Below are 51,457 nucleotides of genomic sequence, written 5' to 3' on the forward strand. Positions count from 1 at the left end.
ACAACGGCGCGAGCGCGAGCTTCACCGGCAGCAACCCGGCGACGACCAACGCCAGCGGACAAGCCAGCGTGAACGTCGCGGCGAATGCCTTCACGGGCAGTTACAGCGTGACGGCCAATACCACGCCGGGCCTGGCGACGGCGGCCAGTTTCACGCTGACCAATACCTGCCCAATGATCACGGTGAATGCGCCTGCCACGACGACCGGCACGGCGGGCTTCGCCTTCAATCAAATGTTCACGCAAACAGGCGGCGTTGGCGCGCCGACGTTCAGCTTGCAAAGCGGGACCTTGCCGCAGGGCTTGACGCTGGCGGGCAATGGTGTCTTGAGCGGCACGCCCGTGCAAACGGGCACGTTCCCGCTGACGGTCAAAGCCACCGACGCGAACAACTGCACCGGCCTGAGCGCGCCGTATAACCTGGTGATTGGCTGCCCGACCCTCACGTTGAGCGCGTTGCCAGCCGCGACAGCGGGCACGTTGTTCACGGCGAACCTGAACGCGAGTCCGGCGGGCGGCAATTATCAATTCAGCAGCGCCGACAAACCGGCCTGGTTGACGCTGGCCGCCAATGGCGCACTCACGGGCACGCCGCCGACGGCGGGGCCGGTGAACTTCACCCTCGGCGTGACCGGCTTTGGCGGCGCGTGCGGACAAAGCTTCAATGTCACGCTCGTGGTCAACTGCCCAAGCCTCATGCTCGCGCCGGCGACGTTACCCAATGCGGCGATCAACACCGCCTATCCAACAATGCTCAGCGCGACGCCGGCGGGTGGCAATTACAGCTTTGTGGTGACGAGTGGTTTGTTACCCGCCGGGTTGGCGCTCAACGGCAATGGCAGTTTCAGCGGCGCGCCGACGCAAAGCGGCGTGTTCAACTTCCGCGTCACGGCGACGGGCTTCGGCGCGTGCGGCAGCTTTCGCGATTATGTATTGACGGTCGAATGTCCGGGCGTGTCACTCAATCCGGCCAGCTTGCCGGGCGGCATGGTAGGCGCGGCGTATAACCAAAGCATCGCGGCAAGTCCGGCGGGTGCGTACAGCTACAACGTGACGAGTGGGGCGTTGCCGGTGGGGTTGACACTCAATGCGGCGACGGGCGCGTTGACGGGCACGCCTGCGCAAGCGGGCACGTTCAGCTTCACGCTGGCGGCGGCGGCGGGCGCGTGTGCGGCCTCACGCAGCTACACGGTGACGATGGGTTGCGCGGGCATCACGCTGGGCGCGTTGGCGAATGCCACGGTGGGCACGAGCTACGCGGGCAGCGTGGCGGCGTCGCCGAGCGGCGCGTACACCTATGCGTTGGTCACGGGCGGCTTGCCTGTCGGGTTGATGCTCAATGCCACAACCGGCGCGCTGACGGGTACGCCGAGCAGCACTGGGACTTTCAACTTCACGCTCAAAGCACAAACGGCGAATGGGTGCGGCGGGCAGCAGAGCTACGCGCTGGTGGTGGGCTGTCCAACGATCGCACTGTCAGCGCTGGCGACGCCGACGTTAAATACGGCCTACAACCAAACGATCAGTGCGACACCGGCGGGCGGCAACTATGTTTACGCCGTCAGCAGTGGCGCGCTGCCAGCGGGCTTGGCATTGAATGCGGCCACCGGCGCGTTGACGGGCACACCGACAGCGGCGGGCGCGTATAGCTTCACCCTCACAGCCACGGGCTTCGGCACATGCACGGGCAGTCGCACGTACAGCGGCGTCATTGCGAGCACTTGCCCGACAATTACCTTGTCGGCCCTGCCGAATGGGCAACCGGGACAGCTTTACAGCCAGGTCGTGACGGGTTCGCCGAGCGCGACGTATAGCTACGCTGTGACAGCGGGCAGCGTACCGCCGGGGCTGACGTTCATCGCGGCGGGCGGCTTGCTCTATGGCTATCCGACAGCGGCGGGCACCTACAACTTCACCATTACAGCGACGGATGCAAACAATTGCACGGGCGCGCGCGCTTACACGCTGAGCATCGGCAGCGGCGCGGCGGCGCTGGCAATGCAGGCGGACTACGACGGCGACGGCAAGGCCGATCCGGCGCTCTGGGCGGCGCAGGAATGTCTCTGGCGCATCAGCAAGAGCAGCACCCAACAAGCCGAACAGCAAAGCTGGGGCATGGCGGGCGATGTAACGTTGCTGGGCGATTATGATGGCGACGGCAAATCCGACTTGGCGGTCTTTCGTCCCAGCAACGCGACGTTTTATGTGAAGCGTAGCAGCGATGGTGGCTACCTCATCAAGCAATGGGGCTTGAGTACGGACGTGCCGGTGCCCGGCGATTACGACGGCGACGGCAAGACGGATATTGCCGTCTGGCGCGGGTCGAACGGGACTTGGTATGTGCTGCGCAGTGCGGATCAGCAGCCTGAAGTGACGGCCTGGGGCGCGGGCTACGCGCCGTACCACGACGTGCCGGTGCCAGGCAATTACGATGGCGATGGCAAGACCGATCTCGCCGTCTTCCGGCGCGCGACCGGCACCTGGCTGATCAAGCGCAGCAGTGACGGGCAATTCACGATCAAGCAATGGGGCGTGGGAACGGATGTGCCGGTGCCGGGCGATTACGACGGCGACGGCAAAACGGACATCACGGTCTGGCGCGGCGCGGAAGGCAATTGGTACGTGCTGCGTTCGAGTGATCAGCGTGCCCAAGTCTCAGCCTGGGGTTCAACGGCGGTCGGCGATGCGCCCGCGCCGGGCGATTACGACGGTGACGGCCAAGCTGATCTGACGGTCTGGCGCGGGCCAACAGGCGCTTGGTACGTGCGGGAGAGCCGCACGCAGACCGTGCGCACCCAAAGTCTCGGTCAAAGCGGCGACCGCCTCATCGGTCAGCCCGCGCGCTAACGCAAGCAAGCGGATGGCTGGCACGCTTGCTGGGGTGCGGTGTTGAGCAGGTTCACCGCCGCACCCCAATACGGCAAGCGGCAAAGCACGGCAATCAACCTCCTCCCCCTCCGCTGTCCACGCGACAGCGTCAAACCACGGAGAATCCCGATGAAACGACAACTTATCACGCTGAGTATTACCCTTTGTCTGTTGCTGGGTCTGACCTTTTGGCAGCGCCCGCAAGCGATCACTGTAAAGGCTGCCCCGCCAGCAGTAGCTTGCTCAACCGCGAGTTTTAGCACTGCCACCAATTTTGCGACGGGGAGCAATACGTTCCCGTACTCCGTCGCGGTCGGCGATTTCAACGGCGACAGCAGGCTTGATCTCGTCACGGCGAATTTGTTCACCGGCAATGTCGCACTGCTGCTCGGCAATGGGATGGGCGGCTTCGGTGCGGCCACCCTCTTCGGCATGGGAGTCCTGCCGGATGCGGTTGCTGCCGCCGATGTGAATGGTGACGGCAAGCTCGACATCATCACCGCCGATGCGGGCGACAACGGTGGCCGGGTGTCAGTGCGGCTAGGCGATGGGATGGGCGGCTTTGGTGCTCGCACATTCTTCAATCTCTTTGGCTTTGGCTTCAATACTGTCGAGCCGCACGACATTGTTGCCAGCGATCTCAACGGCGACGGCAAGCTTGATCTCATCACCGCGAATTTCGAATCGGATAACGCCGCCGTGTTGCTCAACAATTGCACCGCGCCCTGCGCCACGCCGAGTTTTGCCAACCCGGTGTTTTATGCCACCGGTTTGAATGCTGGCTCGGTCGCCGTGGGCGATGTCAACGGCGACGGCAAGCGCGATCTGGTGGTAACGAATCACAATAGTTCCAACGTCTCGGTGCTGCTGGGCAACGGCAACGGCACGTTTCAGACGGCAGTCAACTTCAATCCCAACGGCCAGCCGCTGGCGGTCACGCTGGGTGATGTCAACGGCGACGGCAAGCCCGATCTGCTCGTCGCCAATGACAATCAGGACCAGGTCGCGGTATTGCTCAACACGTATACCGCGCCGACCTTCAACACATCGAGCTTCGGCGCAGCCACCAGTTTCAACGCCGGAGATCACCCGCTAGCCATTGACACAGGTGATTTCGATAGCGACGGCAAGCTCGATGTCGTGACCGCGAACCTGAGTGCCAGCAACGTCACAGTGCTGCTCGGCAATGGGATGGGTGGCTTCGGCACGGCCAAACCGTTCGCGGTCGCCGCCGCGCCGCGCTGGGTCGCCGCCCGTGATTTCAACGGCGATGGCAAACTCGACCTCGTCACTCCCACTGATGCCGACAACGTTTCGGTGCTGCTCAATAATTGCTTGCCCAATCAAGCACCGACGATCACGGCGCTCGGCGTCGCGCGCAATGCGGGCGCGCCTGCCAGCAATTCCGCCATCGCCACGGTCAGTGACGCCGAAGACGCCGAAAATACGCTGAGCGTCACCGTCAACAATGCCGGCAGCGCCACCGTCAATGGCGTCACGGTCAGCAACATCAGCGTGGATAGCAGCGGCAATGTCACGGCGGATGTCGCGGCGGTTTGCGCGTCGTCGTCGGCGAGTTTTACTTTGCGCGTGACAGATAGCGGTACGCTGGCCGCCACGGCCACGCTCACCGTCACGGTAACGCACGCCGCCACGCCGCTCGCTATCAACGTGCCGGCCACTCAACCCAGTTGCAACGGCGCGACCAACGGCAGCCTGACGATCAACGTGGACAACGGCACCGGCCCTTTCCAATACTCGATTGATAATGGCGCGCATTTCAGCAGCACGGCCACGTTCACCGGCCTGGGCGCGGGCACCTATAACGTCATCGTCAAAGACGCCTACGACTGCAACCGGGCGATGGTAAATATCGTGCTGGGGCAACCGGCGGCCCTCAGCTTCACCACCACGCCCGTCAGCCCGACCTGCAATGGCGGGATGGACGGCAGCCTGACGATCAATGCCACGGGCGGCACGGGCGCGAAGCAGTATTCGATCAACAACGGCACGAGTTTCAGCAACACGCCCACGTTCTCTGGCCTGGGCGCAGGCACCTATCCCGTCGTGGTCAAAGACGCCAACAACTGCCAGACAGCGGCGGCGAATGTCACGTTGACGCCGCCAACAGCCATCAGCTTCACCACTACGCCGGTCAATCCAAGCTGCAACGGCGGGACGAATGGCAGCCTGACCATCAACGCCACGGGCGGCACGGGCGCGTTGCAGTATTCGATCAATAACGGTCAAAGCTTCAGCGCGAACGCGCAATTCAACGGCCTGGGCGCAGGCACCTATCAGGTCATCGTGAAGGACGCGAACAACTGCCAAACGGCGGCGGCGACTGTCACGCTGGCGCAACCCAATGCCCTTGCGTTCAACGTCACGCCGGTTGCACCGACCTGTAATGGCGGCACAAATGGCAGCTTGACCATTCAAGCCACGGGCGGCACGGGCGCGCTGCTGTATTCCATCAACAACGGCCAGAGCTTTGGGTCCAATCCCGTGTTTACGGATTTGGCGGCGGGTCTCTATCCGGTCGTCGTGAAAGACGCGAATCAATGTTTCTCGGCGGCGCAAACCATCACGCTGACGCAACCGGCGGCGTTGGCCTTGAGTCCGGCGGCACTGCCCACCGGCTTCGCGGGCCAGTCGTTCACGCAAGTCTTTACGGCCAGCGGCGGCACAGGCACGAAGAGCATCAGCCTGGCAGGCGCGTTGCCGAATTGGCTGAGCTTCACGCCCGCGACGGCGACGCTGAGCGGAACTGCGCCGCAACCGGCGACGGTGAGCTTTGCGCTGGTCGTGACAGACCAGGCGGGCTGCACGGCGAGGTTCAATTACACGCTGAATTTTGTTTGCCCCTCCATCACGCTCGCGCCCGCGAGCTTGCCCAACGCCGCCATCAACACGGCATATCCCCAAACGCTCACCGCCTCGCCGACGGGGACATACAGCTTCGCCGTCACCAGCGGTCTGTTGCCGGCGGGCTTGACGCTCAACAGCAATGGCGGCTTCGGCGGCGCGCCCATGCAAAGCGGCGTGTTCAACTTCCGCGTCACGGCGAGCGGCTTTGGCGTGTGCAGCGGCTTTCGCGATTATGTATTGCAGGTGGATTGCCCTGGGGTGACGCTCACGCCGGCGAGCCTGCCGGGCGGCCTGCTGGGCGTGGCATACAACCAAAGCGTCGCCGCCACGCCTGCGGGCAGTTATAGCTACAGTGTGACGAGCGGCGCGCTGCCGGCGGGCTTGACGCTCAATACGGCGACGGGCGCGCTCACGGGCACGCCGACGCAATCCGGCACGTTCACCTTCACCATCCGGGCCAGCGCGGGCAATTGTGCGGGGTCGCAAGGCTACAGCGTGACCATTGGCTGCTCGTCCCTGCTGTTTGCCACGACTTCGCCGCTGACAGCGGGCCAGGCGGGGATTGCTTATACGCAAACAATCGCGGTCACGCCTGCGGGCAGCTACACCTTCGCGCTGGCACAGGGGAATTTGCCGAGCGGCTTAACCTTGAATGCGGCGACCGGCGTCATCAGCGGCTTGCCGTTGGTGACGGGCACGTACAATTTCATGCTGCGCGCGCAAACGGCGGGCGGTTGCAGCGCCACACAGGCGTATGCACTGACGATCACCTGTCCGACCGTGGCGCTATCAGCGTTGCCCACACCGACGCTCAACACTGCCTACAGTCAAATGGTCAGCGCGTCTCCGGCGGGGGGCAATTATGTCTACGCCGTCAGCAGCGGCGCACTGCCCGCAGGCTTGGCGTTGAATGTGGCGACGGGCGCGTTGACAGGCACGCCCACGGTGGCGGGCGCGTATAGCATCACCATCACGGCGACCGGTTTTGGCGCGTGCACGGGCGGCCGCACGTACAGCGGCGTCATTGCGAACACTTGCCCGACGATCACGTTGTCAGCCTTGCCGAACGGCCAACCGGGACAGCTTTACAGCCAGGTCGTGACGGGTTCGCCGAGCGCGACGTATGCATACACCGTGACGGCGGGCAGCGTGCCGCCGGGGCTGACGTTCATCGCGGCGGGCGGCTTGTTGTACGGTTACCCGATGGCGGCGGGCACGTACAACTTCACGCTCACGGCGACGAATGCGAACCAGTGCACGGGCCAACGCACCTACACGCTGGTCATCGGCAGCGCGGCGGCGGCGCTGGCCTTGCAGGCGGATTACGACGGCGACGGCCAGGCCGATCTGGCGCTCTGGTCGGCGGGCACGGGCGTCTGGAACATCGTGCGCAGCAGCGATCAACAAGCCGTGCAGCAAAGCTGGGGCACGGCGGGCGATGTGACGTTGCTGGGCGATTACGACGGTGACGGCAAGAGCGACCTGGCGGTGTTCAGACCGAGCAACGCGACGTTTTATGTGAAGCGCAGCCGCGACGGCGGCTACCTCGTCAAAGCCTGGGGCTTGAGCACGGACGTGCCGGTGCCGGGCGATTACGACGGCGACGGCCAGACGGATGTGGCGGTCTTTCGGCCCAGCGAGGGCAACTGGTACGTGCTGCGTAGTTCGGATCAGCAATACGCGGTGACGGCTTGGGGCGCGGGCAGTGCGCCGTACTACGACGTGCCGGTGGCGGGCGATTACGACGGCGATGGCAAAACCGATGTCGCGGTCTTCCGGCGCGGCCTCTTGGCAGGAGGCGGCGCCTGGCTGATCAAGTGCAGCCGCGACGGGCAGTACCTCGTCAAGCAATGGGGCCTGGCGACGGACGTGCCGGTGCCGGGCGATTACGACGGCGACGGCAAAACGGACCTGGCCGTCTGGCGCGGTTCGACGGGTACCTGGTACCTCTGGCAAAGCGCGACGCAGGCTTACCGGATCGTGCAATGGGGCACGCTGAACGATCAGGCGGGCGCGGGCGATTACGACGGCGATGGCCGGGCTGATCTGGCGGTGTGGCGCGCCGCTGAGCGAAACTGGTACATCAAATGTTCAGCCACCGAAACAATACTGACTAAGGCGCAGGGCCAGGCGGGCGATGCGCTGGTGACTGTGCGTCCGAGCCGTTGATGCAAAAACGAAAGGCAGGCCAGCACTGGCCTGCCTTTTTTGTTCATTGACCGGGACAGCGGAGCGAATTTATCCGCGTGATCGCGCTGCGAATAAATTCGCCACAGCCAGGGCATTACTGAATTTGCCGTGGATCAAGCGGCGCGCACGAAATTTCCACGACGGTGCACTTTTTCCGGAGTTCCTCAAGCGCCGCTGCCTGGCTGGCAAGCTGTTCCTGATAATCGGCGGGCGGATTGCCCCAACAACCAAGCAGCCGGTAAAACCGGATTTCGCGCCCCGCGCCGTCCACGAGCTTGTCCTTTTCACAACGCGCCTTGAGCCGCGTGAGCGTGGCTTTGACCGTGACCTTTTTGGCGTCACTGCCCGCCGTAGCGTTTGCCAGCGGGGCTGCCACCACCTCATCCAGCCTGACGTCTTCGGGCAAACAAGCGGCGAAGCCCTCGTTCGCGCCTTCGCTGACGCAGGCACAGCACAGCAGCGTGACCAACAATGAGGCAAGGAGTGTTAAATGCATAGGCGCATCATACAACAGCAGTCCTGCTGTTACAGGGATAAGCCAGATGCCCAAATTTCAAGGCCGCAAGCCGCGCCGCTTCACGCCCAATTCGGTCGGCAATAATTCGTATGCCAACGCAACCCAATCGCACAGCAAAGGCCGCGTCTCGCGCGGGTCAATGAGTTCCTCAATGCCGAAGCCTTCGGCGGTGCGGAAGGGTGAGCGCAATTCATTCAGCATCGTTTCGATCTCACGCGTGCGGGCCGCCGGGTCGGGCGCGGCTTCGATGTCGCGTTTGTAGGCGGCCATCACACCGCCTTCGATGGGCAGCGAACCCCAGTCGCCCGACGGCCAGGCGTAGCGCAGATTCAAGGCCTGCGCATTGCCGTGCGCCGCGCCCGCCACGCCAAACACGCGGCGCAGGATGATCGAAACCCACGGCACCGTCGCCTGATAGGCCGCCGCCATCGCGCGTGCGCCATAACGCGCCGTGCCCGCGCGTTCGGCCCGCGTGCCGATCAGGAAGCCGGGCTGGTCTACGAAATTGACGATGGGCAGATGGAAGGTGTCGCAGAGGTCAACGAAGCGCGTCATCTTTTCCGAAGCAGGCGCATCGAGTCCGCCGCCGCCTTGTTTGGGATCACTGGCCAGCACGCCCACCGGATAACCGTGCAGGCGCGCCAGGCCTGTCACCAGCGGCTTGCCGTAATAGCGATTCAATTCAAACAGCGAATCATGATCGAGTACGAGGTTGAGCAGGCGGCGAATGTCGTAGGTCTTGCGCCGGTCGCGCGGAATGATTGATAACAATTCTTCTTCGCGGCGTTGCGGGTCGTCGCGGTTGTCTGAACGTGCGGGCAATTGCCAAACGTTCGCGGGCAGATAAGACAGGAAGCGGCGAATCTGGGCGAAGGCTTCTTCTTCGCTTTCGACTTCGTTATCCACCGCGCCGCTGCCATGTGCGTGGATGTGCGCGCCGCCGAGTTCTTCTTTCGTCACCTTTTCGCCGACGCCGCGTTCGACCACGGGCGGGCCAGCCACGAACAATTGGCTGACGTTTTTGACCATCACCGAAAAGTGCGCATGCACGACGCGCACGGCCCCCAGGCCCGCGCACGGCCCCAGGCACGCCGAGACGACCGGAATTTCTGACAGCGAGGCGACGATGATGTCCCAGGCGGGATTGGCGGGCACGTAGGTGCGGCCTGTCATTTCAAGTGTCTTGACGCTGCCGCCGCCGCCCGTGCCTTCGACCAGGCGGATCATGGGCAAGCGCAGTTCGCGGGCCATGCGTTCGGCGTAACTCATCTTGTGACCGATGGCGGCATCCGCCGCGCCACCGCGCACGGTGAAATCATCGCCGCCCACGATCACACGCCGCCCGTCCAGGCGCCCGCTGCCACAGACGAAATTCGACGGTGTAAACGCGACCATCTCGCCGTTTTCATAAACGGCTTTGCCTGCGAGCGCGCCGGTTTCGTGAAAGCTGCCGGGATCGAGCAAACGATCAATGCGTTCGCGCACGGTGAGACGCCCATTGTCGTGCTGGCGCGCCACGTTGGCCGCGCCGCCGAGTTGTTTGGCGAGTTCGACACGGCGTTTGATTTCGTCAACTTCGGGTTGCCAGCTCAAGGGCTATCCTTCCATTTGCACACGTTGTTCTTTGATGATCGTGCGTTTGACGATTTCGCCGTGCTCGAACCAGTGCCAGGTGCGCGCGCGGTGCTTGCCGCAGGGGCTGAGCTGGATCATTTCGTAGAGATAATTTTCCGGCGCGGCTTTGTAAACCCAGGTCAGGATGATGGTCTTGTCGTCCACTTCCCAGGTGTAGCCGCTGATGCGTTCGGATTCCAGGTAAAGTTTGCCGTCGCGATAAGTGCCGGGGAATTGGTGAATTTCGGTGCGGCCATCGGTCCAGGTGTAGCGATTCGTCTGGTGATAATCGGCGGAACCGTCTTCGGGAAAAACGCTGGTCAGGTGCGAGGCGTGGCGGTCGAGCACGTTGCCCGCGTTATCAAGATAGATGTATTCGCCTTTCCAATCTCCCGCATGACGGGCAAGTAAAGGCATCTCGGTACGGATAGACATGATGGATTGCTCCTTGGGTAATGGTTACGAATAAGGCTTGGAACTTTATGCTGTATGCAGCGGCCAAGATACAACCGGTGTGGCGAAAAAGTCATGTAGCTGGCGGAGGGCAGGCATTCTGTAGCAAGAGCGCTTTAACGGCTTGGCTGAAACCCGAGTCCCGAATCCTGATTCCAGCTATAGTTTTTAAGAAAAAGAATTTCCGAAAAGCCCCAAAGGGACGATCAGCCAACAGCCCAGGGTGCAGCCCTGGGGAGTCGTGCAAATGGTTCGGCCAGCCCTGAAAGGGCGACAGCCAAGCCTATGGCTGTCGCCCTTTCAGGGCTTTGCACAATGACTCAATGTGCTGCCTGGGGCTGCATGCACCCCAGGCTGTTGGCTGACGCTCCGTTGGAGCTGGCTCCGGAAATTCTTTTTCTTGAAGTCTATAGCTGGAATCAGGATTCGGGACTCAGTCTAAAGTCTTAATTGGAATCTGGGCGGCAGCGGAAACACCTGCTCCCAACACACACAGCGGCGCGTACATACCAATCTTGCGGAGTTCGATTTAGAATCCGCCCGCACTAGATCGGTTTTCACATCGGTGTATGGGAAAAGTCGCGCAGCGGGACAGTACCGCGCGCGTGAGCAAGCGGCGCGTCAAGCTTACGCCATTGGCTGAGTCGCCCAGGCACCGCTTGCTTACGCGCGCGGTACTGTCCCGGCACAACGCGCGCCCGTAAACGCAATTGCAAACCGCTCTAATCTGCCAACAAGGAGCCTGCTTGAAGAAGAAAGTCACGATCCGCGATATTGGAAATCAACTCGGCCTGTCCGCCATGACGATCTCGCTGGCGCTGCGCGATCATCCGCGCATTTCGGCGCAAACCAAGGCCCGTGTACTGGCGGCGATGAAAGAAATGGGCTACCGGCCCAACCGCGTGGCGCGCGCGCTGGCGACGGGCAAATCAAACCTGATCGGCGTCGTCGTGCCCAATAGTTCCGACCAGTATTACGCCGAAGTCATCCGCGCCATTGAGGACGCCGCGCGCGCCGCCGATTATCACGTGTTGCTCTGCAATGGTTCGTATGAGTTGGAGCATTACGCCGAGCGCGTGCGCGAGATGCTGAGCTTGCACGTGCAAGGGCTGATCGCCGCGCCGCCTTTCACCAGCGAACGCCCGAAGCTGCCAGCGTTTTGGCGCGAACTGGAACGCGATGACTTTCAGGTTGTGTTGATCAATCGCCAGTTGCGTCCGGCGCTCTTTCATCAGGTCGCGGCGGATTACATTGCGGGCGTCAAACTGGTCGTCGCCGAACTCGCGGCCCGGGGGCATCGCCGCGTGGCCTATATTTCCGGCACGCCCGCGATGCTGCCGATACGCCAACGCCTGACGGCCTTTCGCCGGCAAGCGCGTGAGGCCGGGCTCGCGCAAGATGCCGCACTTTATGAATACAGCGCGCTGACTTTTGCGGGCGGCTTTGAAGCGGGGCAACGCCTCTGGCAAAACAATCGCGTGAAACCAACGGCGGTGGTGGCTTTCAGCGATGTTGTCGCGGTGGGGTTGTTGCGCTTTCTCGATCAGTCCGCGATCAAGGTGCCGCAGGCAGTGTCGGTCGTGAGTTTTGATGGGACGCCCGTCGGCGCGTTCACCCACACCAGTCTGACCACGGTGGCGACGCCCATGTACGAGATCGGTCAGCGCGCCTTTCAATTGCTGCTCGGGGCGATGGCCGGAGCATTTGCCGCGCCGCAAAGCGTCATCCTGCCGGTGGAATTGAAGCTGCGCGAATCTATTGGAACTGTCCCGCCGGTGCGCTGAAGGTCTGGTAATTTCCCGGCCAGGTTAGGCCGGGAAAGCATTGACACGGTTGGAATCCCTGTGGTTTAGTTTACCGGTAAACAAACCTGCAACACCAAGCAGGCTCACACACGCTGGGATTCAATCAAAGAACAATTCGATGTTTGCGCGAGGCAGTTGGCTGCAACTGCTTCATTGGAGCGGCTCTCGATGCTTTCCCGTCGCACATTTCTGGCTGCCTTCCCGTTGACGCTGGCTACGGCGCCAGCCTGGCCGCTCAACAAAGCCGAAAGCAGCGGCGTCAAGCTGGCCTGCCAGACCAACGCCTGGCGCATTGACCCGCAGGATTTCTCGCAAGTGCTGGCGGTGCTGGGCAAGTTGAAAGAGTTGGGTTTTGAGGGTTTCGAGACCGGCTTCCGCAATTTGCAGGGGCAGTTCAACAACGCGGCGGCGGCGCGCCAACAGCTTGCCCAAACCGGGCTGCAATTTTTTGGCGCGCATATCTTCCTCGATCAGTACGACGCACAAACGCACATTGCGCCGATGGATTTGGTGCAGAAGATTGCTGGCGGTGTTTCAATGCTTGGCGCGCAACGCCTGATCTTGAGCGGCGGCGGCTTGCTCAAGGACGGTAAAGTGGACGCCGAAGCTTTGAAACGAAAAGCGGCGGGTTTGAATGCAGCGGCCAAATACTGCCGCTCGAAAGGGCTGCGGCTGGCCTATCACAACCACGGACCGGAGTTCATGCAAAACGGTTTGGAGATTGAAGGGCTGTATCGCCTGACCGACCCGGCGCTAGTAGATTTTCTGCTGGATTGCGGCTGGGCGGCACGCGGCGGCATGAACGTGCCCGCGTTTTTTGCCAAACATCAGCGCCGCATCATTGGCCTGCATTTGCGCGATTTCAAAGGCGACACACAGGTGCCGCTGGGGCAGGGCGATTTCCCGCTCAAGGATTTGGTTGCCGTCATCAAGCGCGTACAATGGCGCGGCTGGGCGCTCAACGAAGAAGAACGGTTGAACGGCGAGAAGCCCGGCGAAAGCGCCGTGGCGCCTGCGCGGCAGACGCTGCGGCAAGTGTTTGGCAAATGATCACCGTACAGCAAGCTGCCAGCTTGCTGTTGTCTCGATAGGTACGACATTCGAAGTCAACAGCAAGCTGGCAGCTTGCTGTACGGTTTGGAGAACCAATGGCAATCAAAGAAGCACTCTTACCCGAATTCGATCAGGAAATGGCGACGACACGCAAAGTGCTCGAACGTCTGCCGACCGACAAACTCGAATGGACGCCGCATCCGCGTTCGATGGCGATGGGCCGTCTGGGCACGCACGTCGGCACGCTGTATGACTGGATGATCAAGACGCTTACGCTGGATTCGTTTGATGTCGCTCCGGTGGACGGCGAACCATACCGCCTGCCCGATTTCAGCAGCACCGCCGCCATCGTCGAACGCTTCGAGGCGTTGGGCAAGGCGGCGCGTGCCGCGTTGGCCGAAGCAAGCGATGAACATCTGATGCAGCCGTGGTCGTTGCTGCAAGGCGGACAAACGCTTTTCACCATGCCGCGCCTCGTCGTGTTGCGCAGCTTTGTTTTCAATCACCTGATTCATCATCGCGGGCAATTGAGTTTGTACCTGCGGCTCAACGATGTGCCGGTGCCTGCGATTTATGGCCCATCGGCGGATGAAGGGCAAATGTAGTTGCAATGCAGGGACAGTACCGCGCGCGTCAGCAAGCGGCGCGTCAAGTCAAGCCCGCTGGCACAACTGCACAGGTTCCGCTTGCTGACGCGCGCGGTACTGTCCCAACGCAGCGGCAGAGATAATAAAAGCAAATGCAGCGAAGAAATTTTCTAATCAGCGCAGGCACAACGGTTCTCACGGCAGCCTCGTATCAACGCATTCTCGGTGCCAATGACCGCTTGGGGATGGCGCTGGTCGGCTGCGGACGGCGCGGGCGTGAGGTGATGGGCGCGTTTTTGAAAACAGGACGCGCCGAATTGCGTTGCCTGTGCGACATCTATGACGTGCAGCGTGGCCGCGCGAAGGAACAACTTGGCGTGACTCCGCCCGAAGTCGGTACGTTGGAAGCAGCGCTGGCGCGCACCGACGTTGACGCCGTGCTCATCGGTATACCTGATCATTTGCATCTGACGCAGACACTGGCGGCGCTCAAAGCGGGCAAGCATGTCTATCTGGAAAAACCGACGTCGCATCAGTTTGAAGAAGGGCCGCAGTTTTTGGCGGCGGCCAAACAGTACGGCAAGGTCATTCAAACCGGCACGCAACAACGTAGCGGCGCGCATTACCGGCGCGCCAAGGAAGAGATTTTTGACAAAGGGAAACTGGGGCAGGTGATTTTCGCGCGCGCCATCTGGCACGACTTCCCCTGGCAGCGCCGCCGGATTGGCCCGCAACCCAAACCAGCGACGCTGGATTGGGAACGCTTTCTAGGGCCTGCGCGCAAGGTGCCCTACGAATGGATTCGCTATGATTCGTGGCGCTATTTCCCGGATTATGGCGGCGGCTTGCTGGCTGACATTCTGACGCATTGGGCGGATGTGGCGCAGTGGATGATGAACGAGACGCGCCCGCTAAATGCGGTGGCGACTGGCGGGATTTATCAACTCAACGATGGACGCGAGAATCCCGACACAGTCAACGCGATCCTGCAATACAAAAACTGGAATCTGAGCTTTGAATCCTCCGTGCTGCCGATTCGCAATGAACGGCCCGGCGTGTTCTTTCAAGGCACGGATGGCACGCTGGAATTGACGCGGGCCGAATATGTGGTTACCCCGAACAAGGGTGCGGTTGAAGTCGTCAAGGCCGAAGGCAATTTGGAAGTCGCCCACGCCAATAACTTCCTAGATGCAGTAAAAGATGGTAAAAAGCCGAACGCTGAAATCGAAATCGGATTGGCCGCGTGCAATCCGGTGCATTTGGCGAAGGCCGCCTATTGGCAGCGGCGGCGCATGAAGTTCGATGCGACCGGCGCCAAAATCCTCACCGACAGTTGAACGAATACGCTTTGCTGGGATTGTCTTTTTCGCTTCGTCCGGATTGGTAAATGAAAGTGAGCTGAGGGTGGGACGTGTGCTAGCGTTTCCGCTTCAGCTTGCTGCTTACCCTTTCTTTACAACCAACACCAAGGAGGACAGTAAACATGCACAAAGCACTGGTGCGGAAGGCTGTGGCATTTTTTGGCCTGGCACTGCTTGCGTTACTGACCAGCGTCCCGGCGCTGGGCCAGGCAGTCTATGGCAACATCGTCGGCTCGGTCACCGACCCGCAAGGCGCGGCGGTGCCGAATGCCAAAGTGATCATCACCGATTTGGGGCGTGGCGTCGTGGTGACGGCGACGACCAACGAGTCGGGCAACTTCAACCAGCGGTTCCTGATCGTGGGCCGCTATTCCGTCAAAGTCGAAGCGCAAGGCTTCAAGTCCGCCGTGCAGGAAGTCAGCGTCTCGGTTGACCAGGAAGTCTCGCTCGACCTCAAGCTGCAAACCGGCGCGGTCAGCGAACAGGTCACCATCACGGCGGAAGCGCCGTTGCTCAAAACCGAACGCAGCGACGTCGCGGTGACTTTCAGCGAAAAGGCGCTGACGACGTTGCCGTTGCTCAATCGGCGTTTCACGTCGGTCGAATTATTCACGCCGGGTATAACAACCTGGCCCGGCCAAACCGCCGCGAGCGAAGACCCGCAAGGTTCTTATCGCAAGATCGTCAACGGGCAAAGCTTCGCGGGCACGTCGCATTTGCTGGACGGCACCGACAATCACGACTCGATGCTCGGTTTGATCGTCATCAATCCAACGCTCGAATCGGTGACGGAAGCCAAAGTCACGACTTCGGCCTATGACGCCGAGTTCGGCGCGAATGCGGGCGTCGTGAGCGCGCAAACCCGTTCGGGCACGAACAGCTTTCACGTGGTCGCGTTCGATTTTTTGAAAAACGATCACTTGAATGCGCGCAACCCCTTCACCCAATTCCAACCGATTCGCGGCACGACTCGTTACATTCCCGTGACGCAGATCAATCAATACGGCGGCGCGGTCAGCGGCAAGATCATTCCGAACAAGCTGTTTTGGTTCGGCGATTATCAAGGCACGCGCCGCAACATCGGCGGCAGCGTGATCACGCGTGTGCCGACGGCGGCGGAACGCGCGGGCGATTTCAGCGCCACCGGGTTGCCCAATATCTTTGATCCGGCGGGCACGGCGGCTCCGGCGGCTCGCACGCAGTTTGAATTCAACGGCAAGAAGAACGTCATTCCGACCAACCGCCTGTCGGCGCAATCGTTGGCCTTGCTCAACAAATACATTCCGTTGCCCAACTTCACCCCGGCCTCGGCTGACCTGCCGAACTATGTCGGCGCGGGTTCGGCCAAATTCAACGAAGACCTGACCAACACGCGTTGGGATTATTACGTGACCGAAAAAATGCACGCCTTTGGCCGTTACAGTTTCGCTGATTACCGGCTGATCTCGCCGGGCGTGTATGGCAGCAACGGCGGCGGGATCGGATTCCAACCGACCTCGACCTTTGCAGGCGAGTCGAAGACGCGCAATCAGAGCCTGGCTTCGGGCTTCGATTACACCTTAAGCCCGGCATGGCTGACCGACTTCCGCTTCGGCTTCTATCGCTATCGCGTGAACGTTGATCCTGGGCAATCGCAAACGACGCCGGCCAAAGACATCGGCATTCCGGGTTTGAATAACGACTCGTTCACGGGCGGCTTGCCGTACTTCCAGATCAATGGCGTCGGCGGTTTGGCCTTTGGCTATGCCCTTGGCGTGAATGCCTGCAACTGTCCGTTGCGCGAGAACGAGCGGCAGATTCAGTTCGTCAACAACTGGACGAATCTGCGTGGCAATCACACGTTCAAGTTCGGCGCGGACATCCGGCGCGCTTACAACTTGCGCATTCCGTCTGACCGCCATCGCGCGGGTGAACTCACCTTTGACGTAGCGCGCACGGCGGGGCCGACGGGCGGTGGCACGGGTTTGGCGAGCTTCCTGCTCGGCGACGTATCGAGCTTCGCCCGCTACGTCAGTACGATCACCGATGCCGAAGAGCGCCAGAACCGCTGGTTCTTTTATGGACAGGACACCTGGAAAGTCACCAAGAAGCTGACCATTAATTACGGGTTGCGCGAAGAGATTTATCGTCCGCAAACCGTGACCGGCGCGGGCAAGGGTGGATTCATTGACGTCAACACCGGCGAAGTTTTGATTGCCGGTTCGCAAGGCGTCGGTCTTGACCTGAATCAGCGAGGCACCTTCACGACCATTTCGCCGCGCTTGGGCATCGCCTATCGCGTGACCGACAAGACCGTCATTCGCATGGGTTACGGACGCGGTTACGACATCGGCGTGTTCGGCTCGGTCTTCGGGCACAACGTGACGCAGAACCTGCCGGTGCTGGGCATTCAATCGAACGTCCCGGCGCAAAACTATCTGTCGGTTTTCACGCTGGCCCAAGGGCCGACGGCGCTTGATCCGGCGACGATTCTGAATAGCCAGCCCAAAGGCCCGAATGGCCGCCCGATTCTGCCCAACGGCGTGACGGCGTTCATTCTGCCGAAGACGCTGCGACTACCGACCAGCGATCAATGGAACCTGACGGTGCAACGGCAACTGCCCGGTGACATTTCGGTCGAAGCGGCTTACGTCGGCAGCAAAGGCACACACACCTTTGCCGGCACCGGCGGCGATTACGATTTCAATCAGGCGACCTTGCAGGGTTTCGGCACGCTGACGCTCAATCAGCGCAAGCCGTTCTTCAACAAATTCGGTTGGTCGCAAAACTTCCGTTATTACGGTTCGGATGCGAGCACCAATTACCACGGTTTGCAGATGAAGGCCGAGAAGCGTTTCTCGAAAGGCTTCTCGTTGATGAGCCATTACACCTGGTCGCGCTCGTTCAATTTCGACGGCACCTATTACAACATTGACGCGACGCAGGCTTACGGCCCGAATCCCCAAACGCGCAGCCACGTTTTCCTTTTCACGGGGATTTACGAGGTGCCAATTGGCAAGGGCAAACGTCTGCTCGGCAATGCGCCGAAAGCGGTGGACGCCGTCCTGGGCGGCTGGCAAGTCAACACGGTCTGGCAGGCGCAAAGCGGCTTGCCGTTTACGCCGTCTTATCGCGATTGCAACAATGACCGTGATACAGGCTGGTGCCGTCCTGACTTGGTCGGCGATTGGCATCTGGACAACCCAACGCGCGATCAGTGGTTCAAGATCACCTCGACGGCGCTCACGGCCAACGGCCAAACCGACGGCCCCTGGCGGCGTCCGCAACGGGGCGTCTTCGGCAGCGTCGGAAAGAATCGCTTGCTCGGTCCTGGCCTCTCGTTGTGGGATACGTCCTTCTTCAAGAACTTCAAGATCACCGAGCGGGTCAAGGCGCAATTCCGCGCCGAATCGTTCAACTTTGCCAACCACATCAACTTGAACAACCCCAGCACCTGCGTGGACTGCCCCGGTTCAGCGGGTAAGATCACCTCTATGCTGGGTTCAGCGACGCCAAGACAATGGCAGTTCGCTTTGCGGTTGGAATACTAACTTGAGAGATTAGGGACTAGGGGCTGGGGGCTAGCTAGTGGCCCTGCAACCAGCCCCTAAACCCTAACTCCTAGCCCCCTTCCATTTGCTGGGATGAAATAAATGTCGAATACCGCTCAAGCAGTGCAACTGGCTGTGCCTCCGTCCACGGTCGTTGACCCGATCAACAAAAGCGAGCACGTCAAACCGGGCGTGCTTTTCAAAGACGAAGCCACCGGTGCGTCCTTCCGCCAACGCTTCACGCCGGACGCCGCCAATTTGAATTGGCTGAGTTGCGGCGAATATGCGTTGGCCTCTGGCGGTTCATCCGGCGCGCTCGTGCATCCTGATGACGAGAGCTTATTGTTTCAAGTGCAAGGCCACGCGCAGGTCGAAGTGCATGAGCAAGTTTATGCACTTGCGCCCTATGACACGCTTTACATTCCCAAGGGCGCACCCTATCAAATTTCAAATTTGTCCTCTGCAATTGCCAAAGTGATTCGTTGCTCGGCAACCGCAGAGAATGTTCACCCGGTGCATCACTCCAAGTTTGCCGAATACGCCCAACGCGCAGACCGCCTTCGCAAGCTGTCCGGTAAGGACGTCTTCCTGATGTTCGATGTGCCGGAAGCCGCCGACAAACTGATTGCGGGTTACACCTTCTTCCAGCCCTATCAACGCTCCTGGCCGCCGCACAACCACACCGACCAGGAAGAGGTCTACATCTTCATCAAAGGCCACGGCGCGATGGAAGTTTATGAATCGCCCGAAAAGCTCTGCTTCGTGACCTCCGTCAACGAGGGCGATACCGTGACGATCCCGATGATGAACTATCACCCGGTTTTCTCGCAGGACTCGCCGCTCGAATTCATTTGGTGCATTGCAGGCGCGCGCTATTGGGTGGGCGATAAGAACAAGGATTTTATGGCCGGCAAGGGCGACCAGATCACGACCTGATAGTTGATAGTTGACAGTTGATAGTTGATAGTTCGGACAATTACTTTCTAGGACTTACGCAAAAGCCGGAAACTTTGCCACAGAGGCACGGAGACACAGAGCCAGCGAGCTAGTCTTCCGGTCTTTCATGTCTTTCCTCTGTGGCTCCGTGCCTCTGTGGCAATGCTTCTGCGTAAGTCCTACTTTCAACTAAATGGCCGAGTGGATGCGCCTGCTCGGTAACTGTCAACTATCAATTTTCAACTATCAACTACCTTATGTTTGTCACTCATCTCGAATGCTCGAAGACGGGCAAAACCTACGCCCCCAATCAACTCTACAATCTTTCCGAAGCGGGCAAACCCTTGCTCGTGCGCTATGACTTGCAAAAGGCCGCGCAAACGCTGACTCAAGCGAGTTTGAAAGACCGCGTGTCTTCGCTTTGGCGTTACCGCGAAGTGCTGCCCGTAATCCACGATGAAAACATCGTCGCGCTGGGCGAAGGCTGGACGCCGCTTTTGCACGCACGTCGTTTGGGCGCGCAATTTGGCTTGCCGCAACTCTGGATCAAAGACGAATCGCCCAATCCGACCGGCTCGTTCAAAGCGCGCGGCCAGGCGGTTGCCATTTCGATGGCAAAAGAGCTGGGCGTCAAAAAAGTCGCCGTGCCCACGGCGGGTAACGCGGGCGGCGCAATGGCGGCTTACGCGGCGGTGGCGGGGTTGGGGGCTTACGTTTTCATGCCGCGCGACACCCCGGCGGCCAATCAGATTGAATGCGCGCAATACGGCGCGCACGTCACGCTGATTGACGGCCTCATCACCGATTGCGGCGCTGAAGTCGCCAGACGCAAGGAGGCTGAGGGCTGGTTCGATGTCTCGACGCTCAAAGAGCCGTACCGCATCGAAGGCAAAAAAACGATGGGCTACGAGTTGGCCGAACAATTCAACTGGGAACTGCCCGATGTGATCTTGTATCCGACCGGCGGCGGCACCGGCTTGGTCGGTATGTGGAAAGCCTTTGATGAAATGGAGCAGATGGGTTGGATCGGCACAAAGCGTCCGCGCATGTTTTCGATCCAAGCCGCCGGTTGCGCGCCCATCGTGCGCGCGTATGAAAACGGTTGGGACGAAGCGCCCGAATTCGAAAATGCGCATACTGCGGCGTCGGGCTTGCGCGTGCCGCGCGCCATCGGCGATTTCATCATGCTCGACATCCTGCGCCAGAGCGGTGGCGGCGCGGTCGCGGTGACGGATGAAGAAATGATTGCCGACACGCGCGTCGTAGGCGCTGCCGAAGGGCTTTTCTGTGCGCCCGAAGGCGCGGCCTGTTTTTCCGGTTTGAAGAAATTGCTGGCGGCTGGGCAGGTCAACTCTGACGAACGCATCGTGCTGTTCAACACGGGTACGGGGGTGAAGTATCTGGAAGCATACGGATTGAAGACCGTGACCTAATGTCGTTGGGAGCGCGGACGTCCCGATTCTGTTGGCGAACCCCAAAATGTCCGACAAGCTGCCAGCTTGTCGGCAGCTGCGGCAGTGCGGCCAGTCGGTTTGCTGCCACGCCTGCGACAAGCTGGCAGCTTGTCGGACACTCAAAGCGCGTTCGCCAACAGGATCGTCCCGACCACGCTCCCAGCGCGATCCGCCTTTTCCCGGAGACTCTCAATGCTAGCTGTATGTTTGCGTCTGCGTCACAGTCTCACTTGCTTGCTGATTCTAGCTGTCTTTGCCCTGCTGGTTGGTTGGCAAGGTGCGCGCCGCGTCAGCGGACAAAATGTAGTGACGACGGTTTCGGCGGCGAGTTATGCGCCGCTGCTTGCGCCCGACAGCATCGCGGCGGCCTATGGCCTGCGACTGGCGACACAGACGGCGGCGGCGGCGAGTTTGCCGCTGCCGACCAATTTGGCAGGCACGACGGTGCGCGTGAATGGCGTGCTGGCCGGGTTGTTTTTCGTTTCGCCCGGCCAGGTCAATTATGCGATTCCGGGCGATACGCAGCCGGGCAACGCACAGGTTGTGGTGACGGCAGGCGACGGCACGGTCTCGACGGGCACGGTGCAAATCAGCAATGCGGCCCCGGCAATTTTTACGGCGAACGCCAGCGGGCGCGGCTTTCCGGCGGCGGTGATTTACCGGGTGCGGTTGAACGGCACCGAAGTCTTCGAGCCAGCCGATCAAGTCATCCGGCTCGAAGCCCAGGGCGACCGCGTCTTTTTGATTTTGTTTGCCTGCGGTGTGCGGCGCGTGCCGGATACGGTGCGGGCGCGCGTGGCGGGATTGGAAATCATTCCGCAATTTGCGGGCGAAGCGGGCGGCTTTGCTGCCTTGGATCAAGTCAATGTCGAATTGCCGCCCGCCTTGTCAGGGCGCGGTCGCGTGACCATGACACTGACTGCCGGCGACAGCGTCAGTTCAAACGCGATTGACCTGCAATTCACCGGGCCAACGCCAACGCCAACACCAACGCCAACGCCAACGCCAACGCCAACGCCAACGCCAACGCCAACGCCGACACCGACACCGACGCCCACACCAACGCCGACGCCGACGCCGACACCCACACCAACACCAACGCCGACGCCGACACCAACGCCAACACCGACGCCGACGCCAACACCGACGCCGACGCCGACGCCAACACCAACGCCGACACCGACGCCAACGCCGACACCGACACCGACACCGACGCCGACGCCAACACCAACGCCGACACCGACGCCAACGCCAACGCCAACGCCGACACCGACACCGACGCCGACGCCAACACCGACGCCGACACCGACGCCGACACCAACGCCTTCAACAGCGCCGCAGATTACAAGCCTGAGTGCAGCGACTGTGCTGGCGGGCGACGAGTTGACGATTAATGGCAGCGGGTTCAGCGCGATTGGCAGTGAGACGCAGGTGATTGTGACCGACGGTCAGAACCGCGAATACCTGGCGTTGGTGACTGAGGCGACGGCGAATCGGTTGCGCGTGCGCGTGCCGTTTGGCGCGGGCAACGGACAAATCAGCGTGCGCACGTTGCAAGGCGAGTCGGCCAACAAACCGCCGCTGAGTTATCGCACTTCGATCAGCGGCTTTATCGAAGAGACGTTCACCCAGGCGAATGGACAATTGGGGCGGCGACCGATTCCCAACGTAACTTTGCGCGCACGGCCTCTGTTGCCGCCGGGGCCGCAGGTGACACAGCGCACGGGCAGTGATGGTTCGTTTGTGCTGGCCGATGTGACGGCGGGCGTGGTTGCCATTGACGTAGACCCTTCCACGACGAACGTGCCCTATCCGGCGCGCACCTTCCGGCTGATCGTGCAACCGAACCGCGACAATCAGTATGTCGCGCCGATTGAATTGCAGGCTTCGCAGCAAAACAATGCGAACTCGGTCGCGTTCAATGCCGGGCAGAACGGCGGCGCGATGGTGACGATCAATCAGAATTCGCCGTACAGCTTGAATTTTGGGGTGCCACCCAACTGCCGTGTGAGCGCGCCGCCGAATTCCAACGCCAATCGCTTCACGGTTGCATTGTTCGATCCCGAGCGCGTACCGGCGGTCATGCCCGCCGGATATTTCAGCACGGCCATCGCCCAGATCAGCCCGTTCGGCGCGTTGATGAGTCCTGGCGGCACCTTGCGCCTGCCCAATCCTGACAACATTCCGTCCGGCACGACGGTGAAGCTCTTCCGTTTTGATCAGCCAACCCAAAACGCATCTGACACCTCAACCACGGGCAGCTTTATCGAAGTCGGTACGGGGCAGGTCAACGGTAATCAAATCACCGTCAACGAAAACAGCAGCGGACTGATTGCCCAGAGCAGTTATTACTTCGCTTCGCCGGTCTATCAGACGGCGCGCGTCAGCGGCCGCGTGCTCACCAGCGATGGCCTGCCCGCCGCGCGCGCGCTGGTTTCCGCCCGTGGGCAAAGTGTTTTCACCAACAGCGACGGCGCCTTCACGCTGGAAAACATTCCGGTCATCAAGGCCGGTGATGCCGTCACGTTGGAAATCAGCTTCATGCGCCCCGACCGCGTGATTGACCGCACGCAACGCGGGCCGCTGGGGCTTACGGCGAATGGTTTCGTGATGCTCGACACCGCCATCGTCTTGGCGGGCCGTCTCACAGCCGATCAGCCATTCGTGCAGGCGCCGCCGCGTTTGACGGTCAACGAAAACCAAACGCTCGATTTTGATTTCCTGGCCGTCAGTCAAACGGCGGGCGTAACGGTGCAAGTCACCGTTACGGCCAATGGCATCACGGCGAGTGTGACAGCGCAGGGCAATGATGTTTACCGCTTGCGGCTTACGGCAGGCGGCAACAGCGTGGGCGAATACACGGCGCTGGTTACAGTGACGAGCAGCACGGGCGCGAAATTCATTCACTCAATTGCCGTGCGCGTGCGCAGGCCGACGAACCTGCCGACGGCGAACGATCAATCCGTCGTGACCAACGCCGGCACGCCGCGCAATGTGACCTTGACGGGCAGCGATCCGCTGGGCCGGGCGATTACGTTGCTGGTGATTACTTCACCGGCCAATGGCGCGATTGGCGGCTCGCTGCCCAATGCCGTGTATACGCCGCAGGGCGGCTTTAGAGGGCTGGATGCGTTTCAATATCGGGCCAACGTCAACAACAGTTCGATCATCGGCGAGAACTCGACGGTTTATGTGATCGTCAGGTGAAACCACGTGGATTGACCTCGAACGTAATGCCTAAGTGCATGGAGTTCAGCCTTTAGATCGGTTTTCACTTCGGTTTACGGGAAAAGCCGCGCAGCGGGACGGTACCGCGCGCGTGAGCAAGCGGCGCGTCACGCTTCCGCCCTTGGCCGAGTCGCACAGACTCCGCTTGCTCACGCGCGCGGTACCGTCCCGGCACAAGCTGCTCCCGTAAACGCGATTGCAAACCGCTCTAGGTTGGTGGTGGCGCGCTCTGGCGCGCCAAACAAGTTAAAGCTTGAACTCCATGCTTTTCCCCTGCTTACGCGCCTGTCTTTCGCGCTCATTTGTTGAAGACTTATGCCGCTCATAGCAACCACAACGATGCCCCCATTCAAACGCCAAATCCGCTGGTGGATGCTGGCGTTGCTGTTCTTTGTCACGGTCATCAATTTCGTAGACCGGCAGGCGCTGGCGGTGCTGGGCAATGACATCACTGACGAATTCAAACTGTCGAATACGGCGTTTGGCAGCATCGTCTCGTGGTTCCGCTTCGGCATGTTGGTCGGCGAATTCCCGATGGGCATATTGATGGATCGCGTGGGCGTGCGCCTCGGCTTGGCCCTGGCGGTGTCGTGGTGGTCGCTGGGCAATGGCTTGCACGCGCTGGCCGGTTCGCTCTGGCATTTTCGTATCTTCAGGTTTTGGCTGGGCACGGGTGAATGTGGCAATTATTCGGGCGGCAATAAGATCGTGGCTACTTGGTTCCCGGTGCGCGAGCGGGCCTTGGCGATTGGCGTCTTTAACAGCGCCTCGATGGCGGGGTCGTTCGTCGCGGCGTTTCTGATCATTCCGATTCGCGAACATTTCGGCTGGCGCGCGGGCTTTCTGGTGCCGAGTTTGTTGGGCGTCGTGTGGGTGTTGTGCTGGTGGTTTATCTATCGCCAGCCGCAGGAGCACAAAAGTGTGACGGCGGCGGAATTGCAGCACATCCTCAGCGACAGCGTGCCTGAATACAGTGAGACAGCGCCCAGCAATTGGGATTTGCTGAAGCTGAAACAAACCTGGGGGCTGATGCTCTGCCGGTTCTGGGTTGGCCCGGTGGTGGAGTTTTATTTGTACTGGATGCCGAAATACTTCCGCGATGTGCGCGGGTTGAGCATCAAGGACAGCGCCTATTTTAATTCGGTGACCTTTGTCTTTGGCGATTTGGGCAGCATCGGCGGTGGTGTGGCGGCGGCCTGGTTGCTGCGCAAAAGCTGGCAAGTCAAATCAGCGCGCCAGGCGACGTTGCTGTTTGGCGCATCGTTTTGTTTGCTCAGCTTTTTGGTGCCCGTGACGCACAGCGTGCCGGTGGCGATTGGGTTGATCTCGCTGGTGTTGCTGGGCCACACCTTTCTGTCGGCGAACATGTTCGCGTCGGTTTCGGATGTGTTTCCCAATTCGGCGGTCGCGCGGGTGACGGGGTTGACCGGCATGGCGAATGGCGTCAGCGGCATGCTTTTCCCGCTCATCACGGGCGTGATCGTAGACAAGTTTTCCTATGGGCCGGTCTTTTTTATGGCGGCGCTGATGCCCTTGCTGGGCGTGCTATTGGCGCTCGTGACCTTGAAAGATTTTCGGCGGATCGAGGCAGTACCGCGCGCGTGAGCAAGCGGCGCGTCGAGCGTAGGCCATGTTGGTGAGTTGTCCAATCTCCGCTTGCTCACGCGCGCGGTACTGTTCCGCTTGAACATGAATCTCTGAACGCATGCCAGACATACTCATTACAGAAAACATCCGGGGCGTCGCAATGGACGAGTTGTGCCGCGAATTCGACGCCGTCTTCGCGCCTGATTTGTGGCAACAACCGGCGCGCTTGCTCGACATGGTGCCGGACTTCCGCGCTTTGATCGCGCGCAATCAGACGCAACTGACGCGCGAGTTGATGGCGGCGGGCACGCGCCTGGAAGTCATCGGGCGCGCGGGCGTCGGCATGGACAACGTTGATCTGGACGCGGCGAACGAGCACGGCATCGTCGTCGCGCTGACGCCCGAACAAAGCACGAATTCCGTCGCCGAGTTGGTCATCGGCCTGCTGCTTTCGCTGATGCGTTCCATTTCGGTGGCAGATCGCGATACCAAAGCCGGGGGCTGGAATCGCCAACGCTTCATGGGCAATGAGATCAGCGGCAAGACGCTCGGCATCATCGGCTTCGGACGCATCGGTAGCAGCACTGCGGCCAAGGCCCGCGCCTTGGGCATGGAAATCCTGGACTACGATCCTTACGTTGATCCTGAGAGTTTGCGCGCGCTCGAAATCCGCGCGCGGCTCACCAGCTTTGCCGAAGTCCTCTCACGTTCGGATTGCGTCAGCTTGCACATCCCCGAAAACGAAGAGACGCGCGGCATGTTCGGCGCTGAGCAATTCCGCCTGATGAAACCGGGCGGCTTTTTCATCAATGCGGCGCGGGGCGGCGTCGTGCAGGAAGACGCCTTGCTGCACGCTTTGCAAACCAAACAAATCGCCGGTGCGGCCTTGGAAGTGCGCCAGCAGGAACCCGCGCTGCCGAGCGGCTTTGATGTGCTGCCGAACGTCATCCAGTTGCCGCATCTCGGCGCTTCAACGTATGAAGCGCAACACCGCGTCGTCACCGCCATCTGCCGCGATGTGCGCAGCATCCTGCTGGGCGGCGCGGCGCGTAACTTTGCGAATTTTGCAAAACCCAGAAAGTAGTCAGTAGTCAGTAGTCAGTAGGTATCTGCGGATGGGCTACCGGTTACCGGCTACTGACTACTGACTACTGACTACTGACTACTGACTACTGTTATGAAACTCTTTCTTGATACTGCTGATGTCGCCCAAGTCCGCGAGGCGTGGAGCTGGGGCGTTATTGATGGCGTGACGACGAACCCTTCGCACGTGTCCAAAACGGGCCGCCGGGCACAGGACGTGTACGCCGAAATTCTGGACATTGTGGACGGGCCGGTGAGTTTGGAAACCGTCACGTTGACCGCGCCGGAAATCATTGAAGAAGGCCGCACGCTGGCGCAGTTGCACCGGAACGTCGTCGTCAAGGTGCCGCTGCTCAAAGAAGGTTTGAAGGCCGTCAAGGTGTTGAGCGCCGAAGGCATCAAGACCAATGTGACCATTACCTTCTCGCCCTTGCAGGCGTTGTTGGCGGCCAAATGCGGCGCGACATACATCAGCCCGTTTGTCGGGCGGCTCGATGCAGTCGGACATTTCGGCATGGAGTTGGTCGAACAGATCAAAACGATCTACGACAATTACGGCTACCAGACCGAAATCATCGCCGCCGCCCTGCGCCATCCGACGCATGTGCTGGAAGCGGGTCTGGCGGGCGCGCACGTTTGCACGATGGCGTTCGAGATTCTGGATCAGCTTTACCACCATCCATTGACCGATGTGGTGTTACAGCAATTTCTGACTGATTGGGCGAAGGTGCCGGAATGACCCATGTAGTGGCGAATTTATTTGCTACGTAACAGAGCAATAATTGACGCAACGAATAAATTCTTTCTGTAAATAATGCGGGGCTGGAAAGGGAACAAATGTTCAGAGTTCACGCTTCAGCGTGTGAGTGGCGGCCCGCAGACACGCTGAAGCGTGAACTCTGAACTGTCGGCACCGAAAAATTTACAGGAAGAATTTATTCGTTACTACGAGGGAAAGTGCTGAATCTAAATCTCTGATGTAGCTGCGGCATTCATTCGCTGGTGGAAATTGCCGGCTCATCCGCTGCGGGAGTTGCTTGGTAGGGCAGAAACAGCGTGAAGGTCGAGCCGCTGCCGACGGTCGAGGTGACTTCGACGCGGCCACCGTGGGCGCGCACGATGCGGCGCACGGCGGGCAGGCCCAGGCCGGTGCCGTGGGCATTGGTGGTGAAAAACGGATTGAAGATGCGCTGTAGGTTTTCCGCCGGAATGCCGCAACCGTCATCGGTCACGATGACGCGCGCAAACGCCGCGTGCAGATCGTTGAGTTGATCGTGGCTCACTGAAACGACGATTTGGCCGGGGCCTGCGATGGCGTCGAGCGCATTCAAGATCAGATTGAGGACGGCGTCTTCGATTTGATGTTCGTCAATGGCAAGCACCAACGGCAGCGCCGGGGAGATGAACTTTACCCGAATGCGCCCGTGGGTCGCCGAGGCTGCAATCGCCTGGCCCAGACCGACGGCGCGTTGCACGGTGTCGGCCAGATTCGCCGGTTGAAAATTGAAGGTGCGCGGGCGGGCGCGGCTCAGCAGCAATTGAATCGCGCTATCAATGCGATTGACCTCGTGGCGCACATTTTCGAGCACGGCGCGCTCGGGGTCTTCGGGCAGACGGCGCTGGATCAGGATGTCCACCGCGCCTTGTATCCCCGCCAGCGGGTTTTTGATTTCGTGCGCCAGCCCCGCCACCAACTCGCCTAAACGCGCGATCTGTTCGATGCGCGATTGCTCGCGTTCGCGCAAGGCCACATCCGTCACATCGCGCACCACCATCACAAACGCGATCACCTGCCCGGCCACATCGCGCACGGGCGAAACGCGGGCGCGCAGGCGCTGGCCCGGATTGCGCCCGCTAATCTCTTCGGTCGCGGTGACGCCGGTCAACAGGCTGTTGAGGCGCGCGCATTGTTTCGGAAGCTGGCCGTGGTCGCTGGCGCAACCAAAAACGTCATTGCAGGTTTTGCCGATCAACTCGGCGGGCGGGCGTCCGAACATCTCCGCAAAGGCACGATTGACCAGCATGATGCGCGCATCAGTGGTTTGCACGCACACGCCATCTTCCATGGCCTCGAATAAAGCCTCCCATTGGGGCAGCCATTCAGAGCCGTCCGCCGTGGGTAAAATTGGCAAGGAAGTCGAAGATTCCATGTGAGAAAAACGGGAAGCTTGGTCGAGCGGGCAGGCACCAAGCGGGAAGCGAAATTATCCTTGTTCATTTGTGATGGCGGCGCAAGCTGCCGGGCGCTGACAAATGAACAAGCAACCATGACCAATGACCAGCCGCAGCCTGATTTCGAGCAAAGCCTACGCGGCGGCCGTTGTGCTGGAACGCACGGTTTCCGCCCGGCAGAACGAGCGGGACCACTCATCCTGCTGTCACGGCGTTAGCCTCAGCTTGCGCCGCGCCGCTTTCGAGTTTCTTCAAGCGATAGCGCAATTGGTCGCGCGAAATGCGCAGCAATTCCGCCGCGCGCGTTTGATTGCCGCCGCTGCGTTTCAGGGCCTGTTCGACCAGCGACATCTCGACGGCTTCCAGTTCGACGCCAGCGGCGGGCAAGGGGAAACATTCCGCCAGCGTTTTCGGCGGCGGCGGTTCAACCGGCAAGACGGTGCTCACGGGCGACGCCGGAGTCGCCACAAACGTTGCTGACGCCACCGGCACGGCGGGTGTTACACCATTGGCCAATACATTTGGCGGGTTAGCCGGAACTTCGATGACAGCGGGCAGCGCGGTTGGCACGGGGGCGGAATCCAGCCACGATTTGGCTGGCACGGGCGGCGCGTAGCCTTCCGCCAAACCGCGCGGCAGCCAATTGGTGGTGATGTAATTCTGATCTTCCAGAATCATCACGCGTTCAATGACGTTGCGTAACTCGCGCACATTGCCCGGCCAGGGATAGCGGCGGAATAAATCAATCACCTCTGGCGCAAGCCCGCGGATCTGTTTGCGGAGTTTTTGATTGAACTGTTTGAGATAAAATTCGGCTAGCGCCAGTACATCGTCGCCGCGTTCGCGCAACGGCGGCAGATCAATCTGAATCACCGACAAGCGGTAATACAGATCGAGCCGGAAGCGGCCCGCTTCGCTTTCGGTGCGCAAATCGCGGTTGGACGCGGCAATCACGCGCACGTGCAGGGGCAAGTCTTTCAACCCACCGACGCGGCGGAAGGCCCCTTCTTCCAAAACGCGCAGCAGTTTGGCCTGCAACCCCAGTTCGAGTTCGCCAATTTCATCCAGAAAGATCGTGCCGCCTTCGGCCTGTTCAAACAGCCCCTCTTTGCGACCTTTGGCGTCGGTGAACGCGCCTTTTTCGTAACCGAACAATTCGCTTTCGAGCAAGGTGGCCGGAATGGCCGCGCAGTTGATGGCGACGAACGGATAGTCCGCGCGGTGCGAGGCGTAATGCGTCGCTTTGGCAACCAGGTCTTTACCCGTGCCGCTTTCGCCTTGCAAGAGCACCGACGACGCTTCGCTTTCGGCGACGCGGCGCGCCAGCGCCAGCATACGCTGCATGGTGGAAGACTGGCCGATGATCTGCTCGAAATTGAATTCGCTTTTCTGTTCGCGGCGCATGCGCGAAACCTCGCGGCGCAGCTTGCTGGCTTCCAAGCCATTGCGAATGGTGACCTGCAGTTCGTTCAGGTTGATTGGCTTGCCGATGAAATCATAAGCGCCCCCGCGCATGGCGGCGATGGTGTCTTCGACCAGCACATTGGCGGTGATCATAATCACCACGGCGTGCGGCTGGCGCGCTTTCAATTCGCGCAACACATCCAGCCCGGAGCCATCCGGCAAATTGATGTCGAGCAAAACCGCCACCGGGCGGTCTGCCTCAAATGAAGAGAGTGCGCCCGCGACCGTGCCGGCTTCCAGCGTTTCGTACCCCCAACTCCGCAACGCTTCATTGAGCGTCCAGCGAATCAACGGTTCGTCATCTACAACCAGAATTTTTTCTTTAGCCATAGCCGGTTTGCCCTTTCAACCCTTTTCTGTGTCTGCTTGGTGCTGCAATTACTCTGCCACATAGGCGGCGTGCGATTCAGCGTAAGACTGTTGCGGATTTTGCCTTAGTTGAGGAATGTTCACCACGTCTATTGCGAAAAATCCCGCAGGCGGTCTCGCAACATTTAGGCGCGCTCAATGTTGACAGCCGTGACTTTGTATTCGGGCGCGGCGGTTTGGCTATCGCGCCAAGGGCTGGTCACCTGATTCAAAAACACGTCGGCGGTGTGGAAGGTGGCGAAAAGTTCGCCAGGCTGTAGGTTTTCGTTGAGCCGAATCGGCAAACACGCCGCGCCATAATGGCTGCGCAACCGCACCTGTTCGCCCGTGTGTAACGCCAACCGCGCGGCGTCAACGGGCGCGATGTCCAGAAAGTCAGCCGGATGCAGCACCGTATTTTTGGTGCGCAGCGTCATCGTGCCCGCGTTGAACTGATGCAGCGTGCGGCCCGTGATGAGCAGGAAGGGAAATTCCGTCGAGATGGTTTCGCTGGTCGGATGATATGGAATGCGCCGCAACGCCGCGCGCGGCCCCAGCGGAAAGGTTTCTTTGTGCAACAACGTCGTGCCTGGATGATCAGTAGATGGGCAAGGCCATTGCAAGCCGCCGTGTTCAAGACGGGCGTAACTGATGCCGCTGCCGGCGGGCCAAACGGCGCGCACTTCATCCCAAATCTCGTTGGGGTTCTCAAACGCGAATTGCTCGCCGTGCCCCAGCGCTTGGGCCAACAAACAAATGATTTCCCAATCGGGCTTGGCTTCGCCCAATGGCGCGATGACCTGGCGTACCCGCTGCAAGCGGCGCTCGGCATTCATAAACGTGCCGTCTTTTTCAAACGAAGACGCGGCGGGCAGAAAGACCGTGCCGAATGCGCGCGCGGTTTCGTTCAGAAACATATCTTGCACGATCACCAGTTCGAGCGCGGCCAGCGCCCGTTTCGTCGCCGCCGCGTTGGCATTGGTCAGTTGAATGTCATAGCCAATCGCCCACAACGCCTTGAACTGACCCACCGCCGCCGCGTCCAGCATCTGCATCATGTTCAAGCCTGGTTTGGTCGGCAGCGCCGCGCCCCAAACATTTTCAAACAGCACGCGTCCGGCCTCGACGCCAATCGCCCCGGTCAGGCTGGCCGGTTCGCAACCCATGTGCGCCGAGCCTTGCACGTTGTTTTGCCCGCGCAAAGGATTGACGCCCGCGCCCGGCAAGCCCAGGTTGCCGGTCAGCAAGGCCAGATTGACCAGACACATCACGCCGTCGGTGCCCTGGGTGTGTTCGGTCATGCCCAGCCCATGCACGCTCATGGATGGTTTGTGCGTGGCGTACAAACGCGCCGCCTCACGAATGCGCGCGGCCCCGACGCCGCAAATGTCGGCCACTTTCTCAGGCGCGAATTGCGCGATGAATTGGCGGTACTCATCCCATTCATCCACGCGGTCACGCACGAAGGCTTCGTCATAGAGCTGCTCTTCGACAATGGTGGCGGCCAGCGCGTTGAGCAGCGGCACGTTCGTGCCCGGCCGCAGTTGCAGATGAATGGTCGCATAGGCGGCCAACTCGATGCGGCGCGGATCAATCACGATGAGCTTGGCGCCGTTGAGCGCGGCCTGCTTGATGCGCGCCCCGATGATCGGGTGATTCTCGGTGGCGTTGGCGCCGCACAGCAGGATGGTGCTGGCAAGTTCGATGTCGTTGTATGAATTGGTCGCCGCGCCGGTGCCGAGCGTTTGTTTCATGGCCGCCGCCGTGGGCGCGTGGCAGACGCGAGCGCAACAGTCCACGTTGTGCGTGCCCAAGACCAGCCGCGCGAATTTTTGCGATAGGTAATTCTCTTCGTTCGTCGCCCGCGCCGAACCGAGCACGCCGACGCTATCCGCGCCGTGCCGGGCGATGATTTGTTGCAGTCGTTCGGCGATAAAGGCGATGGCTTCCGCCCACGTCGCCTGTTTCCATGCGTCGTTTTCCCGAATGAGCGGCGTCGTGACACGATCATTCGCGTAAACGAACTCGAAACCGTAACGGCCCTTGACGCACAAATGGCCCTTGTTGACAGGCGCGTCGTGCGCTGGCCGCACGGTGACGATGCGCTCGGCCCGCGTGCCGACTTCCATCTCGCAGCCGGTGCCGCAATACGGACAGGTCGTTTTCGTCCAGGCTTCTGCCGCACCCAGCGCGCGGATGGATTGATCTTCGAGCGCGCCGGTCGGGCAGGTGTCAACGCACGCGCCGCAACTGACACAGGAACTCGCCAGCAGCGTGGTGCCTGAATCCGGCGCGATGCGGGTCTCAGCGCCGCGATTGAGCACTTCCCAAACGAATTGCCCCTGCACTTCGCGGCAGATGCGCACACAGCGCAGGCAATCAATGCAGCGCGCCATGTCTACGTGAATGTAGGGATGCGCGTCGTCCACGAGCGCGGGCTGCGGCGCGCCCACGCAATCGCTGATGACTTGATACTCGCGCAGGTAACGATGAAACGGTTTGTCCGGGGCTTCGCGCACGGCTTCGACCGGGTAACGCTGCCCCCACATTTGCAGCAAGGCGCGCCGCTCAGCTTCCAACGCGGGCGTGTGCGTTTCGATCCGCATCCCTTCGGCTAACATTGTGTTGCAGGCTGTAACCGGATTAGGCCGTCCGGCGACTTCAACCAGACACATGCGGCAATCGCCGCAGGGTTTGAGCCGGTCATCGTGGCACAGCGTGGGCACGTCGAGACCTTGCGCCCGCAATGCTTGCAGGATGGTTTGGCCTGCTTCAACAGTGCCTTCAGTTTGATTGATCGTGACGTGCAACATAACGCAACTCAGCCTGTAACCGATCCGAATCAAGCCAGGAGCCGTCTGTGCAGCAATCGTCAGGCCAGGGCAAACTTCCCCAACGCCTGAGGACGCTAAGGAAAAACGCGCAGGGTAGACCCATCAGGTTTTGGCAAAGTTTGTGATTGCCGGCAGGAAAGACATCTCAAGGCATTGGCCTATCAATTGCTCTGAGCAGCAGCGTAAGGAAGGAGGGGTTATGAAAGTTGTATTCGGTTATGACGGTTCGGAGTGCGCTGAACGCGCCCTGGACGATTTGCAAAAAGCGGGTTTGCCCGCCGGCACGGAAGTTTGTGTGTTGGCGGTTATTGAACACTGGTTGCCGCCGCCCTCGACGTTAGAGATGGTCGAGCATTTGGATTACAACCAGGAATTCTTGAGCCTGGCGAAACGCGCGGCCATGCGGTTGCGCGAACTACATCCTACCTGGCAAGTGAAGGCCGAAACGGCGGCTGGTTCGCCCGCCACGATGCTCAGGCAAAAAGCCCAGGATTGGGGCGCGGATTTGATCGTGGTCGGTTCGCACGGGCGCACGACAATGGGGCGTTTTTTCTTTGGCAGCGTCTCGCAAAAAATTGTGCACACGGCGCATTGCCCGGTGCGGATTGCGCGGGGCCGGGTCGAGGAACCAGGGCAGCCCTTGCGCCTGTTGGTCGGCCTGGATGGTTCGCCCAGCGCGGCGGCGGCGGTCGAGACCATGCTCAAACGGCGCTGGCCCGCACAAACAGAAGTGAAAGTGGTGACGGCGTTATGGACGTTGCCGCCGAACATGACTGCGCAAACCATCGGGCCTGTGACGCAATGGGTGCTATCTGAAAACGCGCGCGTCCATGATGCGGTGAAAACGGCGGTCGAACGCTTCCAGGCGGCGGGTTTGAAGGCCGAAGCCGTCTTCAAAGACACGGTGCCGCAGAAGCTTTTGTTTGAAGAAGCGGAAACCTGGGATGCCGATTGCATTTTTGTCGGCGCACACGGCATGAATGCCGTTGAGCGTTTCATGATTGGCAGCGTGTCTTCGGCGGTTGCGGCGCGGGCGCATTGTTCGGTGGAAGTAGTACGGTGAGACTTGAACCTGGGTACGCAGCGCTTCCAGCGTGCAGGCTTGGCATAGATTCCTTCCAGCGGGAATGCGTCTTGTACCAGCCTGCACGCTGGAAGCGCTGCGTACCCAGGTGTGTTGCGCCTTCCAATCGGCTACAGCACAAAGCGCCGAATCCGTTCATCCGTCGAATCCCAAAAAAGTTCATCCTCCTGGTTGAAGATGATCTGCCCTTCATTCAGCAACAGTATGCGCGTGTTGGTGAGACAAAAATCGTCGGCCTCGGCGCGCAACTCCGGTTCGGCGTGCGGCGGGGTTTCGTAATAGTGCGAGCAAAGGTAGCGCACTTCGTCCAGATTTTGCGTGACGTAAAGCGAACTCACGCCGACGACATCGCGTTGGCGCAGGACTTCGCGCATGATGCGGCGGCTAATGATGGGATCGAGGCCGGAGCAGGGCGAGTCATAAAACATAATCGGCGGCGCACCGGCCAAGGCCCTAGCCAAGGCTGCGCGTCGGCTCATGCCGCCCGATAGTTCTTCAGGTTGCAAATCGTAAGCATCCTCCAGGCCGACAATTTGCAAGACACGGCGCACTTCGGCCTCGGTTTGGTCGGAATCAAAGCCCAGCAGCGGCAAACGATAGGCGATGTTTTCGGCGACCGACATATCGAACAGCGCATCCGTCTGTAACACGACGCCTGCCGTTTGCCGCAGTTCCAACAATTCTTCCTCCGGCAAAGCGGAGATTTCGATGCCGTTGAGCCAGACTTCCCCGGCGTCGGGCTTGAGCAAGCCGATGGCCAGGCGTATGAGCGTGGATTTGCCGCAGTTGGACGGGCCTAAGACGATGCGCATTTGACCGCGCGGAACGACAAAGCTGATACCATCCAACAGCGGCTTTTCATCGAACGCGATGGAAACCTGGCGAAATTCAAGCGCCGGTGTGAAGGTGGTGGTCATCGGCTTTCTTCTTTGCAGCGCCCCGCCAGCCGGGTGATCAGCGCGCCGGTCAACGTGCCAATGCCGAAGCCGAGGCCCAGCGTAATGGCCAAGACGCCCCAGGGATTCTGCCTGAGATTTTGTTTGACGCGATAGGCCGTGTCATCCACCAAATCTTCGGCGGCATAACGCGTGCGTTTCAGCGCGCGTTTGGCTTCGAGCATGCCATCTTCCCAACCGTGCTCCAGTTTGTGTGCAAGGTTCTGTTTCATGCGTTCGGCTTCAACGCCCAACTCAAGGGCCTTGCCGCCGGTTTTCAAGGTTTTTTTGATCAATTCAGTTTGCATAATCAACTCCTGTTCGTGCGTCGCGCGCCTTGTAGCGGGATTACTACAATTTACGTTCTCTACCTCGCGGGCACGCTCCACATTTGTGCAAGCACGATGCCAATCTAAAAGGCGCAGCCTGTTGCTGGAACAAGAACCGCACCGTGGAAAAACACGCGCCGCCTTGCGGATTCCCGCGCGCTTATGCAGGATGCAGCCGGTCACAGGCTGCTACGGTACCGCGCGCGTGAGCAAGCGGCGCCTGGTAATCACACCCACGCGCAACAGATGGCGGTTCCGCTTGCTCACGCGCGCGGTACCGCTGCAATGCCCGCCATCTTTATGGTTCCGAGAGCAGGCTTCTGTCAACGTTGGCGAGAAAGTAGATGACGAATTCAATGTCGCACCACACGCCCTCTCCCCAGATCGAATTCCGCGACGTGTCGCTGGCTTTTGGCCGCAAGGTCGTGCTGGATGGCGTCAATTTCAAGGTCATGCCGGGTGAAATGAAAGTGGTGCTGGGCCAGTCCGGGTCGGGCAAGTCCACGATTTTGCGTTTGGTGCTCGGCCTCTTAAAGCCGGATGGCGGGCAAATCTTCATCAACGGCACTGAGATTTCCCATCTGGAAGACGAAGAACTCAATCAAGTGCGGAGAAAGATGAGCATCGTGTTTCAGGAAGGCGCGCTGTTTGACAGCTTGAGCGTTTACGAAAACATCGCTTACCGTCCGCGCGAATTGGGTTGGCCGGAGGCCGAGATTGACGCGCGCGTGCAACGCGTCCTGGCCTTCGCCAGTTTGAATGAAGTCGCGGATCTGTTGCCGAACGCTTTGTCTGGCGGCACGCGGCGGATGGTGGCGATTTGCCGTGCGATCGTGGATCAGCCCGAAATTATCCTGTTCGACGAACCCACTGTCGGCCTCGATCCGCCAACCGCGCACAAACTGTGCGAAGCGGCGATCCGGTTGCGCGATCTGGATGAAGTGACCTCGATGTTCGTCACCCACAAACTGGCTGACGTGCGTTATTTGTCCTCGAATTATGCCGTTAAAACGGTCGCTGACCGCGCGGAGTTGCGGCCCGAAAATGACACGCTTTGCCTAGTCAATACGAAGTTTTTGGTATTGCACGAAGGGAAAGCCGTTTTTGACGGCGCTGATGAAGCGTTGTGGGCATCGGAAGACCCGTTCCTGCGTGAGTTCACGACGCGCGACGAATAAAGCGGCCTCAACCAGCAGCCTGCTTTTTAGGACTTACGCAGAACGCGAGCGAGATTGCCACAGAGGCACAGAGACACAGAGCTTTTTTACAGTGTTGGTGGAGTTCTCTGTTTTCCTCTGTGTCTCTGTGGCAAATCTTTGCGTAAGTCCTGTTTTGTTATTTGCTTATCCTTGCGAGAGAGAGAATGTTACTTCTATGGCGAAGCTCAAACCGAAAAAGGTAGAAACCGAATCAGCAAGCACCGCGCCGCCTGAACCTCCGGTAACAGCAGCTACTGACCGGCGATTTTGGCTTTGTTCGGCGCTCGGCCTGGTCGCCTTTTTTGTTATTTACCTGTTACGGCTGGATCGTATAGTTGGTATGTTTATTGATGATGCCTGGTATGCTTTGTTGGCAAAAGCGCTGGCGACCGGGCAGGGGTACACACTGATTAATTCGCCCACGCCGGGTATCTTGCCGCTTTACCCACCCGCCTATCCGTTCCTGTTGGCAATCTTTTTTAAGCTGTGGCCGCAATTTCCGAATAACATCTTTTTACTCAAAGCGGTTTCCATCGCGGCGATGTTACTCACAGGTGCGGCGACTTATGTTTACCTCGAACGTTATCGGCAGTGGCGACGTTGGACGGCTTTGTTGACGGCCCTGGTGACGGCGCTCAGTCCCGGCCTGGCCTTCATGGCGACTTCGTCGTTGCTGTCGGAATGTGTGTTTGCCGCCGCGCAAATGCTGGCGCTGGTGGCGGTCGAGGAATGCGTGCGGCGGCGTGAGGGTGAACGGTTCGCGCTCTTTGCCTTGCTCGCGGGATTGGCCTGTAGCGCGGCCTTTTTGACGCGTTCGATGGCCATCGGAATCGTGATTGCGGCGTTACTTTATCTGGCGAAGGAGAAACTGTTTAAGACGGCGCTGGTATTCGCCGCCACGGTGGCGGTCATGCTGGGAAGCTGGACGCTGTACACGCAAAGCCGCAAGCCCACCGCCGCGCAACGCGCCGAAGTGAACAATTACATCGTGCGCCCTTACGCTGAACAGTTCTGGGATCGCCTGGCGGGCCACGAAGCGGCGGGGCGGATTACGCTGGGCGAGTTGCCGGAACGATTTTGGAGTAACATCGGCAGCATTTTAAGTAACGATGCGGGCGGCATCTTACTGCCCGCGCTCTTTCCTGCCTTAAATCAGGGCTTAGCTGAGCGCGGCAGCGAGTTGCAATGGACGCTCTCGTTCTTTGCCGGCGTGTTGGTGGTGGCCGGTTATATTATGGTGGCGAAAGAAAGCCTGACGATGGCTGAATTGGCGTTACCCTTTTCACTGGCAATCATCCTGGCCTGGCCCTTCCCGCCGTACCGGTTTTTGTTACCCTCGCTGCCGCTTTTGTTATTTTATTTTTTACAAGGCACAAAACTATTCTGGTTTTTGCATCGGCGGCTGAGTGATGAAAAAGAAACAAGCACATACTGGGGTGTGTTAAACGGATTTGCCGTGCTGTTACTCTTGCTTTGCTTGATCGGCAACGGCAGTTATCTGGCGCGCAAATTTGCTGACACTCCGGCGGAACGTCCGCGTTATCTGCGTATCTTTGAGGAACAAACCGCCCTGCTGAAATGGACTGCCGAGAACGTACCGAAAACCGACACCGTCGTGACGCAAAATCCCGGTCTGGTACATCTGTTGACCGGCAACCGGACGACGACGTTTGATAATCCGGAACAGCATTGGGCCAATTGGAATCAACTGGGTGTGCGTTACTTCGTGCAACTCTCACCGACCCGGTTGCCGGAACCGATCGGGCCGGAGCGCCAATATCGCGTGGCCCATCGTACCGGTGGAGAGTTGAACTTGCGCGTGCTGGATTTGGGCCAGCCCAACAACAGGTCAGCCTGGGGCGCAGGGCTGTCCAATATCAATCTCAATGGCGTCCTGGGCCGATAAATTAATCCAGGTGGAGGGCTTTCCAGGGGGCTGGCGCGCAGCGCTCTTTCGTGCGATAACAAGCACTCCAAAGCGGAATTTCCCCACAAGAATTTATTCTCATGAATCGCGCACGGCATACGCCAAAAGTTTTTGCCTTCGGATTGGCCCTGTTGCTGTGCTGCAATGTGGTTTGCGGCACGCAGGAAAAGATCACGGCACGCGGTCGTCAGTCAGCGGCGGCGGTCGGATTGAGCTACCCCAACGGGCTGGCCCTGAATGCGCAGGGTGAATTGTTCATTTCGGATATTGGCGCGCATTGCATTTTCAAGCTCGACCGGCGGCGGCAATTAACGCTTGTGGCGGGCACCGGGACGGCTGGGTTCAGCGGCGATGGTGGCCCGGCGCTGCGGGCGCAGTTGCGCAGCCCGCACGATCTGTTGTTTGATATGGCGGGGAATCTGCTGATTGCCGATACGGGCAACCAGCGCATTCGCCGCATTGACCGGCGCGGGGTCATCACCACTCTGGCGGGCGATGGAAAAGCGTTGCAATCCAATTACAACGGTGCGCCGCCGCCGCTTTCGCTCAATAATCCGCAGGGGTTGGCGTTGGCGCGCGATGGCGGTTTGCTGATTGCCGATACGTATAACCATGTGGTGCGGCGTCTGGATCAACAGGGGAAACTGACGGTGTTGGCCGGTTCGGTGGCGGGCTATGGCGGCGACGGCGGCCCCGCCGAAAAGGCGCAGTTGAATCTGCCGATGGCCGTGGCGGTGGGCCTGGACGGCAGTGTTTATATCAGCGATGCTGGCAATAGCCGCTTAAGACGCATAGCGGTGGATGGCCGCATCGCCACAATTGCCGGTTATGGACCCGCGCAAGACACGTATGGCGCGGGTTTTGGGGGCGAGGGAGAGAGGATCGAAAAGGCGAAGCTTTTTTCAGCGACAGACCTAAAGTTCGATCAGGCGGGACGCTTGTATATTTGCGACAGCGGTAATCAGCGGGTTCGCGTTTGGCAGCAAAGCACCGTGGTTACTGTGGCAGGCGTCGGAACTTTAGGCTTCAGCGGTGATGGTCAACGCGCCATCGCGGCAGCCTTAAACACCCCACAAAAGCTGGCCCTCGACTCGGAGGGCGGCTTTTATATCGCTGACCGGGCCAATCAGCGCGTTCGTCATGTGGACGCACACGAGATCATCCATACAGTGGCAGGAACGGGAAAACCGGTTGGGCAAATGTTCGAGCGGTCTTTCTCCAAATAAAATGAGGGGTGTGCGCACATCCTTCAGCAAAGCACACCAGGACCAGGCTTAATCCACGCGTAAGCACGAGGTTCCTGCTTATGAACCTATGTCTATCGAAGTGGAGAGTGCCGGGCTGCCAGCGGTTTTACCTTCGGCCACTGAGTTGTTACACACGTGGTGGTGGGCTGGTGAGACGGAACAAGCGGAACAGTTGCTGACGCGCCTCTTGGCGGAACACGCGACGCCCACGATCAAAGCCGTCATCGCTTTCCGGCTGAGAACTGAACTCACCGAACCGAGCGATGTCGAAGACGTTTGTCAGGAAGCCACACTCCAGTTATTAGCCCGACTGAACCAGCTTAAAAATTCCGGCGCTCCGCCGCTCTACGGCGATTTTCGCAGTTACGTGGCAGCCATCGCGCACCAGGTGTGCTCGTTGTATCGGCGGCGACAATTCCCGCAACGCGCGCGGTTGAAGGATCAAGTACGCTACGTTTTGACCCATCAACCCAGCCTGGCGTTGTGGGAAGCCGCGCGCAAAATCTGGTTGAGCGGGTTTGCCGCGTGGCGCGACCAACGCCAGCAAGCCATCGCGGCGAGTCAAGTGCAGAGGCTGCAAGATGAACCTGAGAAGCTCGCTTTTCCCGGCATCCGGTTAGGGCCGGTGGTGCTCGCGGAACTCCTGACCGCCATTTTCAATTATTTTCGCGGCCCACTCGAATTTCCGGCGTTGGTCAATCTGGTGGCGACCCTGCGGGGGATCAAAGACGCGCCCGCCCGCCAAACGCTGCCAGAGGAAAGCGCGCCACAGCTTCGCCTTGATGACCAAACGGCAGGGCGTGTCGAACAGCGGCTCTATCTGCAACAACTCTGGCAAGCGCTGATCCAATTGCCGTTGCCACAGCGGCTGGCCTTGTTGCTGAACTTGCGCGACGCGCAGGAGCGCGGCTTGGTGATGTTGCTGGTGGAATTACAAATCACCTCGCTCCACCAGCTTGCCGAGGTTTTGGAAATGACGCCCACCGCCTTTGCGGAATTGTGGCGTGAACTGCCGGTGGATGACACGCGCATCGCCGCTTTGCTGGGGCTAACGCGGCAACAAGTGATCAATCTGCGCAGTTCCGCCCGCCGCCAATTGGCCAGCCGTCTGCGCGCCGTGCAAGGGGAGCAATGAAGTCGCTGTGCGCGTTTTGAAGCGGAGTACCTTTGGCCACTCAGCCGCCGCCCCGAAACCCGCTGACCCTGCAAAGAATCGCGCCTGACCTGCTGATCAAACATTCAACAGAAAAACTCTTCTTTCTGTAGATTTCTCGGTGACGGCGGTTCGGTTCAGAGTTCACGCTTCAGCGTGTGGGTGACGGTCCGCAGACACGCTGAAGCGTGAACTCTGAACGTTTGCTCCCATTCCGGCCCCGAATTATTTACAGCAGGGAAAAATTTGCGGGCACGTGCAATATGGGAGCGATCTTCGCATGTGTTGTTATTGTGCAAGTCGCTGTTGCCGCGTGCGGCGCCTGCTGATCCCACTATCAGTCATTTGGAGAGCGAAAGAACGTGACAACGCATTTATCGAAACAAGAATTACTGAGCTTTCAGCAACGGCGTGTATCTGCCGCTGAGTTGCTGAGGATAGACCGGCATCTATCCGCTTGCTCGGATTGTGCGCAACGGCTGGACAGTGCGCCGGGATTACAAAGCACCGTGCGGCGGCTGCAAACGGAGTTGGCCGGGGCGGAAGGCGAGTTGTGTTCCTACTTCGGCTTTGCGCAGAAAGCGGATTACGTCAACGGGCAATTGAGCGCGCCTGAAATGGCTCTGGCAAAGTCGCATCTGGAACAGTGCGCGGAATGTTGTTTGGAGTTTGTGGAATTGCAAGAAGTGCGCGCGGGCCTGACGCCAGGACGCGCGGCCAGTCCGGTGACGCAAACGGCGTGGGAAAAAATAAGCGGCTGGTTTGAAATGCCGGTGGTTCGTTGGGCCTGGCGGGGGTTGGGGACAGTGGCAACGGTGGTGGTCTTAGCCTGGCTGACGGCCACGCTTTGGCCCGGACGCGAAACGTTTCAGCCTGCGCGAACACGCGCGACGCCGACCAGCACTCCGCTGCCACCTAGTGATGAAACAACGCCAGCGTCGCCCACGCCAAATACCGCATCTGGCGCAAAGTCTGATGAAACTGTGCTGCCGGCTGATGCGTTACTGGCTACCTTACGTGACGGCGAGCGGCACATTACGCTTGATTCAACCGGCCAGTTGCGGGGCTTAGAAGCTCTCTCGCCCGCAGCACAGGTAGCGGTCAAAGAAGCCTTGGCAACCCAGCAAATCAAGCTTTCCGCGCAGGTCGTGCAAATGCGCACGGCGACCGTCGAGTTGTTGGATCAGCGGCGCGACCCGGTGGATTTCGCGCTGCTCGCACCGCTGGGGCAGGTGGTGCAAGCCACGCGCCCGCGGTTGAGATGGCAGGCTCTGAACGGGGCCACGTGCTATTACGTGACGGTTTACGATACCAATTTCCAGAAAGTCGCTGCCAGCGGCGCTTTGACTGGCACGGAATGGGTTCCGGCCACGCCGCTCGAACGCGGGCGCAGTTATTACTGGCAGGTGCGGGCGCTCAGGGACGAGCAGGAATTCTTTGCTCCTGCGCCCAACGCGCCGGATGCAAAATTCAAAGTCTTAGAACGGGTTCAACTCGCCGAAATAGAACAAGCGAGAACCGGGCAAGCGTCACATTTGGCCTTGGGCGTGCTGTACGCGCGGGCCGGGCTGCTGGAGGAAGCGGGTTTGGAATTCAAAGCATTGTTGGCTGTCAATCCGCACTCGCCCCTGGCGCAGCGGCTGTGGCAGAGCTTTGAACGGCAGAGTCGAAACTTGCGTCTCGCGCGCAAAAACCAATAGCACGCTGGGGACAAGTGAAACCACGGAGAGAAACGAGGAAGGGCGCGTGGCTTGGGGCCTTCATCGTTTTGCGTCCCTTCGTGGTTTCACTTGTCCCCGGCGCGCCATGACTTTGGGCGCTTGAAAGCGCTGAGCCAACCCTGCGCGGCTCATTACTACGGTTCCTAGCAATTCAAATTCAGCTTTTGCGCCGCCTCAATACACAAGCTAAGCAGCACCGGCACACCAGCGGCTGACCTGCCAAACTGCTTACTGGCGACAACTGCCAAGCCCGCTTAACCACAATGGCAATGAATTAAGGTTCAGATACGGGACGCTGGGACAGTACCGCGCGCGTGAGCAAGCGGCGCGTCAAGCTTGCCACTTGGCCGAATTGCCAAAGTGCCACTTGCTCACGCGCGCGGTACTGCCCCGCTGCGCGGTTTCACCGTACACCGTAGTGAAAGCCGCTCTACAACTTACTGGCTTGCTCCGATCAAAATAAAGCCCGCCCAATAGAAGGGATGGCGATATTGTGGTTTGCGTAAGACCGTGAGCGCGGCTTGGCGTAACGCTTCTGCCGTATTGGGGTGCGCCTGTTTGCTGCCCGTCTGCGGTTGCAATTGACGATGAAAGGCGAGCATCAAATCAGCCGTGCTGCGCGATTCGACTTTCCACTGACTCACGACATTCGCCGGCGACCCGGCGATAAAGAAGGCCCAGGTCAAGCCGATGATGCCCTCGCCGGAACCAATCCGGCCACGCGCCGTCTCACACGCCGAGAGCACGACCAGATCCGCCTGCAAATTCATCCGCATAATCTCCCAGGCTTCCAATAAACCATCTTCTCTGACCGCCGCACCTGGGCCAGGCGCGGCGGCCAGAGAAGATGGTTTGGCAGCTTCAGGATTTCCTGTGGGCGCCAAAGGCTGGCTCAACAACAACTGCGAATAGAGCGGGCTGGCGTCATTCAGTATCCCGTGCGTGGCCAGATGCAAAATCTGGTAATGACCGGCCTCAGCCTTGAGTAAGTCTTCGCTGGCTGCGGCGCCCAGCAAAACTTTACTATGCTGCGCGCCATAGACCTGTTTAAGCGCATTGACCTGGCGCGCTGTTTCCGGCAGCGGCGCCAGCCGCTCACCCATCAAGAGCGCTTCTGACGGCGACTGTTCCATTTTGCCGAGCAAGGGATTGCCCAACGCGAGCAACGAAGGAGAATTGCCGGATAGATGTCGCCGGGCCGCTTTTTGCCGCGTCATCGCCTGTAACACCGGCAGCGAGGGCGCATAGGCCAAGGCGTAATCTTCGATCAAATACCGGTTGTTGCCGGCCTGGAGGGCCTGAAACGGCAATTGCCAAAGCCCGCCATCGGGAATGATGATCAATGTTTTCGTATGCTGAAGCTGGCGCTGCGCCGGTTCCAGCAGGCGGCGATACAATTCGCCGGACATTTCCTGAATGTCGAAATAACGATTGGCAATCCGCCGGCGGAACCGCTCCGTCAATTCGTTGACCTCTTTGCGCGTCAGATTCAACGGATGGACGCGCAAATCCACCGGCAGGCTGTCCGCTGCTTGGGCCGCCGGTTGCGTTGCCGCCTCGGGCTTGGTGATGACGAACAGGTAGGTCTGCTCTTCGGCGACGATGAACTCCAAAATGGCCGTATGCGCATCGGGCAACAGCGCGCTGATTTCGCGCAGACTGAGCGGCTGTAATTCACCGCGTTGTAATTTCAACTCAGGGTGCGCCGCATACAGCGCCACCTGGAATTCCTCGTAAGCAAAGCGCACCTGTTGTAACTGCTTCTCCAACTCGCCCACACGCTTTTCGTCCACCTGCGGTTTCAATCGTTCCAGATAGAGCACCGCATTGAGGGTCGTCAAATCCCGCGTGAGCTTGCGTTCCTGTGCGGTTTCGGCTGGCGTCATTGCTTTGGCGAAATCGGCTTTGCCGCTTTGCAAAACATCCAGCAGCACACGCCCCTTGGCGCGCTGCGCATATTCGAGCGCCTCAGCGATAACAGTGGCCGTCGGCGGTGCGTCGGGCGTCCCGGCACGTTGGCTTTGAGCGATCAGCAATTCGATCATGCCGTAGTAAGGGCCAATGCGCGCTTCGAGAAAGCTTTGCCGATCACGTTCGCTGATGCGGGCCAAGGTGCGTAATTGCTCAACCGCCTGAATGGCGGTGGCAAAGTTTTGCCGGGCCGGTTCAAATTGTCCGAGTGCCGCGTAGGCCTTGCCCGCGCGCATACTGGCCTTGGCCAGGACTTCCTGGTTGCCAATCTGGCGCGCCATCCCGATAGCGCGTTCGGTCAATTCAATGGCTTGCCGGTAATCGCCCTGCAAGCGCCGCGTGTTGCCCAGATTGCTCCAGGTAAAGGCCTGCGACTCTTTGCTGCTCAGCGTCTCGGCCAGAAGCAGGCTCTGTTGATAAAGACTCTCGGCAAGCGCGTATTGGCCCTGCGCTTCATGCACCACGGCCAGATTGTTCAGCGCCAGCATCATCATCGGTTTGAAGCCGTTGGCTTCCGCCAGTTTGAGGGATTCTTCGAACGTGGCGAGCGCGGCGGTGTATTCGTTCAACGCGAGCTGCGTCAAGCCGAGATTGTTCAGGGACTTGTTAATCAGATCGGCGTCCTTGAGCACCCGCCCCAGTTTGAGCGCGCGTTGATGCGTTGCCAGCGCGAGCGGGAAATTGCCTTGTAATTGATAGATGCTGCCGATGTTGTTTAACGCGCGCAAGGTTCCCAGGTCATCTTTGAGTTGTTCGGCCAACACACTGCTGTGCTGATAATAGTCAAACGCCTTGCCATAGTCGCCCTGACTAAAACTGATGTTCCCCAGATTGAGGATAATGTTGAGTTTGCCGGACTGATCCTGCAATTCCTCCGCGAGCTTTAGGCTGCGCTGATAGAAATCGTAGGCCGAATCGTGCTCGCCCTGGGAATAATACACATTTCCAAAACCGCGCAGCGCCGTCATCAACGCGCTTTTATTACCCTGCCGCTCGGCTAATTGCTGGGCTTGCGCATAGCGTTCGTAGGCCGTCCGCAATTGTCCGCGCAAGTACAGCGTGCGCGCTTCAGCCAGTAATTCATCCAGCGTGGCGCTCGGCGTTGGCGTAGCCTGCGCCTGCGCCGGTGGTGCGGACGCCTCCTGCCTTGCTGTAACGGCACCAGTCACACCAAGCAACGCAACCAGCCACGCCACGCAAACGGGCAAGCGTAAACGCGCCAACTGCATGGGATACCGGACACAAAAATGCACAGGGTATTTCACTTGAACTACACTCGCGGCCAAAGAAATTTCCTTGGTGATTGACCAGTGAACTAGAAGGCTATTGCTGACAACGCGCGCATCATGCCCTGCCTTTTTTGCTGGCGCAAGTAGGGCCACCGCGTAGAGTGCTGTTTTTTTGGAAAATCTGGACGTTTGCGCTGATAAAAGGTTGGGGATTTCGCAAACTGCTGAGACAGTCTGCGCGCAGCGAGTTTCGCTCAATGCTTATCCTCGGCATATTTCTTGATGCCCCAAACCGAAATGATCTCTCAAAGAGGCCGCCACGCTACCTATCATTGCCAGATGCGCGGAGGGGAATTAGGATGCGCGCGTCATCAACTGAAATTGTTGTGCCTGGAAGTTATGCTTTGTGCGGCACGCCCAAGTGCCGCCAACAGCCTCAACAGTTTTACCGGTAGAAATCGTTTATCAACGACCACGGACGGATTTTGCTAACGCGCGCGTGAGCCAAGGTTGGTTCAAGCGCCATTGCGCCAATTGAAAAATGCATCTTACCTTTCGCTTACTCGCCTCCTTTATGGTTGCGTCGCATCTGCCAGCTATCGCCCTCGCGCAATGGCAGGCGCAAACCAGCAATACCACCGCCAGCTTGCGCGGCCTCTGCGCCGTCAGCGAAAAAGTCGCCTGGGCCAGCGGCACACAAGGCACCTACATTCGCACTGTGGATGGCGGCCAGACCTGGCAAGCCGGGCAAGTGCCGGGCGCGGAAAAGCTGGACTTCCGCGATGTCGAAGCCTTTGACGCCAACACCGCGTATTTGCTGAGCATCGGCAACGGCGACTCGTCGCGTATTTACAAGACGACGGACGGTGGCCTGCACTGGACGCTGCAATTCAAGAACAGTGAGCCAAAAGCGTTTTTTGACGCCCTCGCTTTTTGGGACGCGCGGCACGGCTTGGCGATGAGCGATCCGGTCAATGGCCGCTTCGTCATCATCACGACCGATGACGGTGGCGTGACGTGGAAACAACAACCACCCGCAGGCATGCCGCCCGCTTTGCCGAATGAAGGCGGCTTTGCGGCCGGCGGCACTTGTCTGCTGACGCAAGGCAAAAGCAATGTCTGGCTCGGCACGGGCGGCGCAACAGTTGCGCGCGTCTTTCATTCGACTGATCGCGGGCGCACCTGGACGGTCGCTGAAACGCCTTTATTGGCAGGCGTAGCGTCAGCCGGCGTCTTTGGTCTCGCCTTTCGTGATGATAAAAACGGCGTCGCGGTCGGCGGCGATTACCAAAAACCGCCGCAGGCCGACAGGAATTACGCCGTCACCAACGACGGCGGGCGCGCCTGGAAGCTGATCGAAACGAACAAGCCCGGCGGCTTTCGTTCCGGCGCAATGTTTGTGCGCGGGAAACGCGGCTGGCAAATGTTTGTCGTTGGCCCGTCGGGGGCAGACGTGGCAGATGGTGACGGCGCATTCACCAAACTGGACGGCGAGAATTACAACGCGGTGAGTTTTGCGAAAGGGAATGTGAAAGCCGGTTGGGCGGTGGGGCCGCGCGGACGGATTGCGAAGTGGGTGGGCCGTTAATTCAAAGAAGTTTGCCCACGAAGGCACACGAAGAAGCACGAAGATATTTTGAGGACTTCGTGTTTGCTTCGTGTGCCTTCGTGGGCAAAACATTTATACCAGTTTGTGCTGATTGATCGGCAATTCCCGAATGCGGTTGCCCGTCGCCGCATAAATCGCATTGCACAGCGCGGGCAAGATCGGCGGCACACCCGGTTCGCCCACGCCAGCGGGCGGTGCATCGCTGGGCACCAGATGGACGTGCGTGACGAGCGGCGCTTCGTGCATGCGCGCGACCGGGTAACCATCGAAGTTGGATTGCTGAATCGCGCCGTTCTTGGCCGTGATCTCGCCCATTAGCGCGATGCTTGTGCCGAAAACGGATGCGCCCTCAAATTGATTGCGCACGCGGTCGGGATTGATGATCTGGCCCGCATCGGCGGCGATGTCTACGCGGGGGATGCGCAGTTTGCCTGCGCTGTCCACTTCGACTTCGACCACAGCGGCGACGTAGCTGTAAAAGCTCCAATGCGCCGCGATGCCCAGCGCACGGCCCTTCGTGGGTTTCTTTTTCGCCCAGCCGGATTTTTCAGCTACGAGTTCGATCACGTTGCGCAACCGGCCCGTGTCGAGCGGAAATTTTTGCGCCAACGGATTGCCCGGCAAATCCACCTTGCGCGGTGAACCCAGCAATTCCAGCAAGTATTCCACGCGGTCGCGATTTGCCAGCGCGGCCAGTTCGTCGGCAAATGAATGCACCCCGAAGGCGTGATAGATGTTCGACACCGAACGCAACCAGCCGATGCGCACGTGCGCCTGGGCCGGGCCGTTTTCCGCGCGGTGGTTGGGGATGTCGAAGGGCAGATTGCTCCAACCCATGCCCAACTCGAACGGCTGGCCGGTATTCGTCGCCGGATTGAACATCGCGCCAATCGAGGGAAACGCCGAACGTTGCAGCCAGGCGGTCGGTTTGCCCTTGGCATCCACGGCGGCCTTCAAATACATCGCGGCGACGGCGTGGTAATAATCGAAGCGTATGTCTTCTTCGCGGCTCCACGTGACCTTGACCGGCTTGCCGACGGCTTTCGAGAGCAGCGCGGCCTCGGCAACGTAATCGGGTTTGGACTTGCGTCCGAAGCCGCCGCCCAACAGCGTGACGTTGCAGATGACCTTTGACTTGTCTATGCCCAGCGCCGCCGCAACGGTGTCTTGCACGGCCTGCGGGTTTTGCGTGGCCGTGTGGATGGTGCACACGCCGTCTTTGAATTCGGCCACGGCGGCGGGCGGCTCCATCGGTGCGTGCGCGAGATGCGGCACGTAATAGGTCGCTTCGTGGGTTTTGCCGCCCTTGGCGAATTCGGCGTCCACGTCACCGACGTTGCGTGCGGCCTTTTGCGGTTTCTGGACGGTTTCGATCAAGGCTTGTTTGTAGCTGACCGAGTCATAAGCCGCGTTTGCACCCGCGTCCCATTCGACCTTCAGCTTCTTGCGACCTTGCAGCGCGGCCCAGGTGCTGTTGGCGATGACGGCTACGCCGCCCAGCGGTTTGAATTGATAGGGCGGCGTCAAGGCGGGAATGACGACGGTCTGTTGCACGCCTTTGACCTGTTTGGCGGCGCTGTCGTCAAAGCTTTTCAGCTTGCCGCCATACACCGGCGAACGTTCAATCGAGGCGTAGACCATCCCCGGCATCTTGGCGTCAATGCCGAAAATGCCTTTGCCCGCGACGATGTCGGCCTGATCAATCGTCTGTAGCGGTTTGCCGATGTAGCGGAATTCTGCAGACGGCTTCAGCTTCAACTCTTCTTTTTTCGGTACAGCTTGCTTGGCTGCGAGCGCGACCAGTTCGCCGTAGCCGAGTTCGCGGTTGCTCGCGGCGTGTACGACCTTGTGATTTTGCGCTTTGCACTCGGCGGCGGAGACGCCCCACTTTTCAGCGGCAGCGCTCACCAGCATCGTGCGCGCGGTCGCGCCCGCCTGCCGCATCGCGTCATAAAAATCGCGGATGGAGCAGGAGCCGTCCGTGTTTTGATCGCCGTATTTCTTGTCGCCGATGGCCTGCTCGATCTTGACGCGCTTCCAATCGGCTTCGAGTTCGTCGGCGACAACGGCAGGCAGCACGCTGCGGATGCCCGTGCCCATTTCGGAACGGTGCGTGATGATGATGACCGTGCCGTCGGTTTCCAAACCCAGATAGACATTCGGTGTCCAAGCGGCGGCGGCGGCTTCGTTGGTTGAAGTGCTAGCAGCTTCGGCCAATTCCAACGGTAGGATGCGCGCGCCGATGACCAGAGCGGATGCCGAGAGCATGTTGCCCAGGAAGTTGCGGCGGCTTTGTGATTCAATGCGTAATTCAATGCGGCTCATTCCCCGCCTCCTTTCGCAGCGGCTTTCGCCGGCGCTTTCGGTACGCCATTCGCCGCCAGTTTGATCGCTTCGCGAATGCGTTGATAGGTGCCACAGCGGCAGATGTTGCCTTTCATCGCGGCGTCAATGTCGGCATCGGTCGGCTTGGGTTTTTGTTTCAGCAAGGCGGCGGCCTGCATAATCTGGCCGGTTTGGCAGTAACCGCATTGCGGCGCGTTGACCGCTTGCCAGGCCGTTTGCAACGGATGCGTGGCGGTGGCGCTCAGCCCTTCGATGGTGGTGATGTTTTTGCCAGCGGCGGCTTGCAGCGGCATCTGGCAACTGCGCACCGCCGCGCCATTCACGTGCACAGTGCATGCGCCGCAGAGGCCTTCGCCGCAACCGAACTTGGTGCCGGTCAGTTGCAGTTCATCGCGCAAGAACCACAGCAACGGCATTTCGGGATCGCCGTCAAATTGGCGCGCCGCTCCATTAACCTTGAGTTGGATCATTTGCTCTCTCCCCGGAAAAGTTTGTTTTGGGAATTGCCGCCCGTACTGGCGTGACGGGATTATAGCGGCGGCGCGCCAAGGTGCCTAGCGCGCAGCGGTTTTTTTGCGGTTCAGTGTATGCCAAAGGCTGTGCGCTGGGACGGTACCGCGCGCGTGAGCAAGCGGCGTCTGCGCAGTTGTGCCAGTGCACCTTGCGGTTCAGTGTATGCCAAAGGCTGTACGCTGGGACGGTACCGCGCGCGTGAGCAAGCGGCGTCTGCGCAGTTGTGCCAGTGCACCTTACTTG

31 protein-coding genes (1 of these 31 running past the window's edge) are annotated in these 51,457 nt (G+C 59.8%); 20 read left to right on the forward strand and 11 right to left on the reverse strand.

The features are described 5' to 3' along the window. On the forward strand, positions 1 to 2,846 hold the final stretch of the coding sequence (locus tag HY011_04580) for a putative Ig domain-containing protein (GenBank protein MBI3422190.1). 3,274 nt of this gene lie to the left of the window's left edge; only the last 2,846 of its 6,120 coding nucleotides appear in the window; its start codon lies beyond the left edge, outside the window; its stop codon occupies positions 2,844 to 2,846. A gap of 150 nt (positions 2,847 to 2,996) precedes the next feature. After that, the gene (locus HY011_04585) at positions 2,997 to 7,904 is read left to right on the forward strand and encodes a VCBS repeat-containing protein (protein ID MBI3422191.1); all 4,908 of its coding nucleotides are present in this window, start codon (positions 2,997 to 2,999) and stop codon (positions 7,902 to 7,904) included. 115 nt (positions 7,905 to 8,019) lie between these two features. On the opposite strand, the gene HY011_04590 is transcribed toward HY011_04585, so the two are convergent. Genes HY011_04590 through HY011_04600 form a run of 3 tightly spaced genes read right to left on the reverse strand, consistent with a single transcriptional unit; the run spans position 8,020 to position 10,494 of the window. Next, positions 8,020 to 8,421 carry a hypothetical protein gene (locus tag HY011_04590; protein ID MBI3422192.1) on the reverse strand — a complete coding sequence of 134 codons (402 nt, stop codon included), beginning with the start codon at positions 8,419 to 8,421 and terminating at the stop codon, positions 8,020 to 8,022. Between the two features lie 57 nt (positions 8,422 to 8,478). Next, positions 8,479 to 10,035, reverse strand: a complete 1,557-nt coding sequence (locus HY011_04595; protein ID MBI3422193.1) for a methylmalonyl-CoA carboxyltransferase — start codon at positions 10,033 to 10,035, stop codon at positions 8,479 to 8,481. 3 nt (positions 10,036 to 10,038) lie between these two features. Further along, positions 10,039 to 10,494, reverse strand: coding sequence for a DUF3598 domain-containing protein (locus tag HY011_04600; protein MBI3422194.1), 456 nt, complete (start codon positions 10,492 to 10,494; stop codon positions 10,039 to 10,041). Between the two features lie 761 nt (positions 10,495 to 11,255). Between HY011_04600 and HY011_04605 the strand changes: the two genes are divergently transcribed. The 11 genes from HY011_04605 (at position 11,256) to fsa (ending at position 27,872) form a co-directional block, all read left to right on the forward strand. Beyond that, complete coding sequence (locus tag HY011_04605) at positions 11,256 to 12,293, forward strand: LacI family DNA-binding transcriptional regulator (GenBank protein MBI3422195.1); 1,038 nt, start codon at positions 11,256 to 11,258, stop codon at positions 12,291 to 12,293. Positions 12,294 to 12,482: 189 nt separating this feature from the next. Next, the gene (locus HY011_04610; protein MBI3422196.1) at positions 12,483 to 13,364 is read left to right on the forward strand and encodes a TIM barrel protein; all 882 of its coding nucleotides are present in this window, start codon (positions 12,483 to 12,485) and stop codon (positions 13,362 to 13,364) included. Between the two features lie 98 nt (positions 13,365 to 13,462). Then, positions 13,463 to 13,972 (forward strand): DinB family protein, encoded by a 510-nt coding sequence (locus tag HY011_04615; GenBank protein MBI3422197.1) that lies wholly within the window; start codon positions 13,463 to 13,465, stop codon positions 13,970 to 13,972. A 134-nt stretch (positions 13,973 to 14,106) separates the two neighbouring features. Next, the gene (locus HY011_04620) at positions 14,107 to 15,291 is read left to right on the forward strand and encodes a Gfo/Idh/MocA family oxidoreductase (GenBank protein ID MBI3422198.1); all 1,185 of its coding nucleotides are present in this window, start codon (positions 14,107 to 14,109) and stop codon (positions 15,289 to 15,291) included. Positions 15,292 to 15,437: 146 nt separating this feature from the next. Next, a complete protein-coding gene (locus HY011_04625) occupies positions 15,438 to 18,845 on the forward strand; it encodes a TonB-dependent receptor (protein MBI3422199.1) in 3,408 nt (1,135 codons plus the stop codon). 102 nt (positions 18,846 to 18,947) lie between these two features. Continuing rightward, positions 18,948 to 19,781, forward strand: a complete 834-nt coding sequence (locus tag HY011_04630) for a 5-deoxy-glucuronate isomerase (protein ID MBI3422200.1) — start codon at positions 18,948 to 18,950, stop codon at positions 19,779 to 19,781. 257 nt (positions 19,782 to 20,038) lie between these two features. Next, on the forward strand, positions 20,039 to 21,214 hold the full coding sequence (locus HY011_04635) for a threonine synthase (GenBank protein MBI3422201.1): 1,176 nt from the start codon (positions 20,039 to 20,041) through the stop codon (positions 21,212 to 21,214). A gap of 213 nt (positions 21,215 to 21,427) precedes the next feature. Then, a complete protein-coding gene (locus tag HY011_04640; protein MBI3422202.1) occupies positions 21,428 to 24,442 on the forward strand; it encodes a hypothetical protein in 3,015 nt (1,004 codons plus the stop codon). Between the two features lie 360 nt (positions 24,443 to 24,802). After that, a complete protein-coding gene (locus HY011_04645) occupies positions 24,803 to 26,068 on the forward strand; it encodes an MFS transporter (protein ID MBI3422203.1) in 1,266 nt (421 codons plus the stop codon). A 100-nt stretch (positions 26,069 to 26,168) separates the two neighbouring features. Continuing rightward, on the forward strand, positions 26,169 to 27,134 hold the full coding sequence (locus HY011_04650; GenBank protein ID MBI3422204.1) for a hydroxyacid dehydrogenase: 966 nt from the start codon (positions 26,169 to 26,171) through the stop codon (positions 27,132 to 27,134). A 93-nt stretch (positions 27,135 to 27,227) separates the two neighbouring features. Further along, positions 27,228 to 27,872 (forward strand): fructose-6-phosphate aldolase, encoded by a 645-nt coding sequence (gene fsa / locus HY011_04655; protein MBI3422205.1) that lies wholly within the window; start codon positions 27,228 to 27,230, stop codon positions 27,870 to 27,872. 253 nt (positions 27,873 to 28,125) lie between these two features. On the opposite strand, the gene HY011_04660 is transcribed toward fsa, so the two are convergent. The 3 genes from HY011_04660 to fdhF form a co-directional block, all read right to left on the reverse strand. Further along, a complete protein-coding gene (locus HY011_04660) occupies positions 28,126 to 29,265 on the reverse strand; it encodes a PAS domain-containing protein (protein MBI3422206.1) in 1,140 nt (379 codons plus the stop codon). A 235-nt stretch (positions 29,266 to 29,500) separates the two neighbouring features. Beyond that, a complete protein-coding gene (locus tag HY011_04665; GenBank protein ID MBI3422207.1) occupies positions 29,501 to 31,099 on the reverse strand; it encodes a sigma-54-dependent Fis family transcriptional regulator in 1,599 nt (532 codons plus the stop codon). Between the two features lie 164 nt (positions 31,100 to 31,263). Beyond that, on the reverse strand, positions 31,264 to 33,930 hold the full coding sequence (fdhF, locus tag HY011_04670) for a formate dehydrogenase subunit alpha (protein ID MBI3422208.1): 2,667 nt from the start codon (positions 33,928 to 33,930) through the stop codon (positions 31,264 to 31,266). Positions 33,931 to 34,150: 220 nt separating this feature from the next. On the opposite strand from fdhF, the gene HY011_04675 reads away from it, so the two are divergent. Further along, complete coding sequence (locus HY011_04675) at positions 34,151 to 35,014, forward strand: universal stress protein (protein MBI3422209.1); 864 nt, start codon at positions 34,151 to 34,153, stop codon at positions 35,012 to 35,014. A 131-nt stretch (positions 35,015 to 35,145) separates the two neighbouring features. Here HY011_04675 and HY011_04680 read toward each other — a convergent pair whose 3' ends face one another. After that, positions 35,146 to 35,952: an ATP-binding cassette domain-containing protein gene (locus HY011_04680; GenBank protein ID MBI3422210.1), complete on the reverse strand. Its 807-nt coding sequence runs from the start codon at positions 35,950 to 35,952 to the stop codon at positions 35,146 to 35,148. Further along, positions 35,949 to 36,278, reverse strand: coding sequence for a hypothetical protein (locus HY011_04685; GenBank protein MBI3422211.1), 330 nt, complete (start codon positions 36,276 to 36,278; stop codon positions 35,949 to 35,951). Before HY011_04685 ends, HY011_04680 begins: the two co-directional genes overlap by 4 nt. Positions 36,279 to 36,643: 365 nt before the next feature. On the opposite strand from HY011_04685, the gene HY011_04690 reads away from it, so the two are divergent. The 5 genes from HY011_04690 to HY011_04710 all read left to right on the forward strand — a co-directional run bounded on the left by HY011_04690 (position 36,644) and on the right by HY011_04710 (position 43,525). Beyond that, a complete protein-coding gene (locus tag HY011_04690; GenBank protein ID MBI3422212.1) occupies positions 36,644 to 37,477 on the forward strand; it encodes an ATP-binding cassette domain-containing protein in 834 nt (277 codons plus the stop codon). 196 nt (positions 37,478 to 37,673) lie between these two features. Further along, positions 37,674 to 39,404, forward strand: coding sequence for a hypothetical protein (locus HY011_04695; protein MBI3422213.1), 1,731 nt, complete (start codon positions 37,674 to 37,676; stop codon positions 39,402 to 39,404). 101 nt (positions 39,405 to 39,505) lie between these two features. After that, positions 39,506 to 40,651 carry a hypothetical protein gene (locus HY011_04700; protein ID MBI3422214.1) on the forward strand — a complete coding sequence of 382 codons (1,146 nt, stop codon included), beginning with the start codon at positions 39,506 to 39,508 and terminating at the stop codon, positions 40,649 to 40,651. Positions 40,652 to 40,739: 88 nt separating this feature from the next. Further along, entirely contained in the window at positions 40,740 to 41,807 is a 1,068-nt protein-coding gene (locus HY011_04705) for a hypothetical protein (protein MBI3422215.1), read from the forward strand. 380 nt (positions 41,808 to 42,187) lie between these two features. Then, entirely contained in the window at positions 42,188 to 43,525 is a 1,338-nt protein-coding gene (locus HY011_04710; GenBank protein ID MBI3422216.1) for a zf-HC2 domain-containing protein, read from the forward strand. Positions 43,526 to 43,983: 458 nt separating this feature from the next. On the opposite strand, the gene HY011_04715 is transcribed toward HY011_04710, so the two are convergent. Then, entirely contained in the window at positions 43,984 to 46,770 is a 2,787-nt protein-coding gene (locus tag HY011_04715; GenBank protein ID MBI3422217.1) for a CHAT domain-containing protein, read from the reverse strand. A 550-nt stretch (positions 46,771 to 47,320) separates the two neighbouring features. On the opposite strand from HY011_04715, the gene HY011_04720 reads away from it, so the two are divergent. Next, positions 47,321 to 48,334 (forward strand): glycosyl hydrolase, encoded by a 1,014-nt coding sequence (locus tag HY011_04720; GenBank protein MBI3422218.1) that lies wholly within the window; start codon positions 47,321 to 47,323, stop codon positions 48,332 to 48,334. A 93-nt stretch (positions 48,335 to 48,427) separates the two neighbouring features. On the opposite strand, the gene HY011_04725 is transcribed toward HY011_04720, so the two are convergent. Continuing rightward, positions 48,428 to 50,680, reverse strand: a complete 2,253-nt coding sequence (locus tag HY011_04725; protein MBI3422219.1) for a xanthine dehydrogenase family protein molybdopterin-binding subunit — start codon at positions 50,678 to 50,680, stop codon at positions 48,428 to 48,430. Next, a complete protein-coding gene (locus tag HY011_04730) occupies positions 50,677 to 51,171 on the reverse strand; it encodes a (2Fe-2S)-binding protein (protein MBI3422220.1) in 495 nt (164 codons plus the stop codon). The genes HY011_04725 and HY011_04730 overlap by 4 nt, the downstream gene beginning before the upstream one ends. Between the last annotated feature and the right edge of the window lie 286 nt (positions 51,172 to 51,457).

The organism is Acidobacteriota bacterium (genome assembly GCA_016196035.1).
Classification (GTDB): Bacteria; Acidobacteriota; Blastocatellia; order RBC074; family RBC074; genus JACPYM01.

Excerpts from the sequence above, each read along its gene's own strand:
- HY011_04700 (MBI3422214.1), top strand. The coding sequence starts at position 39,506 with ATGAATCGCGCACGGCATACGCCAAAAGTTTTTGCCTTCGGATTGGCC.
- HY011_04730 (MBI3422220.1), bottom strand. The coding sequence starts at position 51,171 with ATGATCCAACTCAAGGTTAATGGAGCGGCGCGCCAATTTGACGGCGAT.
- HY011_04620 (MBI3422198.1), top strand. The coding sequence starts at position 14,107 with ATGCAGCGAAGAAATTTTCTAATCAGCGCAGGCACAACGGTTCTCACG.
- HY011_04640 (MBI3422202.1), top strand. The coding sequence starts at position 21,428 with ATGCTAGCTGTATGTTTGCGTCTGCGTCACAGTCTCACTTGCTTGCTG.
- HY011_04650 (MBI3422204.1), top strand. The coding sequence starts at position 26,169 with ATGCCAGACATACTCATTACAGAAAACATCCGGGGCGTCGCAATGGAC.
- HY011_04590 (MBI3422192.1), bottom strand. The coding sequence starts at position 8,421 with ATGCATTTAACACTCCTTGCCTCATTGTTGGTCACGCTGCTGTGCTGT.
- HY011_04585 (MBI3422191.1), top strand. The coding sequence starts at position 2,997 with ATGAAACGACAACTTATCACGCTGAGTATTACCCTTTGTCTGTTGCTG.
- HY011_04680 (MBI3422210.1), bottom strand. The coding sequence starts at position 35,952 with ATGACCACCACCTTCACACCGGCGCTTGAATTTCGCCAGGTTTCCATC.
- HY011_04685 (MBI3422211.1), bottom strand. The coding sequence starts at position 36,278 with ATGCAAACTGAATTGATCAAAAAAACCTTGAAAACCGGCGGCAAGGCC.
- HY011_04610 (MBI3422196.1), top strand. The coding sequence starts at position 12,483 with ATGCTTTCCCGTCGCACATTTCTGGCTGCCTTCCCGTTGACGCTGGCT.
- HY011_04625 (MBI3422199.1), top strand. The coding sequence starts at position 15,438 with ATGCACAAAGCACTGGTGCGGAAGGCTGTGGCATTTTTTGGCCTGGCA.
- HY011_04645 (MBI3422203.1), top strand. The coding sequence starts at position 24,803 with ATGCCCCCATTCAAACGCCAAATCCGCTGGTGGATGCTGGCGTTGCTG.
- fdhF (MBI3422208.1), bottom strand. The coding sequence starts at position 33,930 with ATGTTGCACGTCACGATCAATCAAACTGAAGGCACTGTTGAAGCAGGC.
- HY011_04705 (MBI3422215.1), top strand. The coding sequence starts at position 40,740 with ATGTCTATCGAAGTGGAGAGTGCCGGGCTGCCAGCGGTTTTACCTTCG.
- HY011_04630 (MBI3422200.1), top strand. The coding sequence starts at position 18,948 with ATGTCGAATACCGCTCAAGCAGTGCAACTGGCTGTGCCTCCGTCCACG.
- HY011_04690 (MBI3422212.1), top strand. The coding sequence starts at position 36,644 with ATGACGAATTCAATGTCGCACCACACGCCCTCTCCCCAGATCGAATTC.
- HY011_04675 (MBI3422209.1), top strand. The coding sequence starts at position 34,151 with ATGAAAGTTGTATTCGGTTATGACGGTTCGGAGTGCGCTGAACGCGCC.
- HY011_04665 (MBI3422207.1), bottom strand. The coding sequence starts at position 31,099 with ATGGCTAAAGAAAAAATTCTGGTTGTAGATGACGAACCGTTGATTCGC.
- HY011_04615 (MBI3422197.1), top strand. The coding sequence starts at position 13,463 with ATGGCAATCAAAGAAGCACTCTTACCCGAATTCGATCAGGAAATGGCG.
- fsa (MBI3422205.1), top strand. The coding sequence starts at position 27,228 with ATGAAACTCTTTCTTGATACTGCTGATGTCGCCCAAGTCCGCGAGGCG.
- HY011_04635 (MBI3422201.1), top strand. The coding sequence starts at position 20,039 with ATGTTTGTCACTCATCTCGAATGCTCGAAGACGGGCAAAACCTACGCC.
- HY011_04695 (MBI3422213.1), top strand. The coding sequence starts at position 37,674 with ATGGCGAAGCTCAAACCGAAAAAGGTAGAAACCGAATCAGCAAGCACC.
- HY011_04720 (MBI3422218.1), top strand. The coding sequence starts at position 47,321 with ATGGTTGCGTCGCATCTGCCAGCTATCGCCCTCGCGCAATGGCAGGCG.
- HY011_04725 (MBI3422219.1), bottom strand. The coding sequence starts at position 50,680 with ATGAGCCGCATTGAATTACGCATTGAATCACAAAGCCGCCGCAACTTC.